At 61.1% G+C, this 57,671-nt stretch carries 47 protein-coding genes, 1 tRNA gene and 2 pseudogenes (2 of these 50 running past the window's edge); 17 read left to right on the top strand and 33 right to left on the bottom strand.

Annotated elements, in window-relative coordinates; translation table 11 throughout:
- The 11 genes from hutI to hutC form a co-directional block, all read right to left on the bottom strand.
- Nucleotides 1-818, bottom strand: the 5' portion of a protein-coding gene (hutI, locus tag HKK57_RS11095) for an imidazolonepropionase (protein ID WP_169390162.1). Its footprint begins 388 nt before the window's first position; the window shows 818 of its 1,206 coding nt (coding positions 1-818); the start codon lies at nt 816-818; its stop codon lies off the left edge, out of view.
- Between the two features lie 15 nt (nt 819-833).
- Nucleotides 834-2,243 carry an amino acid permease gene (locus HKK57_RS11090; protein ID WP_070995908.1) on the bottom strand — a complete coding sequence of 470 codons (1,410 nt, stop codon included), beginning with the start codon at nt 2,241-2,243 and terminating at the stop codon, nt 834-836.
- 157 nt (nt 2,244-2,400) lie between these two features.
- Nucleotides 2,401-3,939: a histidine ammonia-lyase gene (gene hutH / locus HKK57_RS11085; protein WP_092232843.1), complete on the bottom strand. Its 1,539-nt coding sequence runs from the start codon at nt 3,937-3,939 to the stop codon at nt 2,401-2,403.
- Between the two features lie 19 nt (nt 3,940-3,958).
- The gene (gene hutH, locus HKK57_RS11080) at nt 3,959-5,482 is read right to left on the bottom strand and encodes a histidine ammonia-lyase (RefSeq protein WP_029295960.1); all 1,524 of its coding nucleotides are present in this window, start codon (nt 5,480-5,482) and stop codon (nt 3,959-3,961) included.
- A 142-nt stretch (nt 5,483-5,624) separates the two neighbouring features.
- Nucleotides 5,625-6,449 (bottom strand): quaternary amine ABC transporter ATP-binding protein, encoded by an 825-nt coding sequence (locus tag HKK57_RS11075; RefSeq protein WP_050492906.1) that lies wholly within the window; start codon nt 6,447-6,449, stop codon nt 5,625-5,627.
- Nucleotides 6,446-7,297, bottom strand: coding sequence for an ABC transporter permease (locus HKK57_RS11070; RefSeq protein WP_169390161.1), 852 nt, complete (start codon nt 7,295-7,297; stop codon nt 6,446-6,448). Before HKK57_RS11070 ends, HKK57_RS11075 begins: the two co-directional genes overlap by 4 nt.
- A gap of 72 nt (nt 7,298-7,369) precedes the next feature.
- Complete coding sequence (locus HKK57_RS11065; RefSeq protein WP_169390160.1) at nt 7,370-8,338, bottom strand: ABC transporter substrate-binding protein; 969 nt, start codon at nt 8,336-8,338, stop codon at nt 7,370-7,372.
- A gap of 68 nt (nt 8,339-8,406) precedes the next feature.
- A complete protein-coding gene (locus HKK57_RS11060; protein ID WP_104911396.1) occupies nt 8,407-9,864 on the bottom strand; it encodes a purine-cytosine permease family protein in 1,458 nt (485 codons plus the stop codon).
- A gap of 177 nt (nt 9,865-10,041) precedes the next feature.
- Nucleotides 10,042-11,727, bottom strand: a complete 1,686-nt coding sequence (hutU, locus tag HKK57_RS11055; protein WP_070995911.1) for a urocanate hydratase — start codon at nt 11,725-11,727, stop codon at nt 10,042-10,044.
- 392 nt (nt 11,728-12,119) lie between these two features.
- Nucleotides 12,120-12,680 (bottom strand): HutD/Ves family protein, encoded by a 561-nt coding sequence (locus HKK57_RS11050; protein WP_104911395.1) that lies wholly within the window; start codon nt 12,678-12,680, stop codon nt 12,120-12,122.
- Nucleotides 12,677-13,456: a histidine utilization repressor gene (hutC, locus tag HKK57_RS11045; protein WP_169851409.1), complete on the bottom strand. Its 780-nt coding sequence runs from the start codon at nt 13,454-13,456 to the stop codon at nt 12,677-12,679. Before hutC ends, HKK57_RS11050 begins: the two co-directional genes overlap by 4 nt.
- A gap of 78 nt (nt 13,457-13,534) precedes the next feature.
- Here hutC and HKK57_RS11040 point away from each other — a divergent pair, with 78 nt between their 5' ends.
- A complete protein-coding gene (locus HKK57_RS11040; RefSeq protein ID WP_070995912.1) occupies nt 13,535-14,899 on the top strand; it encodes a formimidoylglutamate deiminase in 1,365 nt (454 codons plus the stop codon).
- 50 nt (nt 14,900-14,949) lie between these two features.
- Here the strand turns inward: HKK57_RS11040 and HKK57_RS11035 are convergent, their stop codons facing one another.
- The 8 genes from HKK57_RS11035 to HKK57_RS11000 form a co-directional block, all read right to left on the bottom strand.
- Entirely contained in the window at nt 14,950-15,873 is a 924-nt protein-coding gene (locus HKK57_RS11035; protein WP_070995913.1) for a LysR substrate-binding domain-containing protein, read from the bottom strand.
- Complete coding sequence (locus HKK57_RS11030; RefSeq protein WP_029295938.1) at nt 15,873-16,721, bottom strand: EamA family transporter; 849 nt, start codon at nt 16,719-16,721, stop codon at nt 15,873-15,875. Before HKK57_RS11030 ends, HKK57_RS11035 begins: the two co-directional genes overlap by 1 nt.
- Before the next feature lie 173 nt (nt 16,722-16,894).
- Nucleotides 16,895-17,464 (bottom strand): lipocalin family protein, encoded by a 570-nt coding sequence (locus tag HKK57_RS11025; RefSeq protein WP_029295936.1) that lies wholly within the window; start codon nt 17,462-17,464, stop codon nt 16,895-16,897.
- A 30-nt stretch (nt 17,465-17,494) separates the two neighbouring features.
- Nucleotides 17,495-17,749, bottom strand: a complete 255-nt coding sequence (locus tag HKK57_RS11020; protein WP_029295934.1) for a hypothetical protein — start codon at nt 17,747-17,749, stop codon at nt 17,495-17,497.
- Nucleotides 17,750-17,993: 244 nt separating this feature from the next.
- Nucleotides 17,994-19,004, bottom strand: coding sequence for a class 1 fructose-bisphosphatase (locus HKK57_RS11015; protein WP_029295932.1), 1,011 nt, complete (start codon nt 19,002-19,004; stop codon nt 17,994-17,996).
- Nucleotides 19,005-19,118: 114 nt separating this feature from the next.
- The gene (locus tag HKK57_RS11010; protein WP_169391190.1) at nt 19,119-20,456 is read right to left on the bottom strand and encodes a DUF3999 domain-containing protein; all 1,338 of its coding nucleotides are present in this window, start codon (nt 20,454-20,456) and stop codon (nt 19,119-19,121) included.
- Entirely contained in the window at nt 20,456-23,527 is a 3,072-nt protein-coding gene (locus tag HKK57_RS11005) for a DUF2339 domain-containing protein (protein ID WP_169390159.1), read from the bottom strand. Before HKK57_RS11005 ends, HKK57_RS11010 begins: the two co-directional genes overlap by 1 nt.
- 160 nt (nt 23,528-23,687) lie before the next feature.
- Complete coding sequence (locus HKK57_RS11000; RefSeq protein ID WP_029295924.1) at nt 23,688-26,138, bottom strand: glycogen/starch/alpha-glucan phosphorylase; 2,451 nt, start codon at nt 26,136-26,138, stop codon at nt 23,688-23,690.
- Nucleotides 26,139-26,378: 240 nt separating this feature from the next.
- On the opposite strand from HKK57_RS11000, the gene HKK57_RS10995 reads away from it, so the two are divergent.
- Complete coding sequence (locus HKK57_RS10995; protein ID WP_029295922.1) at nt 26,379-26,813, top strand: YkgJ family cysteine cluster protein; 435 nt, start codon at nt 26,379-26,381, stop codon at nt 26,811-26,813.
- A gap of 193 nt (nt 26,814-27,006) precedes the next feature.
- Here HKK57_RS10995 and typA read toward each other — a convergent pair whose 3' ends face one another.
- Nucleotides 27,007-28,827, bottom strand: coding sequence for a translational GTPase TypA (typA, locus tag HKK57_RS10990; protein ID WP_070996193.1), 1,821 nt, complete (start codon nt 28,825-28,827; stop codon nt 27,007-27,009).
- A gap of 139 nt (nt 28,828-28,966) precedes the next feature.
- A complete protein-coding gene (gene thiI, locus HKK57_RS10985) occupies nt 28,967-30,421 on the bottom strand; it encodes a tRNA uracil 4-sulfurtransferase ThiI (RefSeq protein ID WP_029295918.1) in 1,455 nt (484 codons plus the stop codon).
- A gap of 333 nt (nt 30,422-30,754) precedes the next feature.
- On the opposite strand from thiI, the gene glnA reads away from it, so the two are divergent.
- The 3 genes from glnA to ntrC all read left to right on the top strand — a co-directional run bounded on the left by glnA (nt 30,755) and on the right by ntrC (nt 35,141).
- Nucleotides 30,755-32,161: a glutamate--ammonia ligase gene (glnA, locus tag HKK57_RS10980; RefSeq protein WP_029295916.1), complete on the top strand. Its 1,407-nt coding sequence runs from the start codon at nt 30,755-30,757 to the stop codon at nt 32,159-32,161.
- A 461-nt stretch (nt 32,162-32,622) separates the two neighbouring features.
- Nucleotides 32,623-33,708: a nitrogen regulation protein NR(II) gene (glnL, locus tag HKK57_RS10975; RefSeq protein ID WP_029295914.1), complete on the top strand. Its 1,086-nt coding sequence runs from the start codon at nt 32,623-32,625 to the stop codon at nt 33,706-33,708.
- Nucleotides 33,705-35,141: a nitrogen regulation protein NR(I) gene (gene ntrC / locus HKK57_RS10970; protein ID WP_029295912.1), complete on the top strand. Its 1,437-nt coding sequence runs from the start codon at nt 33,705-33,707 to the stop codon at nt 35,139-35,141. The genes glnL and ntrC overlap by 4 nt, the downstream gene beginning before the upstream one ends.
- Before the next feature lie 426 nt (nt 35,142-35,567).
- Here the strand turns inward: ntrC and HKK57_RS10965 are convergent, their stop codons facing one another.
- Nucleotides 35,568-36,008, bottom strand: a complete 441-nt coding sequence (locus tag HKK57_RS10965) for a hypothetical protein (protein ID WP_029295911.1) — start codon at nt 36,006-36,008, stop codon at nt 35,568-35,570.
- Between HKK57_RS10965 and HKK57_RS10960 the strand changes: the two genes are divergently transcribed.
- Nucleotides 36,007-36,462: a tRNA (cytidine(34)-2'-O)-methyltransferase gene (locus HKK57_RS10960; protein WP_029295910.1), complete on the top strand. Its 456-nt coding sequence runs from the start codon at nt 36,007-36,009 to the stop codon at nt 36,460-36,462. The two genes, HKK57_RS10965 and HKK57_RS10960, sit on opposite strands and share 2 nt — an antisense overlap.
- A 157-nt stretch (nt 36,463-36,619) precedes the next feature.
- Here HKK57_RS10960 and secB read toward each other — a convergent pair whose 3' ends face one another.
- Genes secB through HKK57_RS10945 form a run of 3 tightly spaced genes read right to left on the bottom strand, consistent with a single transcriptional unit; the run spans nt 36,620 to nt 37,819 of the window.
- Complete coding sequence (gene secB / locus HKK57_RS10955; RefSeq protein WP_029295909.1) at nt 36,620-37,105, bottom strand: protein-export chaperone SecB; 486 nt, start codon at nt 37,103-37,105, stop codon at nt 36,620-36,622.
- A 44-nt stretch (nt 37,106-37,149) separates the two neighbouring features.
- Entirely contained in the window at nt 37,150-37,404 is a 255-nt protein-coding gene (gene grxC / locus HKK57_RS10950; protein WP_029295908.1) for a glutaredoxin 3, read from the bottom strand.
- Nucleotide 37,405: 1 nt separating this feature from the next.
- Nucleotides 37,406-37,819: a rhodanese-like domain-containing protein gene (locus HKK57_RS10945; RefSeq protein WP_029295907.1), complete on the bottom strand. Its 414-nt coding sequence runs from the start codon at nt 37,817-37,819 to the stop codon at nt 37,406-37,408.
- 151 nt (nt 37,820-37,970) lie between these two features.
- Between HKK57_RS10945 and gpmI the strand changes: the two genes are divergently transcribed.
- The 5 genes from gpmI (at nt 37,971) to HKK57_RS10920 (ending at nt 44,583) form a co-directional block, all read left to right on the top strand.
- Nucleotides 37,971-39,497, top strand: coding sequence for a 2,3-bisphosphoglycerate-independent phosphoglycerate mutase (gene gpmI, locus HKK57_RS10940; RefSeq protein WP_169390158.1), 1,527 nt, complete (start codon nt 37,971-37,973; stop codon nt 39,495-39,497).
- A 258-nt stretch (nt 39,498-39,755) separates the two neighbouring features.
- Nucleotides 39,756-41,042, top strand: coding sequence for a murein hydrolase activator EnvC family protein (locus HKK57_RS10935; RefSeq protein ID WP_169390157.1), 1,287 nt, complete (start codon nt 39,756-39,758; stop codon nt 41,040-41,042).
- Between the two features lie 30 nt (nt 41,043-41,072).
- Nucleotides 41,073-42,380 (top strand): S41 family peptidase, encoded by a 1,308-nt coding sequence (locus tag HKK57_RS10930; RefSeq protein WP_029295904.1) that lies wholly within the window; start codon nt 41,073-41,075, stop codon nt 42,378-42,380.
- Between the two features lies 1 nt (nt 42,381).
- On the top strand, nt 42,382-43,155 hold the full coding sequence (locus HKK57_RS10925; RefSeq protein WP_169390156.1) for a divergent polysaccharide deacetylase family protein: 774 nt from the start codon (nt 42,382-42,384) through the stop codon (nt 43,153-43,155).
- A gap of 168 nt (nt 43,156-43,323) precedes the next feature.
- Nucleotides 43,324-44,583, top strand: a complete 1,260-nt coding sequence (locus tag HKK57_RS10920) for a Vps62-related protein (RefSeq protein ID WP_237150396.1) — start codon at nt 43,324-43,326, stop codon at nt 44,581-44,583.
- 4 nt (nt 44,584-44,587) lie between these two features.
- Here the strand turns inward: HKK57_RS10920 and HKK57_RS10915 are convergent, their stop codons facing one another.
- From HKK57_RS10915 to HKK57_RS10885, 7 genes and pseudogenes are all read right to left on the bottom strand, one after another.
- Nucleotides 44,588-45,343, bottom strand: coding sequence for a substrate-binding periplasmic protein (locus HKK57_RS10915; RefSeq protein WP_169390154.1), 756 nt, complete (start codon nt 45,341-45,343; stop codon nt 44,588-44,590).
- A gap of 66 nt (nt 45,344-45,409) precedes the next feature.
- Complete coding sequence (hisF, locus tag HKK57_RS10910; RefSeq protein WP_029295900.1) at nt 45,410-46,180, bottom strand: imidazole glycerol phosphate synthase subunit HisF; 771 nt, start codon at nt 46,178-46,180, stop codon at nt 45,410-45,412.
- A 9-nt stretch (nt 46,181-46,189) separates the two neighbouring features.
- On the bottom strand, nt 46,190-46,927 hold the full coding sequence (gene hisA / locus HKK57_RS10905) for a 1-(5-phosphoribosyl)-5-[(5-phosphoribosylamino)methylideneamino]imidazole-4-carboxamide isomerase (protein WP_029295899.1): 738 nt from the start codon (nt 46,925-46,927) through the stop codon (nt 46,190-46,192).
- A 39-nt stretch (nt 46,928-46,966) separates the two neighbouring features.
- Nucleotides 46,967-47,224, bottom strand: coding sequence for a DUF2164 domain-containing protein (locus HKK57_RS10900; RefSeq protein WP_029295898.1), 258 nt, complete (start codon nt 47,222-47,224; stop codon nt 46,967-46,969).
- Entirely contained in the window at nt 47,224-47,862 is a 639-nt protein-coding gene (hisH, locus tag HKK57_RS10895) for an imidazole glycerol phosphate synthase subunit HisH (RefSeq protein ID WP_169390153.1), read from the bottom strand. The genes HKK57_RS10900 and hisH overlap by 1 nt, the downstream gene beginning before the upstream one ends.
- The gene (gene hisB, locus HKK57_RS10890; RefSeq protein ID WP_003218037.1) at nt 47,862-48,455 is read right to left on the bottom strand and encodes an imidazoleglycerol-phosphate dehydratase HisB; all 594 of its coding nucleotides are present in this window, start codon (nt 48,453-48,455) and stop codon (nt 47,862-47,864) included. Before hisB ends, hisH begins: the two co-directional genes overlap by 1 nt.
- Nucleotides 48,456-48,709: 254 nt before the next feature.
- Nucleotides 48,710-49,873 (bottom strand): annotated as a pseudogene (locus HKK57_RS10885) (OFA family MFS transporter); the annotation flags it as partial.
- Nucleotides 49,874-50,907: 1,034 nt separating this feature from the next.
- On the opposite strand from HKK57_RS10885, the pseudogene HKK57_RS10880 reads away from it, so the two are divergent.
- The 6 genes and pseudogenes from HKK57_RS10880 to HKK57_RS10855 form a co-directional block, all read left to right on the top strand.
- Nucleotides 50,908-52,842 (top strand): annotated as a pseudogene (locus HKK57_RS10880) (AsmA family protein); the annotation flags it as partial.
- Nucleotides 52,839-53,906 carry an A/G-specific adenine glycosylase gene (gene mutY, locus HKK57_RS10875; RefSeq protein WP_029295877.1) on the top strand — a complete coding sequence of 356 codons (1,068 nt, stop codon included), beginning with the start codon at nt 52,839-52,841 and terminating at the stop codon, nt 53,904-53,906. The pseudogene HKK57_RS10880 and the gene mutY, both read left to right, overlap by 4 nt.
- On the top strand, nt 53,903-54,175 hold the full coding sequence (locus HKK57_RS10870; RefSeq protein ID WP_169390152.1) for an oxidative damage protection protein: 273 nt from the start codon (nt 53,903-53,905) through the stop codon (nt 54,173-54,175). Before mutY ends, HKK57_RS10870 begins: the two co-directional genes overlap by 4 nt.
- 103 nt (nt 54,176-54,278) lie before the next feature.
- A tRNA-Phe gene (locus HKK57_RS10865) sits at nt 54,279-54,354 on the top strand.
- Between the two features lie 205 nt (nt 54,355-54,559).
- On the top strand, nt 54,560-55,228 hold the full coding sequence (locus HKK57_RS10860) for a hypothetical protein (RefSeq protein ID WP_169390151.1): 669 nt from the start codon (nt 54,560-54,562) through the stop codon (nt 55,226-55,228).
- Between the two features lie 309 nt (nt 55,229-55,537).
- Nucleotides 55,538-57,613: a TonB-dependent siderophore receptor gene (locus HKK57_RS10855; RefSeq protein WP_169390150.1), complete on the top strand. Its 2,076-nt coding sequence runs from the start codon at nt 55,538-55,540 to the stop codon at nt 57,611-57,613.
- A 13-nt stretch (nt 57,614-57,626) separates the two neighbouring features.
- Here the strand turns inward: HKK57_RS10855 and HKK57_RS10850 are convergent, their stop codons facing one another.
- Nucleotides 57,627-57,671, bottom strand: partial view of an ArnT family glycosyltransferase gene (locus tag HKK57_RS10850; protein WP_169390149.1) — the 3' portion only. 1,596 nt of this gene lie beyond the right edge of the window; the window shows 45 of its 1,641 coding nt (coding positions 1,597-1,641); the start codon falls outside the window, past its right edge; it ends in the stop codon at nt 57,627-57,629.

Below are 57,671 nucleotides of genomic sequence, written 5' to 3'. Positions count from 1 at the left end.
GCGGCCATGGCGATGGCATCTTCTTCGGTCATGAATTCCAGGTGGTCCGCCGACAGCGCCTGATACCGCGCCGCCAGGCTGGAGCCGTGCAGGGACGACAATTGCTCGGCGTGCAGCTTTACCGGCAAGCCCAAACGCTGGGCAACCTTGAACACACGCTCGACCTGCTCGGTGGAAAACGCCAGGTATTCGCAGAACGCATCCACGGCATCCACCAAACCTTCAGCGGCCAGGGCTGGCAGCATTTCGTTGCAGATATGCTCGATGTAGTCGTCGGCACGGTCCTTGTACTCCGGCGGCAACGCATGGGCCGCCAGGCACGTGGCACGCACGCTGACCGGCAACTCCCGGCCCAGGCGCCGGGCCACCCGCAGCATCTTGCGCTCGTTGGCCAGGTCCAGGCCGTAGCCGGACTTGATCTCCACGGTGGTCACGCCATCGCGCAGCAAACTGCGCAGGCGCTTGCGGCTGCTGTCGAACAGCTCGTCTTCGGTCGCCGCACGGGTGGCGCGCACGGTGCTGGCAATGCCGCCACCGGCCGCGGCGATCTCGGCGTAGCTCACGCCCTGCAAGCGCTGCTCGAACTCACCGCTGCGGTTGCCGCCAAATACCGTGTGGGTATGGCAGTCGATCAGCCCCGGCGTGACCCATGCCCCCTGCAGGTCATGGGTCTGCCCGTAGTCGCCACTGGGCAGCTCGGCCCGTGGGCCGATCCACTCGATCAGCGTGCCGGCCGTGACCATCGCGCCATCCTCGATGATCGAGTACTCGCCCTGAGCCATGGTTGCGATGTGGCAGTGTTGCCAAAGCGTTTTCATCAACGCCTCCCTAAGTTATCGATGAGACAAAGCCGGGTCGTAATGGACCTTGGCCGCTTGCCCGGCTGCAGGCTTGACCCACAGCAGGTAGGCGACGACCAGCAGCACAATCCATGCGGCACCCACCAGCAGCGCGGCCTGGGTGTCCGGGAAGTAGCCCAGTACGCCAAAAATAAACAGCATGAAGACAATGGCCGCCGCCGGCGCATAGGGCCAGAACGGTACCGGGAATTTCAGTTCGGCGATCTGTTCCTTGCTCATTGAGCGGCGCATTGCCACCTGCGTGACCAGGATCATCAGCCATACCCAGACGGTGGCGAAGGTGGCAATCGAGGCAATCACCAGGAACACGTTTTCCGGGATCAGGTAGTTCAATACCACGCCGCCCAACAGCGCAGCGCCCATCACCACCACGGTCATCCACGGCACACCGTGGCGCGACAGTTGCGCAAAGCCCTTGGGTGCCTGCCCTTGCTGGGCCAGGCCGTACATCATGCGGCCTGCGCCGAAGATGTCACTGTTGATGGCCGAGACCGCCGCCGAGATCACCACGATATTGAGGATAGTCGCCGCCGAGCCAATCCCCAGGTTGCTGAAGATCTGCACGAACGGGCTGCCCTGGCTGCCGATCTGCGGCCATGGGTAGATGGCCATCAGCACAAACAGGGTCAGCACATAGAACAGCAGGATACGCAGCGGCACCGCGTTGATCGCCTTGGGGATTACCCGTTGCGGGTCCTTGGCTTCACCCGCAGTGATGCCAATGATTTCGATGCCGCCAAAGGCAAACATCACCACCGCAAACGAAGCGATCAGGCCGCCCACGCCATTGGGCATGAAGCCGCCATGGGCCCACAGATTGCTCAACCCACTGGCTGGCGCGTCACCGGCCGAATGCACGCCGAACAGCATGATGCCGAAGCCACCGAGGATCATCGCGACAATCGCGCCGACCTTGAGCAGCGACAGCCAGAATTCCATCTCGCCAAACACCTTGACGTTGCACAGGTTCAGCCCGCCGATCAGCAGGACAATGCCGAGCACCCAGACCCAGCGTGCGACTTCGGGAAACCAGAAGCCCATGTAGATGCCGAAGGCCGTGACGTCCGCCAGGCAGACGATGATCATCTCGAAGGCGTAGGTCCAGCCGAGGATAAAGCCGGCCATCGGGCCCAGGTAGGTGCTGGCGTACTGGCCGAAGGAGCCGGACACCGGATTGTGCACGGCCATTTCACCGAGGGCGCGCATTACCATGAACACCGCAGCGCCACCGATCAGGTAGGCCAGCAACACCGCCGGGCCGGCCATCTGGATGGCCGAGGCGGAGCCGTAGAACAGCCCGGTGCCGATGGCCGACCCCAGTGCCATGAAGCGAATATGGCGGGCGGTCAGTCCGCGTTTGAGACCTTGTGCTTGCTGGTGCATTTCTCGTCCCTAATTATTGTTATGCAGGGAAAAACGCTCCCCTATGTAGGAGCGAGCTTGCTCGCGAAAAACCTGAGAACGCCATGGGGTGTCAGGTTTTCCGCGTCATCGTTAACGAGTTTCGCGAGCAAGCTCGCTCCTACAGGGGGCCTTGTGTTTAGAGGCTTGGTAGCAACTTGGCGGGTACCAGCTCATTCAGGCAGCGGCTGGCCAACAGCTCACTGGCGGCATTGATGTCCGGGGCGAAGAAGCGGTCCTTGTCATAGAACCCTACTTTGGCGCGCAGGATCCCACGGGCCTGTTCCAGCTTCGGCGAGGTTTTCAAGCCATCGCGCAGGTCCAGGCCCTGGCACGCGGCCAGCCATTCCACCGCGAGAATGCCACGGGTGTTTTCAGCCATTTCCCACAGGCGCTTGCCAGCAGCCGGGGCCATGGAGACGTGGTCTTCCTGGTTGGCCGACGTCGGCAGGCTGTCGACGCTATGGGGATGGGACAGCGCCTTGTTCTCACTGGCCAAGGCCGCAGCAGTCACCTGGGCGATCATGAACCCGGAGTTCACCCCGCCGTTGCCCACCAAAAATGGCGGCAGTTGCGACATGTGCTTATCCATCATCAACGAAATACGGCGCTCGCTGAGGGAGCCGATTTCAGCGATGGCCAGGGCCATGTTGTCAGCAGCCATCGCCACCGGTTCGGCGTGGAAGTTACCGCCGGAGATCACATCACCCTCGGCGGCAAATACCAGCGGGTTATCCGACACTGCGTTGGCTTCGACCACCAACACCTCGGCCGCCTGGCGGAACTGGGTCAGGCAGGCGCCCATGACTTGTGGCTGGCAGCGCAGGGAGTACGGGTCTTGCACCTTGTCGCAGTTCTGGTGGGACTGGGACACCTGGCTGCTGTCGCCGAGCAGGTCGCGATACGCGGCCGCCGAGTCAATCTGCCCACGCTGGCCACGGGCCGCATGAATGCGCGCGTCGAACGGCGAGCGCGAGCCCAGCACGGCTTCGACGGTCAGGCCACCGCAGGCGATGGCGGCGGCAAACAGGTCTTCGCCTTCAAACAGACCGCGCAGGGCGTAGGCGGTGGAAACCTGGGTGCCGTTGAGCAGCGCCAGGCCTTCCTTGGCCGCCAGGGTCAGAGGCGTGAGGCCGGCGACTTTCAGCGCCTCAGTGGCCTCCAGCCATTGCCCTTTGTAACGGGCCTTGCCTTCGCCCAGCAGCACCAGGGACATATGGGCCAGCGGCGCCAGGTCACCGGAAGCCCCCACCGAGCCCTTGAGCGGGATATGTGGGTAGACCTCGGCGTTGATCAGGGCGATAAGCGCGTCGATCACCTTGCGGCGAATCCCGGAGAAACCCCGGCTCAGGCTGTTGACCTTGAGCACCATCACCAACCGCACCAGCGCATCGCTGATCGGTTCACCCACGCCGGCAGCGTGGGACAACACCAGGGAACGCTGGAGGTTTTCCAGGTCTTCGCTGGCGATACGGGTCGAGGCCAGCAGGCCAAAACCGGTGTTGATGCCATAGGCAGTGCGGTTCTCGGCAAGGATCTGCTCGACACAGGCAACACTGGCTTCGATCTGCGCCGTGGCGCTGTCATCCAGACTGAGGGTTACCGGCTGCTGGTAGATGTCACGCAGTTGGGCAAGGCTCAGTTGGCCTGGAATCAGATTTAGCGCGGTCACATTCATGCTCCTTTTGAAATAGGGTTCAGTGCACATTCGGTAAAGCGTGGTTCAGCAAATCGGTGTTCTTGAGCAGCGTGGCGGCGGTCGCGATATCCGGCGCCAGCCAGCGGTCCTGTTCATAGGCCGGGACCTGCTCGCGCAGCAGGCGCCAGGCGGTGTGGGTGCCGGCGCCGAAGCGTTGCTCCTTGAGGAACTCAAAGGCCTGGGCCGCCAGCAGGTATTCGATGGCGAGGATCTGGGTGACGTTGTCCAGCACCGCGTGCAGTTTGAGCGCGGCATTGGTGCCCATGCTCAGGTGGTCTTCCTGCAGGCCCGAGGTGACGAAATTGTCGAGCACCGCCGGCTGCGCCAGTTGGCGATTCTGCCCACAGAGGGAAGCGGCGACGTACTGCACGATCATCATCCCCGAGTTAACCCCGGGGTTGCTCACCAGGAATGCTGGCAGGCCGCTGACGTGGGGGTTGATCAGGCGGTCCAGGCGGCGCTCGGCGATGGCGCCGATTTCCGCCATGGCGATGGCCAGCATATCCGCCGCCAATGCCACGGACTGGCCATGGGGGTTGGCTTGGGACACCACCCGGTAGTTGTCCGGCGTGCCCAGCAACAACGGGTTGTCGGTGGCGCCGTTGAGTTCGGTCTCGATCTGCCGGGTGGCGTGCTCCAGTTGATCGCGGGCAGCGCCATGGACCTGGGGGATCGAACGGATGCTGAGCGCGTCCTGGGTGCGAATGCCCTTGCTCGCGGCAATCACCTCACTGCCATCGAGCAAGGCCCGCAGGTTGCTGGCGACCTGCTGCATGCCCGGATGCGGTTTGAGGGCGATGACCTGCTCGTCGAATGCGTCTATCTGCCCGCGCTGTGCTTCAAAGCTCATGGCACCGATCACATCGGCCCATTGCAGCAAATGGTGGGCATCGGCCAGGGCCAGGCAGCTCAGGCCGCTCATGCACGGCGTACCGTTGACCAGGCTCAGGCCGTCCTTGGCGCCAAGCACCACGGGCTGCAGGCCTTCGGCGGCCAAGGCGGCCTGGGCGGTAACGATCTGCCCGCGATAACTAACATTTCCTACACCCAACAAGGCAATGCCGATATGGGCCATATGGGTCAGGTAGCCCACCGAGCCCTGGGACGGTACTTGCGGGGTGATGCCATGGTTGAGCAGCGCCAGCAGCGAATGCACCACCTGCGGATGCAGGCCGGACTTGCCCTGGCTGTAGTTGATGACGGCGGCGCAGATGATGGCCCGGGTCTGTTCATTGCTCAGCGGCGCACCGACACCGCAGGCGTGGCTAAGCAAGGTGTTGCGCGACAACTGGCTCAGTTGCTCGCCCTTGAGCGACACATTGCACAGGGCGCCCAGGCCGGTGTTGACGCCATAGGCGCGCTCGCCGCTGGTGACGATGCGTTGCACGATGGCCTGGGCATTGTCGATGCGTGCCCAGGCCTGGCCCGACAGCGCAAGCTCAGCGCCCCAGCGAGCGACGGCGACCACGTCCTGCCAGTGCAGGGGGGTGTCGGCGATGATGATTTTTTTAGCCTGGGACATCTTCATACCTTCTTTATTTTTTTACAGCCTTGCCGGCCTCTTCGCGGGCAAGCCCGCTCCCACATTTTGATTTGTGAATGCATTCAAATGTGGGAGCTGGCTTGCCTGCGATGGGGCCAGCAGCCTCACTGCACCTGCTGGCTCAGACCACCGCCGCCCGCCGCTGAACAAACCGGTCCACATACTCATCCGCCGGCGAATGCAAAATCTCCCGCGGCGTACCGACCTGGATCAGCTTGCCGTCCTTGAGGATCGCAATGCGGTTGCCGATACGCACGGCCTCGTCCAGGTCGTGGGTGATAAACACGATGGTCTTGTGCAGGGTCTTTTGCAGCTCCAGCAACTGGTCCTGCATCTCGGCACGGATCAGCGGGTCGAGGGCGCTGAACGCCTCGTCCATCAGGATGATGTCGGTGTCGGCCGCCAACGCACGGGCCAGGCCCACCCGTTGGCGCATGCCGCCCGACAGTTGGTGCGGGTATTTGTTTTCGTAGCCCTTCAGGCCCACGGTCTGGATCCAGTGCAACGCGCGCTCGGTGCACACTGGCTTGCTTTCGCCGCGCACTTTCAGGCCGTAGGCCACGTTGTCCAGCACGCTCTTGTGGGGCAACAGGCCGAAGCTCTGGAACACCATGCTGATCTTGTGCCGGCGGAACTGGCGCAAGGCGTCCATATCCAGTTGCAGAATGTCTTCACCGTCCACCAGGATCGCGCCGCTGGTGGGGTCGATCAGGCGGTTGAAGTGGCGCACCAGCGTGGACTTGCCAGAACCCGACAGGCCCATGATCACAAAGATCTCGCCGGTGCCGATGCTCAGGGACAGGTCATTGACGCCCACCACGCAACCGGTCTGCGCCAGCACCTGGTCCTTGGTCTGGCCTTGGCCAATAAGTGCCAGGGCTTCTTTTTCCCGCGCGCCGAAAATCTTGAAGACGTTTTTAACTTCGATCTTGCTGACAGTAGTCATTTGCTCGCCTCATGCCGTGGACGACCATAGGCCTGGGTAATGCGGTCGATGACCACTGCGAGAATCACAATCGCCAGGCCAGCCTCCAGGCCACGCCCGACGTTGAGGGTCTGGATGCCGACCAGTACGTCTTCCCCCAGGCCACGGGCGCCGATCATCGAGGCGATCACCACCATCGACAGGGCCATCATGGTGGTCTGGTTGATCCCGGCCATGATGCTTGGCAGGGCCAGCGGCAGTTGCACGCCGAACAGCTGCTGCCAGCGGTTGGCGCCGAAGGCATTGATGGCTTCCATCACTTCGCGGTCCACCTGGCGAATGCCCAGGTCGGTCAGGCGTATCAGCGGCGGCGCGGCGTAGATCACCGTGGCAAAAATCGCCGCCACCTTGCCCAGGCCAAACAGCATCAATACCGGGATCAGGTACACGAAGCTGGGCATGGTTTGCATGATGTCCAGCAGCGGCATCAGCACCGAGCGCAGGCGATTGCTGCGCGCCGAGAGAATGCCCAGGGGAATGCCGATCAGCACCGAAATCACCGTGGCTACCATCATCAGGGCCAGGGTCTGCATCAGTTTGTCCCACAGGCCGACCGCGCCGACCAGGAACAGCAGGCCGACGATTACCGCCGTGGTCACTACCTTGCGGGTAGCGTGCCAGGCAACGCCGCCGACAATCGCCAGCATCAGCCACCAGGGCGCCATGCGCAGCAGGCCTTCCAGGTTGACGATGGCCCACAGCAGGGTGTCGGAGATCTGCCGGAACACATCACCGTAGTTGGTCACCAACCCATCGACCCAACCGTTGACCCAGTCGGCGATGGAAAACGTAAAACTCTCAGGAAACATAGCGTGCTCTCGATCCAGTGGAGTGTGGCCGGGTGTCCGGCTGCCTTTTCAGGGTAGCCGGGAGCACTGTGCCTACAAGGCCGCGTCGATTTTCTTGGCTGCGTCTTCACTGACCCAGGCGTGCCAGACTTCCGGGTGTTCCTTGAGGAAAATCTTCGCCAGCTTCGCTGAGTCAATGCGCTCTTTGCTCATGCGCGCCAGGTTCTGGTTGAGCAGGTCGATCGGCAGGTTGACCTTTTCCAGCACCGCCACCAGTTCCGGGGCCTGCTCGTGGAAGGTCTTGGACAGGCCGACCTTGATGGTCACGCTTTTGTCCACGCCGGGTTTTTCGTCGAGTTTGACCAGGTCCACCTGGCCCATCAGCGGCGTCGGCGACCAGTAGTAGAACAGGATCGGCTCGCCACGCTTGTAGCTCGACAGCACCGCCGCATCCAGCGCCGGGCCGGTGCCTGGGCGGAAGTTGGTGTAGGAACTTTCCAGGCCATAGCTCTTGAGCATTTCGCTGTTGTCCAGCTCGCACGTCCAGCCGGCTGGGCAGTTGTAGAAGCGGCCTTTGGCGGGCTCTTCCTGGTCCTTGAATACCGCAGAGTACTTGGCCAGGTCGGCAATGCTTTTCAGGTCCGGCGCCTTGGCCTCAAGCTTGCGCTTGGCGTCGCCTTCGATTACGTAGCGCGGCACGTACCAACCTTCAACCGCGCCGACCACGGGGGCGCCGACGCCGACGACTTTGCCGGCCTTCTCGGCTTTCTTCCACACTTCGCTGCGGCCGACCCACTCCTCGGCGAAGATCTGAATATCGTTGCTGCCCAGGGCGTTTTCCATGGTGATGGAATTGCCCGGCAGGCTATCGGTTTTGCAGTCGTAGCCTTTTTCCAGGACCACTTGCAGGACGTCGGTCAGCAGCATGCCGCTTTCCCAATTCAGGCCGGCGAACTTCACCGGTTTGCCTGACTCGCACCAGCCGGCCGCCTGGGTGGCACCAGCGCTGGCCAGCAAGCCTGCGGCGAGCAATGGGGTCAGCAGGGTCTTATGCATTTTCATTGTGTGACGCTCCCAATCATGAAATGGATTACGGCAGTCAAAAGGCATCCTGCCTCGTCCACGTCCCATCAGGCTTGTGCAAGCTGCCCGGTTGTTGTTGGTGTAGCGCCCTGCTCTACCGGCAGGATCAGTCGCTGCGGAATCTCGCCGTGCCATTTTTTTGCACACACGTAATACAGGGCGGCAGGCAGTACCAGGCCGATGATCCAGGAAATATCCACACCCCCCAGGCTGGCCACCAGGGGGCCGGTGTAGAACTTGGTGGCGATGAACGGCAACTGCACCAGCACACCGAACACATACACGCTGATACCCAGCGGGTTCCAGCGGCCATAGCGACCGTTCGGATCGGCCAGCGCCGGCACGTCATAGCGATCGCGGGTGATGCAGTAGTAGTCCACCAGGTTGATTGCACTCCATGGCGTAAAGAACGCCAGCAAAAACAGGATGAAGGACTTGAACGCACTGAGGAACGAGTGCTGGCCGAGCAACGCGATCAGGGTCGCCGCGCCGACGATCAACAGCACGAAAACCAGGCGCTGCACACGCGTCACCTCCATGCGCCCACGAAAACCGCTGACGATGGTCGCAATACACATGAAGCTGCCGTAGGAATTGAGCGTGGAGATGGTGACCTTGCCGAACGCGATGCTGAAGTACAGCAGCGCCGCTGTAGCACCGGTGCCGCCCAGGCCCACGATGTAGGCCACTTCGTTACCGGCAAATTGCCCGTTGGACATGGCGGCGGCAAACACCCCGAGGATCATCGCCACCTGCGCACCAATGACCGAGCCTGCGCCTGCGGCCAGAAAGGTTTTCACCGAAGACGTGTTGCTCGGCAGGTAGCGTGAGTAGTCAGCCACATAGGGCCCGAAGGCGATCTGCCAGGAGGCCGCAAGCGACACCGCGAGCAGGAAGCTGGACCAACTGAAGTGGCGGATTTGCAGGAGTGCGCCAACATCGGTCTGGCTCATCAGGCGGCTGAACAGGTAGACAAAGGCAATCACCCCAATGACGCTGGCGACACGGCCGATGAAATGGATCACCCGATAACCGAGCACCGTGACCAGCACGATGACACTGGCAAAGATAAGGATGCCGAGGCTGTCACTGACCCCGAACAACTGGCCCAGTGCCTGGCCGGAAAGCACGGTGCCGGTGGCGGTGAACCCCAGGTACATCAAACACACCAGCACCATCGGAATGGCCGCGCCATATACCCCGAACTGCACCCGGCTGGAGATCATCTGCGGCAGGCCAAGCCGTGGTCCTTGCGCCGCATGCAATGCCATCACCGCGCCGCCCAGCAGTTGGCCGATCAACAGACCGATCAACGACCAGAACACATCACCGCCCAACACCACGGCCAGGGCCCCGGTGACAATCGCGGTGATCTGCAGGTTGGCCCCCATCCAGAGGGTGAACTGGCTAAATAGACGACCGTGTCTTTCCGCTTCCGGGATGTAGTCGATCGAACGCCTTTCGATCAACGGGGTGGAGCTTGCACGTGCGTCTTTTGCAGCCATGGGGGTTCAACCTCTAATGGATTGTTATTCGGTGACGCGGATAAAACATGTCTTGTGTACACAGCAGGTCAAATGTGGGAGCTGGCTTGCCTGCGATACGCACAACTCGGTCTGTCAGGCAGACCACAGTGATGCCATCGCGGGCAAGCCCGGCTCCCACAGGAACCGAGCCAGGCGCTACTTGATCATCGGGAGGTTGAGGCCCTGCTCCTTGGCGCAGTCGATAGCGATCTGATAGCCCGCATCGGCGTGGCGCATTACCCCAGTGGCCGGGTCGTTGTGCAGCACGCGGGCAATCCGCTCGGCGGCTTCGTCGGTACCGTCGCAGACAATCACCATCCCCGAATGCTGGGAGAAGCCCATGCCTACGCCGCCACCGTGGTGCAGCGAAACCCAGGTCGCACCGCTGGCGGTATTGAGCAGGGCATTGAGCAGAGGCCAGTCGGACACGGCATCGGAACCGTCCTGCATGGATTCGGTTTCGCGGTTGGGGCTGGCCACCGAACCGGAGTCCAGGTGGTCACGGCCGATCACCACCGGCGCCGACAGCTCGCCGCTGCGCACCATCTCGTTGAATGCCAGGCCAAGCTTGGCGCGTTGGCCCAGGCCGACCCAGCAGATGCGCGCCGGCAGGCCCTGGAAACTGATGCGCTCGCGGGCCATGTCCAGCCAGTTGTGCAGGTGGGCGTCGTCGGGGATCAGCTCTTTGACCTTGGCGTCGGTCTTGTAGATATCTTGCGGGTCGCCCGACAGTGCCGCCCAACGGAACGGGCCGATGCCACGGCAGAACAACGGACGGATGTAGGCCGGCACAAAACCCGGGAAGTCGAAGGCATTTTCTACGCCCTCTTCTTGTGCCATCTGACGGATGTTGTTGCCGTAGTCGAAGGTCGGAATGCCTTGTTTCTGGAACTCGAGCATCGCTTTGACGTGCACGGCCATCGACTGTTTGGCCGCCTTGATCACGGCGGCGGGCTCGGTCTTGGCGCGGGCGCGGTACTCGTCCCAGGTCCAGCCGGCTGGCAGGTAGCCATTGAGCGGGTCGTGGGCGCTGGTCTGGTCGGTGACCATGTCCGGGCGCACGCCGCGCTTGACCAGTTCCGGGAGAATTTCGGCAGCGTTGCCCAGCAGGGCGATGGAGATGGCCTTGCCTTCCTTGGTGTACTTGGCAATGCGCGCCAGGGCGTCGTCGAGGTCGGTGGCTTGTTCGTCGACATAGCGGCTGTTCAAGCGGAAGTCGATGCTGACCTGCTGGCATTCAATGTTCAGCGAGCACGCGCCGGCCAGGGTCGCGGCCAGAGGCTGGGCACCGCCCATGCCGCCGAGGCCGGCGGTGAGCACCCAACGGCCTTTGAGGTTGCTGTCGTAATGCTGGCGACCAGCCTCAACGAAGGTTTCGTAGGTGCCCTGGACGATGCCCTGGCTGCCGATGTAGATCCAGCTGCCGGCGGTCATCTGGCCGTACATGGCCAGGCCCTTGGCATCCAGTTCGTTGAAGTGTTCCCAACTGGCCCAGTGCGGCACCAGGTTGGAGTTGGCGATCAGTACGCGGGGCGCGTTGCTGTGCGTCTTGAACACGCCCACCGGCTTGCCGGATTGCACCAGCAGGGTTTCGTCGTCGTTCAGGTGGGTGAGGCTTTCGACGATCTGGTCGTAGCACTCCCAGTTACGCGCCGCGCGGCCGATGCCACCGTATACCACCAGCTCTTTGGGGTTCTCGGCCACTTGCGGGTCGAGGTTGTTCATCAGCATGCGCAGCGGTGCTTCAGTCAGCCAGCTTTTGGCGGTAAGTGTGTTGCCACGGGCGGCGCGGATTTCAACGTCGCGGTACTTGGTAGGCTTGTTCTGGGAAAAGTCAGTCACAAAAAACTCCTCAGCAATCGATGCGCGAACACGATGGTGCGAAGAGGATGTCCAGCGACTCTTATGCACACACCTTTACTTGTACATACAAGCATATGCAATCAAGCGGCCAACTTCTGCACCATGTGCCTAAGATTTTCTTGTGGGGTGCGTGTAAGCCCCGGAAAACAAGGCTTCTGGGCTTGATGAAATTTCTTACAGAGGGGTTTTGAAGTGCCGGGGGATTGCTACTGAAGCAGGGCATTGCGCCATGCTGGGGCATTCGGTAACAACTTGGTGCGGGACTGGAAACAGATTTTGTAGCTAATACATAACCCATGTGGGAGCTGGCTTGCCTGCGATTGCGATGCGTCAGACACATTGCTATCGCAGGCAAGCCAGCTCCCACATTTTTAAGCGCGTGCGGTCAGTTCGATGATGCAGCAGCGGCCAGTTACTGCAATGTCCAGCAGCCCAGTGTTACCGTCCACCTGCAAACAATCATGATGCCCCAGCACTTCGCCCAGCACCTTCACCTCATCCGCCACACTGAACACCAGCACGGTGTGCGCGGTGCTGAAAAACTGCTGCACACCATCCACCCACTGCAAACGCGCGTGGTAACGCTGGGGCGAATAGATCAGGTTGAAATCGCGGATCGGCCCGGTGATCAGACGGCACGCCACCTGGCTTTCACCGCTGAAGGCAAACGGTTGCAGCGGTAACAACCCGCGCTGCTCCTCACCGTCCACTGTCAGCACCATGCCCGCGCCCTGGATCACGGTGATGACCCGCTGATACCCGGCAAACGTGGAAAAGCCGCCTGATTCGCCGATATCGGCAATCGACAGGCGCCAGCCAAAGCCGTCGAGGCCATGGCCGGCGTCACGGGTGATTTCTTCGGTGCTGCCGCCACCGTTCTTCCACGGCATACGCACGTAATCGGCAGCACGCCAGACCTTTACTGCATTCATTTGCTGAAACGTCCTTCGAGGCTATGACGGGAGCCGGGGTGGATCAGACGCGCAGCGGTCACCGGCTGGCGGCCGGACCAAGTGCGCCGACGAATCAACAGGCATGGCTCGCCGGCCTCGATCTGCAGCAGCTTGCACTCCTGTGCGTCGGCCAGAATCGCTTCCACCACATGCTCACCCTCGGTCAGCGGTGCCACCTGGTTGAGATAGGCATAGGGGGTTTGCTGGGTGAAATCCTGTTGCAGGTATTCGGGGGCGACCAGGGCGTTGACGAAGCGGTCTTCGATTTGCACCGGGATATCGTTTTCGTAGTGCACGATCAACGAGTGGAACACCCGCCCGCCTTCACGCATCTCCAGGGCCACGGCACGTTCGGAGCCAGCGGCCTCTTCGCCCAGGGTAATGACTTTGCAAGTGTGGCGGTGGCCGCGGGAGGCGATCTCATCGGCGATGTTATGCACCTCGAACAGCGCCGACTGGCTCTTGGGCTCGGCGACGAAGGTGCCGACGCCTTGCATGCGCACCAGCAGACCTTCGGCGGTCAGCTCCCGCAGCGCCCGGTTGATGGTCATACGGCTGAAGCCCAGTTGGTTGACCAACTCGCTTTCCGACGGCACGCGATAGTGCGGCGGCCAGTTGCCGTTGAGAATCTGCTGGCTGATCATCTGCTTGACGCGGGCATACAAGGGCGCCGGACTTTCGTCCATGTGGGCAGCCAGCGGGGACTTGGCGGGCGGAGTCGGCACGGGGAATCCTTGCAGGGGGAAAAGATGCATAGATTGCCGGAGTTTACCGAGCAGGCAAACGTCTGTATATGTATATACAAATAAACACACGACCGGGGTGCCTTGATCATGTCCGCTTTCTTTGCCGAACGCGCGCTGCTGCCTAATGGATGGGCCACTGATGTACGTCTTGAAGTCAGCGCCGACGGCCTGCTGACCAACGTAACGGCCAATGCCAGCGCAGACGGCGCCGAACGGCTCAGAGGCCCGTTGTTGCCAGGCATGCCGAACCTGCATTCCCATGCATTCCAGCGGGCTATGGCAGGGCTGGCGGAAGTCGCCGGCAACCCCAATGACAGCTTCTGGACCTGGCGCGACCTGATGTACCGCATGGTCGGCCAGATCAGCCCCGAGCAACTGCAAATCATCGCCCGCCAGCTGTATATCGAAATGCTCAAGGCCGGCTACACCTCGGTCGCCGAGTTCCACTATGTACATCACGATGTCAGCGGCCAGCCGTACGCCGACCCCACCGAACTGTCACGCCAGATCAGCCTGGCGGCGGCCAGCAGCGGGATCGGCCTGACGTTGCTGCCGGTGCTGTACAGCCACTCGGGCTTTGGCGGCCAGGCGCCGAACGAAGGCCAGCGGCGGTTTATCAACAGCACCGAAAACTACCTGGACCTGCAAGCGCGTTTGCAACCGATAGTGGCCGCGCAACCGGCGCAGCAACTGGGCCTGTGTTTCCACTCATTGCGCGCGGTAACGCCGCAACAGATCAGCGCAGTCCTGGCCGCCAGTGACCAGGCCTGCCCGGTGCATATCCACATCGCCGAACAGCAAAAGGAAGTCGATGACTGCCTGGCCTGGAGCGGCAAGCGCCCGCTGCAATGGCTGTATGACAATGTCGAAGTCGACCAGCGTTGGTGCCTGGTGCACGCCACCCACGCCAACCCTGAAGAAGTGACGCTGATGGCCCAGAGCCGAGCGATTGCTGGGTTGTGCCTGACCACTGAAGCCAACCTGGGCGACGGGATTTTCCCGGCGGTGGACTTCCTGGCCCAGGGCGGGCGCATGGGGATTGGCTCAGACAGCCATGTGTCATTGAGCGTGGTCGAGGAACTGCGCTGGCTGGAATACGGCCAGCGCCTGCGCGACCAGCGGCGTAACCGGCTGTATCGCAGCGATCAACCGATGGTCGGGCGTACGTTGTTCGACGCCGCCCTCGACGGCGGCGCCCAGGCCCTGGGCCAGCCGATTGGCCGCCTGGAAGTGGGCAAGCGCGCCGACTGGCTGGTGCTGGACGGCAACGATCCGTACCTGGCGACGGCCAGTGAAGACGGGATTCTCAATCGCTGGCTGTTCGCCGGGGGTGATCGGCAAGTGCGTGATGTGCTGGTCAATGGCCAGTGGGTGGTACGCGATGGGCGGCATGCTGGCGAGGAAGAAAGCAGCCGGGCCTTCACGCAGGTTCTTAGAGACCTACTGTCCTAACAGTACATCCCACTGAAGGAGCTGGTTTGCCAGCTCCGACATGGACCGCTTCAGCTACAGATTTGCGGACACTGCTCGCGGACTTCTCCCACAAACTCATCGGCAGTCGCCTTGAGCCAAGCAAATAGCCGGGCGATATCCGGCTCAGACTGTCGCCCGTTTCGACAAATGATGTAGTACGCCGCCGGCGACATCATCACCGGACCGTTCAACGCCAGCAGGCTCCCCTCTTTCAGCGCGTCATACACCAGCGCCGTCCTGCCCAGGGCAATCCCACTGCCTTTTGCCGCCAGGCTGATAGCCTGGCTGGAATCCGGAAATCGCGGGCCACGGTGATACGGTGGAGCCGCCAGTGCCTGGAACGCAAACCAGCTTTCCCAGCCCGGGCACACTTGATCGTCGACCCGGTGGATTAGCGGGTGCCGGGCGATATCCTCCAGCGAAATATCGCCATTGCCCCGCACAAACTCTGGGGAGCAGACGGGGAATACCGCATCACGCATCAGCAGTTCGACGTGATGCTCCGGATAGTCGCCGTACCCCATCACCACGGCTACGTCGTATTGATGGGCGCCCAGGTTATCCGTACTGGTCAACATCAGGTCCAGGTTGAACGAGGCCTCGGTATGCGAGCCGTGCAGCCTGGGGATCAGCCATGTCGAGCAGAGGGACGAGGTACACGAAAGGTACAGCGGTTGAGGTGTGTCCGGGCGCAGGGAGTGCAGCACGCCATCCAGCTCGCGGAAAAATCCAGCGGTCACCGGCAGCAAGGCCTGCCCCGCTTCAGTCAGCGTGACGCCCCGCGAGTGGCGCTCGAACAACTGCACGTCCCACCACGCTTCCAGGCCCGCAATCTGATGGCTGATGGCACTGGCTGTGAGGTTGAGTTCAGACGCCGCACGCGCAAAGCTGCCACATTGCGCAGCGCTGACAAAGGCTTGAAGCATAGGAGTCGGTGGCGGGCGCTGGGCCATCAGGTGCTCACTTTGATCAGGATGATCCCGCAAACAATCACCAGCGCCGAAAGCGTCCGCCGCCAGCCGAACCGCTCACGAAAGAACAGTGCAGCAATAATGGCGCCGATGATAACACTGGTTTCCCGCAGTGCTGAGACCTTGGCCACCGCGTCCAAGGACAGCGCGAACAACACCAGGCCGTAGGACGCCAGGTAAAAAACCCCGCCCAGCATGCCCACCCGCCACTGACGGCCAATCGCCTGGACAAACTGCGTACGCGCCTTGAGAAACGCCAGCAACGGGATTGGAATACTCTGGAACACCGTCAGGTAAATGATGTATTGCAGCACCGTCTCACTGGCTCTTACACCCTTGGCGTCCACCACCGTGTAAGACGCAATAAACACTCCCGCGCCCACCGCCATCAGGATCGGCCGGAGCATCAGCGTCGTCATCCTGCGCACAAACGTCAGGCTGATGATCCCCAGGCAAATCAACAACACACCTGCCAGCGCCTGGAAAGACAGGTGTTCGTGCAGCAGAAAGTAGGAAAACAGCGCGACCAGTACCGGCGGTACGCCGCGCATTACCGGATAGACCTGGCCGAAGTCGCCCGTTTCATAGGCCTTGATCAGAAACAGGCGATAGATCGTATTAAGCACCACCGAGAGCAGCACATAACCCCAAACCTGCAAGCTCGGCACATTGACCAGTGGCAACGCCGCGAGACAGATCAGCAATGCCGTGCCATCGACCAGGGCCAGGGTCATGAAGCGACTGCTGCCGGCCCGGACAACGGCGTTCCAGGTGGCGTGCATAAAGGCGGAGATCAGGACCAGAGTGACCGCAATATCGGAGTTGTCCATGGAGTCGGCTGTTCAGAGGAAAAGGCGGGTATTAAACTCAGCCTCGCGCGCTGACCAGAAGCGAATCCTCATCAGCACAGCCGTCAAAATCCATCATGGTTCCCGACGCGGTCAAACCCTGCGGGCAAAAAAAAGGGCGGGTTTATTAAAAAACCCGCCCTTTCTATTTCGCATTACTGCGACGTCTTGCTCATCTGCTTATCCGACGTACGCCAGATCAAACGCGTGGTGTCGTAACCCTGCTGGCGTGCCCTGCTGAGCAGGTCTTCGCGGGTGTCGGCGCTGACGGTCGGCGTGCGCGACAGCAGCCACATGTAGCGCCGGCTCGGGCTGCCGACGATGGCGGTCTTGTAGTCGTCGCTGACGTACAACACCCAGTAATCGCCCTTGGCCACGCCCGGCAACAGCGCGGTGAACCAGTTATTGAATTCGACCCACAACTTGTCGGTCTTGCCCGGTACTTGCGGCGTGGCCGTGCCCTTGGCTTCTTCCCACTTCCACTCGGTGGTCAGGCAGCGGTTGAACACTGACATGTCGCCATCGGGCAGCAGGGAGTAACGGGCCTCGGACTGCGCGCAGTTACGCTGGAAGTACATGGGCAGGCGGGCCAACTCGTACCAGGTGCCCTGGTAACGCTTGAGGTTGACGCTGCCGACGGTCTTGGGTTGCAGATCATCGCCAGAATGGCTGGCGCAGCCTGCCAAAAACAGGCTGGCGCAAAGGTATAAAACGAAACGCATCATTCTTCTTCTCCCGCAGGCTTGCGCCCCGGTTTACTTCAGGCCTTGCCCGGAAAACATCAGAACTTTGTCACCGGCGTACTGCACGCTGATAAAGCTGGTTTTATCGCCCCAGGTGCAACTGGACATGCCCAGCGCGCCGGAACAATCGGTGGGCTTACCCAGCAACGACTCCACTTCAGCCTTGGCCATGCCAGCCGAGAGCTTTTGGTAGTTTTCCTGGGTGACCTTGCTGCAAGCGGCCAATAGGACGCAAAAGCACAAGAGTGCGAGACGGCGTAACGACATGGTAGAGCTCCTGGAGGGACACGCAGCAGTGGGGGTCTGCCAGAAGCTTAGAAGGGAAAAGGGGGGTCTGGTTCCCGGAAGGCAAAAACAAAAAAAGCCCCCTGTGGCGAGGGGGCTTGTCCCCCGCTGGGGTGCGAAGCAGCCCCAATAAAGCCACTGAGTACTTTCAGGTAAAACGAGTGGGTGGGTTTGGGGGCTGCTTCGCAGCCCAGCGGGACAAGCCCCCTCGCCACAGGGGGTAGCATTAACCTTTGTGGTAACCGGTCACGCGCGCCACTTCTTCCTTGGAGCCCAGGAACACCGCCACACGCTGGTGCAGGCCTTCAGGCTGGATGTCGAGGATGCGCTGGTGACCGTCGGTGGAAGCACCGCCAGCTTGTTCGACCAGGAACGACATCGGGTTGGCTTCGTACATCAGGCGCAGTTTGCCCGGTTTGGACGGCTCGCGGCTGTCGCGTGGGTACATGAACAGGCCACCACGGGTCAGGATGCGGTGTACGTCGGCAACCATCGCAGCGACCCAACGCATGTTGAAGTTTTTCTTCAACGGACCTTCTTCGCCTTCCATCAACTCGTTGACGTAGCGCTTGACCGGTTCTTCCCAGTGGCGCTGGTTGGACATGTTGATCGCAAATTCCTGGGTCGAGGCAGGAATGGAGATGTCTTCGTGGGTCAGCACGAAGCTGCCCATTTCACGGTCCAGGGTAAAGCCCTTGACGCCATCGCCCAGGGTCAGCACCAGCATGGTCTGCGGGCCGTAGATCGCATAACCGGCGGCGACCTGCTCGGTGCCTGGCTGCAGGAAGGCCTTTTCGTTCAGGGCTTCGTTCTGGCTCAGGTATTCGTTCGGGCAACGCAGTACGGAGAAGATGGTGCCGACTGGCGCGTTGATGTCGATGTTCGACGAGCCGTCCAGCGGGTCGAATACCAGCAGGTACGCGCCTTTAGGGTATTTGCCCGGGATCTGGTAGGCGTTGTCCATTTCTTCGGACGCCATGCCGGCCAGGTGACCGCCCCATTCGTTGGCTTCGAGCAGGATTTCGTTGGAAATCACGTCGAGCTTCTTCTGCACTTCGCCTTGCACGTTTTCAGTGCCCATGCTGCCCAGGACGCCGCCCAGCGCGCCCTTGGACACGGCGTGGCTGATTTCCTTGCAAGCACGCGCCACCACTTCGATCAGGAAGCGCAGATCGGCAGGGGTGTTGTTGCTGCGGGTCTGCTCAATCAAATAGCGACTCAGGGTAACGCGGGACATGGACGGCTCCGGAGAATGGGGGGGGGCTAAAAACCCGCGCAGTTTAGCGCGAGTCGGGGCGCATTTCCTCCTATCAGACGAGATAACCCTGACAGAGTTCATGCAGGCCCCGGCTCAGGGCCTGGCCGGCGGCTTGCGCAACAGACTGTAGGCCATGCCCCCGAGTGCCGCTACGCCCAGCAGCAATACGGCCCACAGGCCGATTGTCTGCCAAGGCATACCTGCGACATTTGGTGCGGCCGGCGAAATGGCGCGCCACTCGCCATCGACCCTGGCCTGGCCCAACGCCGCGAGGCGCTGCGGCTGATAATCGGGAATCAGGGTGGTCAACGGCAGGTTCGCCGCCTTGGCCGACGGGTTGCCCAGCGCCAGGGTAAACGGCGGTTCGCCCCGCGCCAGGAACACCACCTGCGTGGCCCGCACGGCGAAACTCAACCCCGGCACCTGCGGCCCCAGGCCACCGCCCCGCTCGTCTACGTCCAGCTTGAGTTGGCGGACCGGGTAACCCGGCAACTGCAATTGATCCTGGGTGATCTCTTGCCCGTTCTGCGGCAATCGGTAGAGCAAACCGCGGCTTAACGGCTGCCATGCCTGCTTACTGTCCTGGCGCCCGGCAAGACCCACCGGGGCCAGGCTGTTGGGCTGGCGTAACTCGATGCGCACCCGCTCAATATTCAACGCCCCGGGCAGCTGCCAGCTATATTGCCCCGCTTCAAGGGAGCTGCCGGCCAATGGCTCGGACCACACCAGCGACAACGGCAGGCTGCTGGTGCTCTGCACTTCAATGGAGGTCAACTCGGGCGCGGCCTGGCCTTGCCATAACAGGCGCAGGTAACGCGCCGGTTGCCCCGGCAAGGCCACTTCACGCAGTTCAACCCGATCGTCGGCAAACGCCAGGCGCGCCAACTGCCCTTCGCCCCAGGAGCGCCAGTGCTGCAAATCGTCACTGGCTTCGATGCTGAAACGCTGGAAACCGTCGTGCTCGGCGGACCAGTCGAGGATCAGCTTTTGCAACGGCGCCTTGATGGCACTGGCATCGAGCAACCAGCCGCGTCGCACCTGCGCGCCGGCCGGCACTTCGCTGGACGGCTGCACCTGCACCAGGGTGCCCGTGGCACTCGATTGCACGCGCACGCTGGGCGCGCTGTCACTGGTGTTGTCGGCGGCGTACAGCGGGAAGCCCTTCAGCCTCGCCAGGTTTTTTGCGCTGGCGGCCGACTGACGCACCAATGCATACGCCTGCGGCTCACCGGCGGCGTTGAACACCCGCAGGTCACTGAGATCGGCCTGGCGGGCGCTCAGTTGCACCGCCAGCGGCAACTCCAAGCGATACCAGGGCCCTTCGCCGCTGATCGCCAGCGGCACTTGGGCGGTGAAGTCGGCGGGGGCTTCTGCGGCCCATACCGATAGCGCGGTGCACAGGCCCACCAGGGCAATACTCAGTTTGCCGATCAAGAGGAAGCTCCTTGGGTTTGAACCTCGGGTTCAACGCGTTTGGGCGGCAACGGGGCAAAATAACCCACCACCAGCAACAGCCCGCCCACGCCGATAAACGACACAATCCGCTCCAGCCCGCCACGGTTGCTCAGCTCGACGAGGAACAACTTGGCGACCACCACGCCAATCAGCACCGCGCCGACCAGCCACACCTCCCGGCGATTGCGCAGATGACCACCGATCATCAGGCCCAGGGCAATCAGGGTCCAGACAATCGACAATCCGGCCTGCACCAGCATGGAGTCGAGCAACGCATCCAGATGAAACGGTACGCCGCCCCAGTGGTGCGCCGTGCGCATCACCAATGCGGTGAAAAAGGCGAACAGCGAAACCCCGGCAACCCCCTGGGCAATCCAGGGGGTGCGGCCGCCCAGTTGCGGCGCCGCGCTGCGCGCCCACAGGTACACACCCAGCAGCGCAAACAGCAGGCCAAGGTCCAAGGGGTTGAGCAATGGCATGTAGGGCAACGGCTTGGCGGTACCGTCGCTGAAAATATTGGCCAGCCAGAACCACACCAGCATCAGCACGGCCAACGGCAGCGCGGCCAGCAGGCGGTATTCGCGCGGATAAGCAGATACCGGCCACGGCCATTGGCGCGGTGCAGCAACGGCTATCAGGTACAGGCTGGGGAAAATCGCCCAGCCCAGCCAGCGCCAGGCGTTGTATTGCACCGAGAGCACCAGCAGGCCGTAGCGCAACTCCAGGGCTAGCATGCCGATCAGCATCCAGCAGCCCAGCACGTGGGCGACACGCAGGGCCTTGGCCGCCGCCAAGTCGGCCAAGTAACACAGCGCGATAAAATGCACGGCGAACACCGCAATCCAGGCCAGCCAGCCCAATTCGGCCGCCGGGTGGTAATAGCGATGCAACGACACCAACAGCACCAGCGCCGCCGCTGGCATCAACAACAGGCAGAGGGTCCCGAGCGCAGCCCAACGCAGACGCAACGCCAGCAACATCCACAGCGCCGCGCTGGCCGCTGCCGCGGCCAACAGAAAGGTGGCTTGCAGCTCCGGCGGGGTAAAGCGCAGCAATTCGTGGTTGAGCGCCAACACCCACCACGCAGCGCCCCACGCCAGCAGGCCGTGGGATAGGTGGGGCAATTTGAGCCGTTGGCCACTGCCCTGCAAACGCCAGGCACCGACAAACGCGGCCAACCCGACCAGCATCGGCGCCCAGAAACCGATATGACGCAACGCCGGCAGCTCCTCGGTGCCCCAGGACGTCAACGTGAGCAATGCCCCCGCCAGCACTTGCACGCCGAGCGCGCAGAACAGGACCGTGCGCGAAGCGATATGCAGGCCGACAAACACAGTGACCAGCCCCGCCAGCGCCCAGCTGATCGCGGTACCCTGCTCGGCCAACAGCAACGGTGCCAGCAGATACACAAAACCCAGGCCCAGGCCCGCCAGGACCGGCAAGCCCTTGCGCTCCCACTGGCTGATCTGCCCATGCGCAGCCTTGCGCAGTTGGTGGAAGCTGAACAGCAACGCCACGCCGAGCAGCAACGCGCCCAGCGCCGCCCCTTCCAGCAGCGTGTGCTGGCCCACGTCCAACTCACTGAGAAAGGCCAGCGCCGAGCCCAGTTGCAACAACAGGCCAAATGCGCGCGCCAACAACCGCTGCTGGCGCAGGCCGAGCCAGAGAATCCCCGCGCCTTCCACCGCCCAAGCTGCGGCGGTCCAGCGCGCATCCAGGCCCAGGGGGATCGCCAGGCTGGCGAAGATCACGCCCAGGGCCAGGCAGGTTTCGCCCAGCAATACGGTGCGCCCGCCACTGAGCACACGCGCCAGCGCCATATAAATGATCCCCAACGCCAACGCGCTGAATGCCGGAGCGAATGCCAGGTGCTGCACCAGGGTGAACTGCAAGCCAAACGCCACAAGCGGTGGCCCGAACAGCAGGCCGCCATCCACATAATCCCCCTTGGCCGCCGACCAGCGCAGCAATGCACCACGGCTGTCATCGGCCGGGGCGTCGGGCATTTCCAGGAGTTTGCGCCGCGCAAACAACAGGCCGATGGCCAGGTACATCAGGAAAAACACAATCAGGAACGGCTCGGTACTCCACAGCAACTCCGGCGTGTAGGAGCGGATGCCCCAGGCAAAGCCGATGCCGAAGGTGCCGGCAAAACCAATCACATTGAGCAGGCGCCAGGCCTTGAACCAGGCAATGGCGAGGATGCCGACGTTGAGCAAGGTGAAGTAGCTGAACAGCGCCACATGGCTGCCCTCGCCGGTGGACGCCAGGATCGGCGCGGCGAAACCGCCCAGGGCGGCGGCGCAGGCCAGGCCGATGGCGTCCTGGGTAATGGCGAGGATCGCCGAAAACAGCGTCACAGCCACCAGCAGGCCGAGCGCCGCGCCGGGGTCGAGCAAAGGGTGCAGACGCATGGCGGCGAATACCGTCAGGTACAACACGGCGATGCCGGTGCCTTGCAGGATCAGCGCGTAATTGCCGTTGCGCGCGCGCAGCCACCAGCCCAGGCCCAGTAAACCCAGGGCGCAGGCGGCGACACCGGCGTAGCGCAACTCGATGGGCACCACCATGCCTTCGGTGGCATAGCGCAGCAAAAATGCCAGGCCAAGGAACAGCAGCACCACGCCAACCCGCAGCACGGTGTTGCCACCCAGCAGCCAGTTGCGCGCACCCTGGATAGCCCGTTCGATCAGGTTGGGGCTACGGGGGGTCTGGGGTTCAGCTTCGCGTGCAGCAGCGGCCGGCTTCCACAGGTCGTCCGGCAGCGGCGGGCTGGGTTCGGCAGCAGAGGTGGGTTGCAGTTCGGCGGGCAGTTCCCAGACCAGTTCTGGGGCGGGCGCGGGTTCGACCATGGGCGGCTCGACCTGCGGCGGCTTTTCCAGCATCGCCAGGCGTTGCTCCAGAGCCTTCAAGGCGCTGCCAAGGTTCGACAGACGAATGGCTTGGCCAATCCCCAAACCCAGGAGCGCGCCGAAAGCTGCGTCACTGAACGACTCGTCCAGCGCCCAGCCGAGCACCAGGCCAATGAGCATGAACATCCATTGCATGGTCGAGATCCCTAAGCAGCCCGAAGCGGGCGTAACCGACGCTCAGTATATCGACACAATCCCAATGTGGGACCTGGCTTGTGTAGGACCTGGTTTGTGTAGGAGCTGGCTTGTGTGGGAGCTCCCACACAAGCCGCTCTTACAGGGGGTTCTGCGGGGTCTAGTCCAAGGCTTTCCAGATCTCGGTGGCGTATTCCCGGATGGTTCGGTCTGACGAGAACCAACCCGTGCGCGCAGTATTGAGCACCGCCGAACGCCACCACTCCCTGGTGTCGTGCCAATGGGCTTCGACCCGCGCCTGGGCATCCCAGTAGGCGTCAAAATCGGCGCACACCAGGAACCGGTCATAGGCGATCAACGAGTCGATCAACCCCACATAGCGCCCCGGATCGTCCGGCGAGAACACCCCGCCACGAATCGCCTGCAGCACGTCGTTCAAGCGGTGGGATGCGGCGATATCAGGGCCGGCATTGAACTCACCGGCCTGTTTACGCGCTTCCACCTGCTCGGCGCTGAGGCCGAAAATAAACATGTGCTCGCCGCCGATACGCTCATGCATCTCCACATTGGCGCCATCCATGGTGCCGATGGTCAGCGCGCCATTGAGACCGAACTTCATGTTGCTGGTGCCCGAGGCCTCGAACCCGGCGGTGGAGATCTGCTCCGACAGGTCCGCCGCCGGGATGATGTTTTCGGCGAGGCTGACGTTGTAGTTGGGCAGGAACACGACCTTGAGCAAGCCGCGCACCGTGGGGTCGTTGTTCACCGTACGGGCGATGTCGTTGGTCAGCTTGATGATCAGCTTGGCCTGGTGATAACTGGCCGCCGCCTTGCCGGCGAAGATCTTCACCCGCGGCACCCAATCCACTTCGGGTTCGGCGCGAATCGCCTGGTACAGGGCGACCGTGTGCAGCAGGTTCAGCAATTGGCGCTTGTACTCGTGGATACGCTTGACCTGCACATCGAACATCGCCGCCGGGTTGACCGAAATCCCCAGGCGCTCGTGGATGATATCGGCAAGCACCCGCTTGCTGTGCAGGCGCTGCTCGGCGAAGGCTTTGCGAAAGGCGTCTTTCTCGGCGAAGGTTTCCAGCTCCACCAGGCGCTGTTCCATGTTGTCGAGAATGTCCGGCCCCAGGGCCTCCACCAGCATCGCGGTAAGCTTGGGGTTGGCCTGGAACAGCCAGCGGCGGAAAGTAATGCCGTTGGTCTTGTTGTTGATACGCTCGGGGTAGAGCTTGTGCAGTTCGGAAAACACCGTGCTGCGCATCAGCTGCGTATGCAATCCCGAGACGCCGTTGACGCTGTGGGACCCCAGGAACGCCAGGTTGCCCATGCGCACGCGGCGCCCGTTGTCTTCTTCGATCAGCGAGACAGCGCGCAGGACGTCGAAGTCGTGAATGCCCTTGGCCCGCAGCGAATCAATGTGCTGGGCATTGATCAGGTAAATGATCTGCATGTGCCGGGGCAGCATGCGTTCCATCAGGCCCACCGGCCAGGTTTCCAGGGCTTCGGGGAGCAGGGTGTGGTTGGTGTAGGACAGCGTTTCGACGGTGACCTGCCAGGCCGCATCCCAGGCAATATCGTGCAGGTCGACCAATTGGCGCATCAACTCGGCCACGGCGATGGACGGGTGCGTGTCATTGAGCTGGATGGCCGCGTGCTCGCCCAGGCTCAGGACCGAACCGTGCATGTTTTTGTGGCGACGCAGCAGGTCTTGCAGGGAGGCCGAGACGAAGAAATATTCCTGGCGCAGGCGCAATTCCTGCCCTGCTTCGGTGCTGTCGGCCGGGTAAAGCACCCTTGAGATGCTTTCGGCACGGGCCACTTCGGCAACGGCGCCCAAATGGTCACCGGCGTTGAAGCGCTCCAAGTGCAGGTCTTCGACGGCCCGCGCACGCCACAGGCGCAAGGTGTTCACACTGGCGCCACGCCAGCCGACCACCGGGGTGTCGTAGGCTACGGCGCGCACGGTTTCATTGGGCGACCAGACCTGGATCGACTTGCCGGACGCATCCAGCACAGTCTCGACGCTGCCGCCAAAGCCGATCGGGTAGATCACCTCGGCGCGCTCGAACTCCCAGGGGTTGCCGAAATCCAGCCAGCGTTCGGTCTGCTCCTGCTGCCAGCCATCGACAATCGCCTGGCGAAACAGCCCGTGTTCGTAACGAATGCCATAGCCATGGCCGGCAATGCCCAGGGTCGACATGCTTTCCATAAAGCACGCGGCCAGGCGCCCCAGGCCACCGTTGCCCAGGGCCGCATCGGGCTCCAGCAGGCGAATGCGCTCCAGGTCTACACCCAACTCGCCAAGGGCTTCGCGCGCCACCTCCAGCAGGCCGAGGTTGCTCAGGCTGTCAAACAGCAAACGACCGATCAAGAATTCCAGGGACAGGTAATACACCCGCTTCTGCCCACGCCGGTAGATACGCCGGGTGTGGTCCATCCAGTGGTCGACCATGTGGTCGCGCGCCGCCAGGGCAATGGCTTCGAACCAATCGTGGTCAAAGGCGTGATCGGGATCCTTGCCCACCGCATAAGTGAGTTTGGTCAAGACAGCATCGCGAAACGCGGCTACCTCTGCTTCTCGTACAAGCGGTTCCTGAGACATCGGTGCGACCTCGGGCGAGATAGAAGAAGGGAAATCCTAGAGCCTAGACGGTCTGACCCATGGCATGGCTGACGGTTCGGCAGTTTTTTCACTCATTCACGCATGCAGGTTTTAGATGCAGGGGCCGTGCCCGTTTGAGACGGGCGGGAGCCTTTGAGCCGAAATCCGCAAAATATTGTTCAAAAAATCACCAATCCCGGTATGATCGCGCGCCCGGACAAAGCCCCTCTTGGAAACCTGATGAAGCCTCAACTGATCGCCGCCGCGGAACTCGACCGTCTCGAAACGTGGCAGAAATACTCCAGCCACATGTGCGGCGGCTGCACGTCCAACTGCTGCACCCTGCCGGTTGAGGTGAAGATCAAGGATTTGATCCGCATTGGCATCGTCGACGAATTCGAGCGTGGCGACCCGCCGAAGAACATCGCCAAGCGCTTGCAGAAGGAAGGCATCGTCGAGCGTTTCAACTCCAAGTCCGAGATCTTTACCCTGCAGCGCATGAGCAACAACGATTGCCTGTACCTGGATCGTAAGACGCGCTTCTGCACTATTTATGACAAGCGCCCGGATACCTGCCGCAATCACCCGAAGATCGGGCCACGGCCGGGGTATTGCGCGTACAAGCCCAAGGAAGTGGTGCGCGAGACCAAGTTCAAGACCCTCGACAAGTTCTGATCCGGATTTTGCAGGGCTCTTGAGGGCCCCATCGCAGGCAAGCCAGCTCCCACAGTTTGATTTGTGAACACCCTCAAATGTGGGAGCTGGCTTGCCTGCGATGGGGCCGGCAAACCACCACAAAATATGCAGGCATAAAAAAACGCCCCCGGCCTTTCGACCGGGGGCGTTTTTATTCAGCCGGAACTAAGTATCAGTTCTTGGCCTTTTTGGCAGCGCGGGTACGCTCGCCTTCGTCCAGGATCTTCTTACGAAGACGGATGGACTTCGGCGTCACTTCGCACAGCTCGTCGTCCTGGATGAATTCCAGAGCCTGTTCCAGGGTGAAGCGAACAGGTGGAACCAGGGCGATGGTTTCGTCTTTACCCGAAGCACGCATGTTGTCGAGCTTCTTGCCTTTGGTTGGGTTGACGCCCATGTCGTTGTCACGGCTGTTCAGACCAACGATCTGGCCGTTGTAGATCTCTTGACCGTGTTCAACGAACAGCTTGCCACGCGCCTGGAGGGTTTCCAGGGAGTAGGTCAGTGCCTTGCCGGTTTCTACCGATACCAGAACACCGTTCTGACGGCCGGACATGTCGCCGGACTTCATGGTGTCGTAGCGATCGAAGATCGAGGTCAGGATGCCAGCACCGTTGGTCAGGGTCAGGAACTGGTTACGGAAACCGATCAGACCACGAGCAGGGATGTTGTATTCCAGACGCACACGGCCTTTGCCATCCGGCACCATGTTGGTCAGGTCGCCCTTACGCAGGCCCATCTCTTCCATGACCTTGCCCTGGGATTCTTCAGGGGTGTCGATGGTGACGTTTTCGAACGGTTCCTGCTTCACGCCGTCAACAACACGGATGATCACTTCCGGACGGCCAACGCCCATTTCGAAGCCTTCGCGACGCATGGTTTCGATCAGTACCGAGAGGTGCAGCTCACCACGGCCGGAAACCTTGAACTTGTCAGCCGAGTCGCCTTCTTCAACGCGCAGTGCAACGTTGTACAGCAGCTCTTTGTCCAGACGTTCCTTGATGTTACGGGAAGTCACGAACTTGCCTTCTTTACCGCAGAAAGGCGAGTCGTTTACCTGGAAGGTCATGGAAACGGTTGGCTCGTCAACGGTCAACGGCACCATTGCTTCAACTGTGTCCGGGTGGCACAGGGTGTCGGAGATGAACAGCGAGTCCATACCGCTGATGCACACGATGTCGCCTGCAGCAGCTTCTTCAACGTCAATACGGTGCAGACCGTGGTGACCCATCAGCTTCAGGATACGACCGTTACGCTTCTTGCCGGTGGCGTCGATAGCCACGACCGGAGTGTTCGGCTTGACGCGACCACGAGCGATACGGCCAACGCCGATAACACCCAGGAAGCTGTTGTAGTCCAGTGCCGAGATTTGCATCTGGAACGGACCGTCACGGTCGACTTTCGGCGCTGGTACGTTGTCGACGATCGACTGGTACAGCGGGGTCATGTCTTCAGCCATGTCGGTGTGTTCCAGACCGGCAATGCCGTTCAGGGCCGAGGCGTAGACGACTTTGAAGTCCAGCTGTTCTTCGGTGGCACCGAGGTTGTCGAACAGGTCGAAGATCTGGTCCAGAACCCAGTCCGGACGCGCGCCTGGACGGTCAACCTTGTTGATCACCACGATTGGACGCAGGCCGGCTTCGAAAGCCTTCTTGGTCACGAAACGGGTTTGCGGCATAGGGCCGTCTTGAGCGTCAACCAGCAGCAGAACGGAGTCAACCATCGACATTACACGTTCAACTTCGCCGCCGAAGTCGGCGTGGCCCGGGGTATCCACGATGTTGATGTGGTAGCCGTTCCAGTTGATGGCAGTGTTTTTTGCCAGGATGGTAATACCGCGCTCTTTTTCCTGGTCGTTGGAGTCCATCACGCGCTCGTCGTTGAGCTCGTTGCGCTCCAGGGTGCCGGATTGACGCAGGAGTTTGTCTACCAGGGTGGTTTTACCATGGTCAACGTGAGCAATGATGGCGATGTTACGTAGATTTTCGATCACTTGTGTATCTCGATCAGAGGATTCGGTGTGCTGACAGGTCGTGGCAGCGATTAACAGTAGAGTCAGGCCTTGCCGTTACAGCTTGACGGCAGAGTCGGGGGGCCGGTGACGCAGGCCACAGGCAAACAGCCCCGGGCTCTTAGCTCGGTCGATAAACGCGCACATTGGCATATCCCTCACTGAGCAAATGGTGGGCATGCAGGCGACTCATCACGCCTTTGTCGCAATACAGCAGGTACTGACGGCTGTTATCCAGTTCCTTGAAACGCGCGTTCAGTGCATAGAACGGCAACGTTTGCACGTCGATGCCAGCGATTTCCAGCGGCTCGTCTTCAGCGGCATCCGGGTGACGGATGTCGATGACAATCTGACCGGCCAGGGCTTCGCTGACTTCTTCGATCTGTACGTCCTGGCCCAGTTCGTCGATGACTCGATCGATCGGCACCAGTTTGGCGTTCTCGAGCGCTCGCTCCAGAATCGCCATGTCGAATTCTTTCTCTTCATGCTCCACGCGATAGCGCTTGGCATGGGTCTTGGGGTTCACCGAGATGACCCCGCAGTACTCTGGCATGTGCTTGGCGAAATCAGCGGTGCCGATTTCGTTGGCCAGGTCGATGATGTCCTGCTTGTGGCTGGCGATCAGCGGGCGCAATACCAGCTTGTCGGTCACGCAGTCGATCACGGACAGGTTCGGCAACGTCTGGCTGGAGACCTGGGAAATCGCCTCGCCGGTCACCAGCGCTTCGATTTGCAGGCGGTCGGCGATTTTCGACGCTGCGCGCAACATCATACGCTTCAATACGACGCCCATATGACCGTTATCGACTTTTCCGAGAATTTCTCCCAGGACTTCCTCGAACGGTACGCTGACAAACAGCACGCGCTGGGAGCTGCCGTACTTCTTCCAGATATAGTGCGCAACTTCCATCACGCCCAATTCGTGTGCACGCCCGCCCAGGTTAAAGAAGCAGAAGTGGCTCATCAGGCCCCGGCGCATGATCTGGTAGGCCGCCACGGTAGAGTCGAAACCGCCGGACATCAGCACCAGGGTCTGTTCCAGCGCACCCAGCGGGTAGCCGCCGATGCTGTTGTGCTGGCTGTGGATCACAAACAACCGTTGGTCGCGAATTTCGATGCGTACTTCGATTTGCGGCTCTTTCAGCGAGATTCCTGCGGCCCCACACTCGCGACGCAGCTTGCTGCCGACGTATTTCTCGACATCCATGGAGCTGAACGGGTGCTTGCCCGCACGCTTGCAGCGCACCGAAAAAATCTTGCCTTCAAGGCTGGTGCCAAAGTGCAGTTTGCATTTTTGCGTGATGTCGTCGAAGTCGCCCAGCGGGTACTCGTCGACCTGCAGGAAATGCGCGATGCCCGGCATGCAGCTCAGGCGCTCGGTCATATCTTTCAAGGCTTTAGGGTCGCTGACGCGGGTTTCCAGCTCGAGATTGTCCCACACACCGTTCACCACCACGGCCGGGTCCAGGTCACGGAGCACGGCGCGGATATTCTTGGCCAATTGACGGATGAAACGCATCCGTACCGGTCGGCTCTTGATGGTGATCTCGGGGAAGACTTTAACGATTAATTTCATGGAAACAGCGCGCGCAGGGCCAGCCGAAAAAGGGGGGCGCGGATTATAGCGGAAATCGCTCAAGGTTTGACCAGTTAATATACAAACGGCACGCAACGCACCAAAGAGGTGCATTTACAGGCAGTTGCGCTACATTGCAGTGCGCGATTTTTGCCATTTCGACGATTTGCACCTTTATAGGGGCCATTTTGAGGCAAAAAACCCATGTCGGGGCACTGGCATGCAATTTGCTCTCTTGTGAGGCAGGTTGCCATGGCGGACTATCCGCGCCGGCATCACCCACATTCTAAGGGCTACTCCACTACCCCAGCCCGAAGCCACCCGGAGGACACTATGTCGAAGTCGGTTCAACTCATCAAAGATCATGACGTTAAATGGATTGATCTGCGCTTCACGGACACCAAAGGCACTCAGCACCACGTGACCATGCCGGCTCGCGACGCGCTGGATGACGCCTTCTTCGAAGAAGGCAAAATGTTCGACGGCTCCTCCATCGCTGGCTGGAAAGGCATCGAAGCCTCCGACATGATCCTGATGCCGGACGACTCCACCGCCGTACTCGACCCGTTCACCGAAGAGCCAACCCTGATCATCGTCTGCGACGTGATCGAGCCTTCGACCATGCAGGGCTACGACCGCGACCCACGTGCGATCGCCAAGCGTGCCGAGGAATACCTGAAATCCACCGGTATCGGTGACACCGTATTCGTGGGCCCTGAGCCTGAGTTCTTCATCTTTGACCAGGTGAAGTTCAAGTCCGACATCTCCGGCTCCATGTTCAAGATCTTCTCCGACCAGGGTTCGTGGATGTCCGACCAGGACGTGGAAGGCGGCAACCATGGCCACCGTCCAGGCGTCAAAGGCGGCTACTTCCCAGTACCACCGTTCGACCACGACCACGAAATCCGTACCTCCATGTGCAACGCCATGGAAGACATGGGCCTGGTCATCGAAGTTCACCACCACGAAGTGGCGACTGCCGGCCAGAACGAAATCGGTGTGAAGTTCAACACCCTGGTTGCCAAGGCTGACGAAGTACAGACCCTCAAGTACTGCGTACACAACGTGGCAGTGGCTTACGGCCGTACCGCTACCTTCATGCCTAAGCCACTGTACGGCGATAACGGTTCGGGCATGCACGTTCACCTGTCCATCGCCAAAGATGGCAAGAACACCTTCGCTGGCGAAGGTTATGCCGGCCTGTCCGACACCGCCCTGTACTTCATCGGCGGCATCATCAAGCACGGTAAGGCCCTGAACGGCTTCACCAACCCGTCGACCAACTCCTACAAGCGTCTGGTCCCAGGTTTTGAAGCACCGGTGATGCTGGCCTACTCGGCTCGCAACCGTTCCGCTTCGATCCGTATTCCTTACGTGTCCAGCCCTCGCGCTCGCCGTATCGAAGCACGCTTCCCGGATCCAGCAGCCAACCCGTACCTGGGTTTTGCTGCACTGCTGATGGCTGGCCTGGACGGCATCCAGAACAAGATCCACCCAGGCGACGCCGCCGACAAAAACTTGTACGACCTGCCGCCTGAAGAGGCCAAGGAAATCCCACAAGTGTGCGGCAGCCTGAAAGAAGCCCTGGAAGAGCTGGACAAGGGCCGTGCGTTCCTGACCAAAGGCGGCGTGTTCAGCGACGACTTCATCGATGCCTACATCGCCCTGAAAAGCGAAGAAGAAATCAAGGTCCGCACCTTCGTACACCCACTGGAATACGAGCTGTACTACAGCTGCTGATCCGGTAGCGCTGCTCAACGCGGCGTGACCAAAAGGCCTCCTTCGGGAGGTCTTTTTTTTGCCTGAAACAATGACTCTCCACCTTTGCAACCCCCATCAAAACTGTGGGAGCTGGCTTGCCTGCGATAGCGGTGGTTCAGTCAGTCGTGATGTGACAGATACACCGCTATCGCAGGCAAGCCAGCTCCTACAGTTTGATTGGTGCTTCCAGGAAATAGTTGATCGCTGAACAGAATGCCGGGATTCGCACTATATTGGTGCGATAGGTTGCACCCATGCCCGCCGGCCAGCCCATTTTGGGTCGATATCTCCCGAGCAAGCTGGCAGAGCGCCATAGTTTCGCGCCTAAAGCCCCTATTTCAGGGCTTTTACGCTTCTTTTCGGAGCCTTGGTTTGGTTTTTGCATTTTCCTGGTATCAGCGTGAGCCTCAAGCCCACGCCTTGCTCCAAAAGAGGTCCTAATGACCATCAGCGACGCACTGCACCGCTTGCTACTCGACAACCTGACCACCGCGACCATCCTGCTCAATGCCGAACTGCGCCTTGAGTACATGAACCCCGCGGCGGAGATGCTCCTGGCCATCAGCGGCCAGCGCAGCCATGGGCAATTTATCAGCGAGCTGTTCACCGAGTCCGCCGAGGCCTTGAGTTCCTTGCGCCAGGCCGTGGAGCAGGCCCACCCGTTCACCAAGCGCGAAGCGATGCTCACGGCCCTCACCGGCCAGACCCTGACCGTGGACTATGCGGTAACACCGATTCTGAGCCACGGCGCCACCTTGCTGCTGCTGGAGGTGCATCCCCGCGATCGCCTGCTGCGCATCACCAAGGAAGAGGCGCAGTTGTCCAAGCAGGAAACCAGCAAGATGCTGGTACGCGGCCTGGCCCATGAGATCAAGAACCCCCTGGGCGGGATTCGCGGCGCCGCACAGTTGTTGGCCCGCGAGCTGCCGGATGAGCACCTCAAGGACTACACCAACGTCATCATCGAGGAAGCCGACCGCCTGCGCAACCTTGTGGACCGCATGCTGGGTTCCAACAAACTGCCGTCGCTGGCGATGACCAACGTGCATGAAGTGCTCGAGCGCGTCTGCCAGTTGGTGGAGGCCGAAAGCCAGGGCTGCATCACCCTGGTGCGCGACTATGACCCGAGCATTCCCGACGTATTGATCGACCGCGAGCAGATGATCCAGGCGGTGCTCAATATCGTGCGCAACGCCATGCAGGCCATCAGCAGCCAGAACGAGCTGCGCCTGGGCCGTATCAGCCTGCGCACCCGCGCCTTGCGCCAGTTCACCATTGGCCACGTACGCCATCGCCTGGTGACCAAGGTCGAGATCATCGACAACGGCCCGGGTATCCCGGCCGAACTGCAAGAAACCATTTTCTTCCCGATGGTCAGCGGCCGCCCGGACGGTACCGGGCTGGGCCTGGCCATTACCCAGAACATCATCAGCCAGCACCAGGGCCTGATCGAATGTGAAAGCCATCCCGGCCACACGACCTTTTCGATCTTTCTGCCACTGGAACAAGGAGCCCCATCGACATGAGCCGTAGTGAAACTGTCTGGATCGTCGATGACGACCGTTCCATCCGCTGGGTCCTGGAGAAAGCCTTGCAACAGGAAGGCATGACCACCCAGAGCTTCGACAGCGCCGACGGGGTGATGAGCCGCCTGGCGCGCCAGCAGCCCGATGTGATCATCTCCGACATCCGCATGCCCGGCGCCAGCGGCCTGGACTTGCTGGCGCGGATCCGCGAGCAGCACCCGCGCTTGCCGGTGATCATCATGACCGCGCACTCGGACCTGGACAGCGCTGTCGCGTCCTATCAGGGCGGCGCCTTCGAGTACCTGCCCAAGCCGTTCGACGTCGATGAGGCGGTGGCGCTGGTCAAGCGCGCCAACCAGCACGCCCAGGAGCAGCAAGGCCAGGCCGTGGAGCCGACCCTGACGCGCACCCCGGAAATCATCGGTGAAGCGCCGGCGATGCAGGAAGTGTTTCGCGCCATCGGGCGCTTGAGCCATTCCAACATCACCGTGCTGATCAACGGTGAGTCCGGCACCGGTAAAGAGCTGGTCGCCCATGCCCTGCACCGCCACAGCCCACGGGCCGCCTCGCCGTTCATCGCGCTGAACATGGCGGCGATCCCCAAGGACTTGATGGAATCGGAGCTGTTCGGCCATGAGAAAGGCGCGTTTACCGGCGCCGCCAACCTGCGTCGCGGCCGGTTTGAACAGGCCGACGGCGGCACCCTGTTTCTCGATGAAATCGGCGATATGCCGGCCGACACCCAGACCCGACTGTTGCGGGTGCTGGCCGACGGTGAGTTCTATCGTGTCGGCGGCCATACGCCGGTCAAGGTGGATGTGCGGATCATCGCCGCGACCCACCAGAACCTGGAAACCCTGGTGCACGCCGGCAAGTTCCGCGAGGATTTGTTCCACCGCCTCAACGTGATCCGCATCCACATCCCGCGGATGTCGGACCGCCGCGAAGACATCCCGACCCTGGCCCGCCACTTCCTCAGCCGCGCCGCCCAGGAGCTGGCGGTAGAGCCCAAGCTGCTGAAGACGGAAACCGAGGAATACCTGAAAAACCTGCCGTGGCCGGGCAACGTGCGCCAGCTGGAGAATACCTGCCGCTGGATCACGGTGATGGCGTCCGGGCGCGAAGTGCATATCAGCGACCTGCCGCCGGAGCTGTTGAGCCTGCCGCAGGATTCAGCGCCCGTGACCAACTGGGAACAAGCCCTGCGCCAATGGGCCGACCAGGCCTTGGCTCGCGGCCAGTCGAGCCTGCTGGACAGCGCCGTGCCGACCTTTGAGCGGATCATGATCGAGACGGCCCTCAAGCACACCGCTGGCCGCCGGCGTGACGCCGCCGTACTGCTGGGCTGGGGTCGTAACACCTTGACCCGCAAGATCAAGGAATTGGGGATGAAGGTGGATGGCGGGGATGATGATGAGGGTGAAGAGGGCTGAACAAAGCCCTCCAGCACACGGATGACCTAATGTGGATGAGGGCTTGTGTGGGAGCTGGCTTGCCTGCGATTGCATCACCTCGGTATCTCTGAAAGACCGAGGTGCCCGCATCGCAGGCAAGCCAGCTCCCACATTTGTTTGGTGTGCACCGCTTCAACGCACCATGAACCGCTATCGCGCACGAACTCCAGGCCGCTTTCAAAAAACTCTGAACCCTGAAAACGCCAAAGCCCCGTAATCCGGGGCTTTGCGCTTTATAAAAGAATTTTCCTAGACAAATTCACCATTCTGGCACGCCCCCTGCAATACCTCTGGTACTACCCAGTTTCGGGGACCTTGGTACAGGCAGGCCGAGAATCCCCTCTTTAATTCGAGCTTCAAACCGTTTTGGGAGCCCTGGTACAGGCAGGCCGGGAACTCCCTCTTTTATTGCTCCAGGAGATGGATCTCCAGTCGCCAGCGGTCATCGACCGCCTTGCCCGACCATTCCCCGCGCAGCGGCCGTGCCGCCACCAGGTTCAACAGCAAGCCGCCATCGGTCTTGCGCACCCGCCAGTTCACATCCTTGTCATTGACCTTCAATTGCCCCGCCTGCGCATGGCCCTGGGCGTCGAACAGCAGCGCCACGGTGCCGTCGATATGCTCGCCGTGCAACTTCGGTTCGTTGTTGAACCACACCACCAGCCCATCGGTGGCGGGCTCGACCTGCAGCAAGGCCGTCGGGTCCGGGGTGGTCAGGCGACCGATCATCAAGCCCACCATCAGACCGACAATCGCCAGCGAACCCAGGACTCTGGGCAATAGCTGCGGCCTGGGGTCGTCTTCAGGGGTAGAATGCGCTGCATCTTTATCTTCGGAGCCGTGCATGTTTCACGTCATCCTTTTTCAACCAGAAATTCCGCCGAACACCGGCAACGTTATCAGGCTGTGCGCCAACAGTGGCTGCCACCTGCATTTGATCGAGCCGCTGGGCTTCGAGATGGACGACAAGCGCCTGCGTCGCGCCGGCCTGGACTATCACGAATACGCCACCCTGCAGCGTCACGCCGACCTCGCCAGTTGCCTGGAAAGCCTGGGCCATCCACGGCTGTTTGCGTTCACCACCAAAGGTTCGCGGCCGTTTCATGATGCCAGCTTTGCCGAGGGTGATGCCTTCCTGTTCGGCCCGGAAAGCCGTGGCCTGCCGGCAGACGTACTCGACGCCCTGCCCGATGGCCAGCGCTTGCGCCTGCCGATGCGTGAAGGCTGCCGCAGCCTGAACCTGTCCAACACCGTGGCCGTCGCCGTCTACGAAGGCTGGCGCCAGCTTGGTTTCAAATAGCCCCCAAAACCAAATGTGGGAGCGGGCGTGTGTGGGAGCCGGGCTTGCCCGCGATGCAGGCACCTCGGTGTGTCAGTGACACAGAGGTGATGCTATCGCTGGCAAGCCAGCTCCCACACACGCCCGCTCCCACATTTAGAGCGGCGTCGGGCTCAGCTTACTGAACCGTCGGTGCGCCTTCCTGTTGCATGCGCTGCAGCTCTTGCGCATACAGGGCATCGAAGTTCACCGGGGCCAGCATCAGCGCCGGGAACGAGCCACGGGTGACCAGGCTGTCCAGGGTCTCGCGGGCATACGGGAACAGGATGTTCGGGCAGAACGCGCCCAGGGTGTGGCTCATGGACGCATCGTCCAGGCCCTGGATCAGGAAGATACCGGCCTGTTGCACTTCAGCGATGAAGGCCACTTCTTCACCGTTCTTCACGGTGACCGACAGAGTCAGCACGACTTCGTGGAAGTCGCCTTCCAGTTGCTTTTGACGGGTGTTCAGGTCCAGGCCGACGCTTGGAGTCCACTCCTGGCGGAAGATCGCCGGGCTTTTAGGGGCCTCGAACGACAAGTCACGCACGTAGATGCGCTGCAGGGAAAACTGTGGGCCTTGAGCCTCTTCTGCTGCCGCTTCGGTGTTCGGTTGGTCAGTCATCTCGCAGATCCTTCTTGATCTTGGGGTCTTTTAGGGTTTTGGAGTCAGACGTGAAGCAGCGCATCCAGTTTACCGGCGCGCTCCAGGGCGAACAGGTCATCGCATCCACCGATATGCTGGGTACCGATCCAGATTTGCGGCACAGAGGTGCGCCCCGCCTTCTGGGCCATCTCGGCACGTACCTGGGGCTTGCCATCGACCTTGATCTCGTCGAAGGCAACCTTTTTGCTCTGGAGCAACTGCTTGGCTCGCGTGCAATAGGGGCAATAATCGCTGGAATAAACGACAACCTGGCTCATATCACTTCACCAACGGCAGGTTATCGGCGCGCCAGCTGGAGATACCACCCGACAGCTTGGCGGCGGTGAAACCGCTCTTCATCATTTCGCGGGCATGGCCACCGGAGTGCTGACCCTGAGCGTCGACCAGGATAATGGTCTTGGCCTTGTGCTTTTCCAGTTCGGCGATGCGGGCGATCAGCTTGTCCTGGGGAATATTCAGCGCGCCAACGATATGGCCGGCGGCAAAGTCCTTGGCCGGACGGATGTCGACGACAACGGCCTGGTCCTTGTTGACCAGTGCGGTCAGCTCGGCGGTGCTGAGGCTACGGCCGCCACGGCTCACTTCATGAGCAATCAGCAGCGCCAGCAGTACGACGAAGGCACCGACCAGCAGATAGTGAGAGGTAGCAAATGCAATCAGGTGATCAACCATCAAGGAGGTTCCAGGGCGTTAAAATGGCGGTAAGTATACACAGCCGCCATGGGGGGCCAACCCCCGTAAAGCGGTGACGGCATCGGAACTTCGCTTTAAACTGCCACTCCCTTTTCAATCGCCTTCTTTTAATACCGCCGCGAGAGGATCTATGACTACCACGCCTAAACCTTTGGTCCTGATGATTCTCGATGGCTTCGGTCACAGTGAAAACCACCACGACAACGCCGTATTCGCGGCGAACAAGCCCGTGCTGGACCGCCTCTGCGCCAGCGTACCCAATGGCCTGATCTCCGGATCGGGCATGGACGTCGGCCTGCCGGACGGCCAGATGGGCAACTCTGAAGTCGGCCATATGAACCTTGGCGCCGGACGAGTGGTATATCAGGACTTCACTCGCGTGACCAAAGCCATCCGCGATGGCGAGTTCTTCGAGAACCCGACCATCTGCGCCGCGGTGGATAAAGCCGTCGCCGCCGGCAAAGCCGTGCATTTCATGGGCCTGCTGTCTGACGGTGGCGTGCACAGCCACCAGGACCACCTGGTGGCCATGGCCGAACTGGCCTACAAGCGTGGCGCCGAGAAGATCTACCTGCACGCCTTCCTCGATGGCCGCGACACCCCGCCCAAAAGCGCGCAGTCGTCCATCGAGCTGCTGGACGCCGCCTTCGCCGCCCTCGGCAAGGGCCGCATCGCCAGCCTGGTCGGCCGCTATTTCGCCATGGACCGCGACAACCGCTGGGATCGCGTGTCCCAGGCCTACAACCTGATTGTCAACGGCAACGCCCAGTTCAACGCGGCTACCGCCCAGCAAGGCCTGGAAGCGGCCTACGCTCGCGGCGAGAGCGATGAGTTCGTCAAGGCCACCACCATCGGCGAGCCAGTGAAGGTCGAAGATGGCGACGCCGTGGTGTTCATGAACTTTCGCGCCGACCGTGCCCGCGAACTGAGCCATGTGTTCGTCGATGACGGTTTCAAAGACTTCGAGCGGGCGCGCCAGCCGAAAGTCGAGTTCGTGATGCTGACCCAATACGCCGCCAACATCCCGGCCCCGTCGGCTTTCGCGCCGGGCAGCCTGGAAAACGTGCTGGGTGATTACCTCGCCAAAAACGGCAAGACCCAGCTGCGCATTGCCGAAACCGAGAAATACGCCCACGTCACCTTCTTCTTCTCCGGCGGTCGCGAAGAACCGTTCCCCGGCGAAGAGCGCATCCTGATCCCGTCGCCCAAAGTCGCCACCTACGACCTGCAGCCCGAGATGAGCGCGCCGGAAGTCACCGACAAGATCGTCGACGCCATCGAACACCAGCGCTATGACGTGATCGTGGTCAACTACGCCAACGGCGACATGGTCGGCCACAGCGGCAACCTGCAAGCGGCGGTCAAAGCCGTGGAATGCCTGGACTTGTGCGTGGGCCGTATCGTCGACGCCCTGGAGAAGGTCGGCGGCGAAGCGCTGATCACTGCCGACCATGGCAACTGCGAGCAGATGTCCGACGAATCCACCGGCCAGGCCCATACCGCCCACACCACCGAGCCGGTGCCGTTCATTTATGTCGGCAAGCGCGACTTCAAGGTGCGCGAAGGCGGCGTGCTGGCAGACGTGGCGCCGACCATGCTCATGCTGATGGGGCTCGAGAAGCCTGTCGAAATGACCGGTACCTCGATCCTGGTCTAATTTTCAAACACACCACCAAACAATGTGGGAGCGGGCTTGCCCGCGATAGCGGCGGATCAGTCGACATTTCCATGGCTGACACAACGCAATCGCGGGCAAGCCCGCTCCCACATGGATAGGTGGCGTTTTTGAAGATGGCTTTTAGCCACACCCGCGCCACTGGGCGCCTAACTTGCCCGCCAGCCCGAATTGGACGTTTTTTTTGCCGCGTGGGCCGGGCATACTAGGCCGTCCCTTTCCCTGGTGTCGCCCGCCTCTATGCTTCGCGCCTTGATTACCCTCGCTCTTGTCTGCGTGCTCCAACCGGCTATGGCCGACGAGCGTGCGCAAACCCAACAACAGTTGGACGCTACGCGTCAGGACATTACCGAGCTGAAGAAACTGCTCGGCAAGCTCCAGGAAGAAAAATCCGGGGTGCAGAAAGACCTGCGCGGCACGGAAACCGAAATGGGCAAGCTGGAGAAGCAGGTCCAGGAGCTGCAAAAAGAACTAAAGAAGAGCGAGTCGGAACTGGAGCGGCTCGACGGTGAGAAAAAAAAACTCCAGAGCGCGCGCGTTGAACAGCAACGCCTGATCGCAATCCAGGCCCGTGCCGCCTACCAGAACGGCCGCCAGGAATACCTCAAGCTGCTGCTCAACCAGCAGAACCCGGAAAAATTCGCCCGCACCCTCACCTACTACGACTACCTGAGCACCGCGCGCCTGGAGCAACTCAAGAGCTTCAACGAGACCCTGCGCCAATTGGCCAACGTCGAGCAGGAAATCGCCGACCAGCAAAACCAACTTCTGGCCCAGAAAAGCAGCCTCGACAGCCAGCGCGACGAGCTGGACAAGGTGCGCAAAGAACGCCAGCAGGCCCTCGCCAAGCTCAACAACGACGTAAAAGCCCGGGATGCCAAGCTGCAGGCGCGTCAGCAAGACCAGGCCGACCTGGCCAAAGTACTGAAAACCATCGAGGAAACCCTGGCTCGCCAGGCCCGCGAGGCCGAAGAAGCGCGACAAAAAGCGCTGATCGCCCAGCAGGAAGCAGAAAAAAAGCGCCAGCGTGACGCCGCGGCGCTCGCCACCGACGCCCCGCGCAAACCGGCGCGTGCAGCGCCTGGCCCACTGGTTTCCAGCGCCGGCGAATCGTTTGGCGGGCCTTTTGCTACTGCCCGAGGCAAACTTCCATGGCCAGTTGATGGTCGACTACTGGCACGCTTTGGTGAAACCCGTGGCGATGACACCCGCACCAAGTGGGACGGCGTGATGATCAGCGCCTCTGCGGGCAGCCAGGTACACGCCGTCCACGGTGGGCGCGTGGTGTTCGCCGATTGGCTGCGCGGCGCTGGTTTGCTGGTGATTCTTGACCACGGCAATGGCTATTTGAGCTTATATGGCCACAATCAAACGTTGCTCAAGGCCGCAGGTGATGTTGTAAAAGCCGGTGAATCCATCTCCACTGTCGGTAACAGTGGCGGCCAGGACACCCCGGCGCTGTACTTCGCTATTCGTCAGCAGGGCCGCCCAAGCGACCCTGCACAATGGTGTCGCGCCCAAGGATAGGGCCGCATCTACATTAGGAGTTCGTTCGACATGCTGCATTTGTCCCGCCTCACTTCGCTGGCCCTGACGATCGCCCTGGTGATCGGCGCGCCTATGGCATTCGCCGACCAGACCGCCCCGTCAGCCACGGCCGCGACCACCAAGGCGCCGCTGCCGCTGGACGAATTGCGCACCTTTGCCGAGGTCATGGACCGGATCAAGGCAGCCTATGTCGAACCCGTGGACGACAAGACCCTGCTGGAAAACGCCATCAAAGGCATGCTCAGCAACCTCGACCCGCACTCTGCCTACCTGGGCCCGGAAGATTTCGCCGAGCTGCAGGAAAGCACCAGCGGCGAATTCGGCGGCCTGGGCATTGAAGTGGGCGCCGAAGACGGCATCATCAAGGTGGTGTCGCCCATCGACGATACCCCGGCGTCCAAGGCCGGCATCCAGGCTGGCGACCTGATCGTCAAGATCAACGGCCAGCCGACCCGCGGCCAGACCATGACCGAAGCCGTCGACAAGATGCGCGGCAAGGTCGGTCAGAAAATCACCCTGACCCTGGTGCGCGACGGCGGCAACCCGTTTGACGTGACCCTGACCCGCGCCACCATCGTGGTCAAGAGCGTGAAGAGCCAGTTGCTGGAGTCGGGCTACGGCTACATCCGCATCACCCAATTCCAGGTCAAGACCGGCGATGAAGTGGCCAAGGCCCTGGCCAAGCTGCGCAAGGACAACGGCAAGAAGCTCAACGGCATCGTCCTCGACCTGCGCAACAACCCCGGCGGCGTGCTGCAATCGGCGGTGGAAGTGGTCGACCATTTCATCACCAAGGGCCTGATCGTCTACACCAAGGGCCGCATCGCCAACTCCGAACTGCGCTTCTCGGCCACCGGCAAGGACCTCAGCGAAAACGTCCCGCTGGCGGTGCTGATCAACGGCGGCAGCGCCTCGGCCTCGGAAATCGTCGCCGGCGCCCTGCAAGACCAGAAACGCGGGGTGCTGATGGGCACCACCAGCTTTGGCAAGGGGTCGGTGCAAACCGTGCTGCCGCTGAACAACGAGCGTGCGCTGAAGATCACCACGGCGTTGTACTACACGCCTAATGGTCGCTCGATCCAGGCCCAGGGCATCGTGCCGGATATCGAGGTTCGCCGGGCCAAGATCACCAACGAGAGCGAAAACGAGTACTTCAAGGAAGCTGACCTGCAGGGGCACCTGGGCAATGGCAATGGCGGCGCCGACCAGCCAACCGGCAGCGGCACGAAAGCCAAGCCGATGCCACAGGACGATGATTACCAACTGGCCCAGGCGTTGAGCCTGCTCAAGGGCCTGAGCATTACGCGCAGCCGTTGATATGCGTGTTGCCCTGATCATCGCCCTGCTCTGCAGCCTGGCAGGAGTCGCCCATGCGACCCCTGCCGAGAAGCCCCACAAAGCCTACCTGACCCTGATCATCGACGACCTTGGGCAGAACCTGCCCCGGGACCGTCGCGTGCTGGCCCTGCCCGGCCCGGTGACGGCGGCGATCATGCCCGACACCCCCCACGCCGCCGAATTCGCGCGCGAGGCCCATCGCGCCGGCAAGATCGTGATCCTGCATATGCCCATGGACCCGGCCACCGGCCCGTTCGCCTGGCACCCCGAGTTGCCTGTCGAAGAACTGGGCAAGCGTTTGGATGCGGCGTTCAACGCCGTGCCCTACACCGCCGGCCTCAACAACCATATGGGCAGCCGCATGACCGCGCAGCCTGCGGCCATGACCTGGCTGATGGGTGAATTGCAACGTCGCCACAAGTTTTTCGTCGACAGCCGCACCAGCGCGCAGACCGTGGCCGCCGCCGAGGCACAAAAAATCGGCCTGGCTCATGTCTCGCGGGATGTTTTCCTTGATGACGAACGCACCGAAGCCGCTATCACCACGCAGTTGCAGACCGCTATCAAGCTGGCCCACAAACAGGGCTCGGCCGTGATGATCGGCCATCCATATCCACAGACCCTGGCGGTACTGGAGCGCGAGTTGCCCAAGCTCAAGGCCCAGGGCATCGAGTGGATCGATATCAAGTTGATGATCAGCGTGCGCAGCAACCAGGCCATGGCCGGCCACGGCAAAAATGGCATCTACCGCTAGCTAGATAGCTACCGCACCGGCACACGTGAATACCTGAATAGTGAGCGAACAACGCTCAGCTATCAGGATGCCCATGAATACCTCTAGACACCTTCTTTCAGCCTTAGAACCAGCCGCTCGATGGCGGACTTGTCATGCCAAAAAATCACCAGGCACTGGGACACACCCATGGACTCGATAAGATTTGGCAACCTGCTCATCAACTTCACGACCCAGTTCACTCGGCTCTGGAACAACAAGGGTTCACCCAACGCAGCACCCGTCGGTTTTTGGCGGCCGGTACCGTCCGCCGACTTCCTCACCGACTATTTCCCACTCGGCGACCATGCGGTTGCCGGACACAACGATATCAACCAGGAAACCCTAGTCGCCGTGGTTTCGGAGGCCCCTGCGCAAACCGAAGAAGAACGCAATAAAGGCAAGGCGCTCATGCCGCCCGACGAATTCGAAAAGGTGTGGGATGACAAAGGCTCCCAGGCCTATGCCAACGGGGCCATCTGGCGCCCGCTCCCCCCCACCGGCTATGTGGCAATGGGGCTGGTGGCCACGGATGGCTACGACAAACCTTCACGCAACACGGTCCGGTGCGTTCGGGCTGACCTGGTGATCGCCTCATACATCAGCGACCTGATCTGGAACAACAAGCGCAGCCCGGCCCGGCTGGACTTCAGTGCCTGGGGCATCAGCCCGCCAGGGGCCGCGGCAGGTGAGGTGTACCTGTCGGCAGGAACGTTTGTCGGCGCCGCCAGCTATACCAAACCCTCGGTGCATATTGCCGCTTATTCATTGCGCATGCAGATCCCCCTGCAGGTCAATGTTCCGCCTCCGGCACCGGCGCTTGCGGGCGAGCAACAGCCTTCGCCGTTCGAAAAGGCCGAAGTCACCCATATCGCAAAACTGGCCTGGTTTACCGTCAAGGACCCCAATCTGTCGCCCCTCCAACAACTGCGTACGTCCCCCACTTATCGCCTGGAGAGATCGGACAAATACATATTGGTCGGGTTTGGCCATAACAGAAGCTCGCTGAACCAGTCCTTCAAATGGACCGCTACCCGAGGGCAGAACGGCAGTAGCCTCAAGACACTGACCCACACCACCGCCATCGAAATCGGCACTGAGTGGGGTTTCAACGTGTGGGGCGCTTCGGGCAAGGTCTCGGCAAAACTCAGCGGTGGCCTCACGCACACCCAAACGTCTTCCGAAGGGTGGTCCACCTCGACCGCTTTTGAAGTCAACGCCACGGTTCCCGCGCAAAAGGCGGTAGCCGTGTATCTGGTGCAAAGCGATTACAAGCTGCTGCGGGAAAACGGTACGCAAGTGGCAACGAGCATCAGCTACACCGACGGTGACAGCGTGTATTGGAGCGAATACCCACCGGCCCGTGAATGCGAGGTCACGTGCCGGCCACTGCCGGCGCCGGCCTCATGAGCCGCTAGAGATAGCGCCCCATGATCTCGCTCACCACGCCCTCTTCACGGAGCTGATCCAGCGCGGCTTGCAGTTTGGCGACGGTTTCGTCCGGGACGTTTTTGTTCAGGGCCAGGTACAACTGGGCACTGTTGAACCGCAGCACGGTCTTGAGCCCGGTTATCCCGACTTGCCGCGCCAGGTAGCGGCCGGCGGGATCGCCGGTGGCCCAGAGGTCGATCTGGCCATCCAGCAGTTTTTGCGCATTGTCCTGGTCGCGGAGCACGACCTGTGGTGTGAGGCCTTGTTTTTCCAGGCTCAGGGCAATCGCGTCACCTTTGTAGGCACCCACCTTGTAGCGCCGGGCCTGCTCAAGGTCGGTCAACTGGATGTTGCTGTCGGCGTTGGCCAGCAGCACCCAATCGTCCGGGCCGATGGGGCCGACCCACTTGAACAGGGCTTCGCGGTCCGGCAGGCGGGCCATGACGAAGACCCCGTAGCCAGGTTGTTCCAGGGCGAGTTTGTAGATCCGTTCCCAGGGGAAACGCAGCGTCAGGTTGTAGGAAACGCCAGCACGCTTGAAGGTTTCGCGCACGATGTCCACGGCGATGCCTTCGACGTTCTCGTCCTTGGCGAAGTTCTTGCCGTTTTTCGCCATGTTGTAGGGCGGAAAATTCTCCGTCAGCAGCACCAGCGAATCAGCAGAGGGCTCGGCAGCATTGGCCGAGCCTGCCAAAAGAACGGAAGAGCTGACGAGGGCAAGAAGCAGGTCTTTGAGCATGTAGAATTACCGGAATCCATGGCAGGCCCCAGAGTGCCGCGAGCCTGTCATGGTGTCCAGTGGCGTTTAGCGTACGACGATGCCGCGCGCCGCCATGTAGGCCTTGGCCTCGGGCACGGTGTATTCGCCAAAGTGGAAAATACTCGCCGCCAGCACCGCACTGGCGTGGCCTTCGATGACGCCGTCGGCCAGGTGTTGCAGGTTGCCCACACCACCGGAAGCGATCACCGGGATGCCCAGCGCATCGCTGATGGCGCGGGTCACGCCCAGGTCGAAGCCGTTTTTCATGCCGTCCTGGTCCATGCTGGTCAGCAGGATTTCACCGGCGCCCAGGCCTTCCATCTTCATTGCCCACTGCACCGCATCCAGGCCGGTAGGCTTGCGCCCGCCATGGGTGAAGATCTCCCAACGCGGGGGTTCACCCGGCCCGGAGACTTTCTTGGCGTCGATGGCGACCACGATGCATTGCGAACCGAAATGCTGCGCGGCTTCGCCGACAAATTCCGGATTGAACACCGCGGCAGTGTTGATCGAGACCTTGTCCGCACCGGCGTTGAGCAGGTTGCGGATGTCTTGCACGGTGCGTACGCCACCGCCCACGGTCAGCGGGATAAACACCTGGCTGGCCATGCGCTCGACGGTATGCAGCGTGGTATCGCGGCCGTCGACGCTGGCGGTGATGTCGAGAAAGGTAATTTCGTCGGCACCCTGCTCATCGTAGCGACGGGCAATTTCCACCGGGTCGCCGGCGTCACGGATGTTCTCGAACTTGACGCCCTTGACCACCCGACCGTTGTCGACGTCCAGGCAAGGGATGATGCGTTTGGCCAGCGCCATGGTCAGTCCTCAGCCGTTGTAGGCATCGCAGTAGGCCTGGGCCTCGGCGACGTCCAGGGTACCTTCATAGATCGCACGGCCGGTGATCGCGCCGATGATCCCAGGAGCCTTGGCGTCCAGCAGCGACTTGATGTCGCCCAGGTTGTGGATACCACCGGAGGCGATTACCGGGATCTTGGTGGCGGCCGCCAGCGCAGCGGTGAACGGTACGTTGCAGCCCTGCATCATGCCGTCTTTGGCAATGTCGGTGTAAACGATGGCGGACACGCCGTCTGCCTCGAACTGCTTGGCCAGGTCGATCACCTGAATGGTGCTGATCTCGGCCCAGCCGTCGGTGGCGACGAAGCCATCCTTGGCGTCCAGGCCCACGATGACCTTGCCCGGGAACGCACGGCAGGCCTCGGCGACGAAGGCCGGGTCTTTCACGGCCTTGGTGCCGATGATCACGTAGCTCACGCCCGCCTTGACGTAGTGCTCGATGGTTTCCAGGGAGCGGATACCGCCACCGATCTGGATCGGCAGGTTCGGGTAGCGCTTGGCGATGGCAGTAACCACTTCGCCATTGACCGGCTGGCCTTCGAAGGCGCCGTTCAAGTCCACCAGATGCAGACGGCGGCAGCCACCCTCCACCCACTTGGCAGCCATGCTGACCGGGTCATCGGAAAACACCGTGGAATCTTCCATGCGGCCCTGGCGCAGACGTACGCAAGCGCCGTCCTTGAGATCGATAGCGGGGATAATCAGCATCTGGCAAACCTTATTCGATATTCAGCATTGCTCGAAGAATCAGGGTTTTTCGAGCGCCCACAAGTCGCTTTCGATGCTTTCGAACCTTTCTTTAAGGTGCGTCTGCACATCGAAAATCGCCCTGTTGTAATAGTGCGGAGCAATTTCAGTGGTGAACAGTTCGAGGATCTCAGCCACCTCGAACGACCCGAGCCTGAGCTCGAAGCGGTCTTCCATGAAACGCTTGATCTTGTCGGTCGCCTCACTCTCCTGCTGGGGAGTGAGATTGAGGATCGGCGGCTTGATCTTCTTGGCCATTACCAACGCCCGTCCCAGCTGGCGAAGTTCTGCAGCAACTGCAGGCCATGGGTATGGCTCTTCTCCGGGTGGAACTGCACGGCGAAGCGCGAGCCTTCGGCCAGCGCGGCGGCGAAGTCGACGCCATAGTGCCCGCCACCCACCACCTGGCGCGGGTTACCGGCGGCGATGTAGTAGCTGTGCACGAAGTAGAAACGCGCCATGTCCGGGATGTCATGCCACAGCGGGTGGTCGACGGTGCGGCGCACTTCGTTCCAGCCCATGTGCGGGACTTTCAAGTGTTCGCCGTCTTCATGCAGGTCCTTGCCGAAGAACTTCACCTCCCCCGGGAACAGGCCGATGCAGTCGACGCCGCCGTTTTCTTCACTGCGCTCGAGCAAGGCTTGCATGCCCACGCAGATCCCGAGGAACGGCCGGTCCTGGCTGACTTCGCGCACCAGGCTGTCAAAGCCCAGGCGACGGATTTCAGCCATGCAATCGCGAATCGCGCCTACACCGGGAAACACCACCCGGTCGGCTTCGCGGATCACCTTGGCATCGCTGGTGATCAGCACCTTGCCGGCACCTACGTGTTCGAGGGCCTTGGCCACCGAGTGCAGGTTACCCATGCCGTAGTCGATAACCGCGACCGTCTGCATTACAGAACGCCCTTGGTCGAAGGCATTTGCCCGGCCATGCGGTCATCGAGCTCCACGGCCATGCGCAGGGCGCGGCCGAAAGCCTTGAACACGGTTTCGATCTGGTGGTGGGTGTTGGTGCCACGCAGGTTGTCGATGTGCAGGCTCACCAGGGCATGGTTGACGAAGCCCTGGAAGAACTCCTGGAACAGGTCCACGTCAAAGCCGCCGACGGTGGCGCGGGTGTACGGCACGTGCATCTGCAGGCCTGGGCGGCCAGAGAAGTCGATGACCACACGCGACAGTGCCTCGTCCAGCGGGACATAGGCGTGGCCGTAGCGACGGATGCCTTTTTTGTCGCCGATGGCCTTGGCAAACGCCTGGCCGAGGGTGATACCGACATCCTCCACGGTGTGGTGGTCGTCGATATGCAGGTCGCCCTTGCTGACGATATCCAGGTCGATCAGCCCATGACGGGCGATTTGATCCAGCATGTGCTCAAGAAAAGGGACTCCGATATCAAATCGGGCCTTTCCGGTGCCATCCAGGTTGATCGAGGCTTTGATCTGGGTTTCCAGAGTGTCGCGCTCGACGGACGCCTTACGTTCGGCCATCACCAGCTCCGCAAAATCATTGGGCGAAAAAGGTAGCCATTATAGGGGCTGTGGGCGCTAAACAGAAACATCGAAGGGGATAAGACTGACGGCCTGTCGGGGATAGACATGTCAGTACAAGTGCGGGAGCGTGCTTGTGTGGGAGCTGGCTTGCCTGCGATGCAGACGCCTGAGTACTACAGATACACCGAGCTGGTTCTATCGTGGGCGAGCCCGGCTCCCACAGGAACCGGGCCCACACGGGTTATGCGGCGTTAGTGGAATAGCACTGCAGTCTTCTGCAAGGTCACCCACACGCCCCACGCCAGCGGGATTCCCACCACCAGCCACGCGGCGATCGCCAATGGCACGGTGCCGGAAGCGGCTTTCCATTCCAGGGACGTGGTGGCATCGGCGCCCTTGTCATGGCCCAGCGCCTGTTCGGCAGCCAGTTCGGCGTCGGTCATGAAGTACTTGTCGGCCACCGGGCGTACCAGCAGGTTGCAGATAAAGCCCAGCACCAGCAGGCCGGCGAGGATGTACAAGGTGATGTCGTAGGCTGCAGCGCGCTCGACGCCGATGCTCAATTGATATTCACGCAGGTAGTTCACCAACACCGGGCCCAGCACGCCGGCCGCCGCCCAGGCGGTGAGCAGTCGACCATGGATCGCACCGACCATTTGCGTACCGAACAGGTCCGCCAGGTAGGCCGGTACGGTCGCGAAGCCGCCGCCGTACATCGACAGGATGATGCAGAACGCCGCCACGAACAGCGAGACGTTGCCCAGGTGGCCGAGGTTCGGGATCAGCGCGTACAGGGCAAAGCCCAGGGCGAAGAACACGAAGTAGGTGTTCTTGCGGCCCAGGTAGTCGGAGAACGACGCCCAGAAGAACCGCCCACCAATGTTGAACAGGCTCAACAACCCGGTGAACCCCGCCGCAATGGCTGCGATGGAGGCCAGTTGACCCGCATCCAGTTGGCCAAACGGCACATCCACGCCCAGCAACTTGCCGCCGAACACTTCCTGCAACAGCGGCGACGCCATGCCCAGGATGCCGATACCGGCCGATACGTTCAGGCACAGCACCAGCCAGACCAGGCGGAATTGCGGGGTTTTCCACGCCACGTTCACGTGGACGTGACGGTGGGTGATCATCGCATTACTGGCTTTTTTCGCCGGCGCGGTCCAGCCCTCAGGCTTCCAGCCGGTCGGCGGGACACGGTAGGACAAAGCGCCGCCGATCATGAACACGAAGTAGATCGCGGCCATGACCAAAAAGCTCTGCCACACGCCCACGCCGGTCGGCGAAGCGAAGTGGCCCATCAGCGCTGCAGCCAACGGCGCACCGACCATCGCACCACCGCCGAAGCCCATGATCGCCATGCCGGTCGCCATGCCGCGCTTGTCCGGGAACCACTTGATCAGGGTCGACACCGGCGGATGTGCTGGTGAGACCGATGACACTGTGATGCTTTTTGTTCAAGAACCGCGTCGAAGCCGGATCGGTGAACGTCACTGGCGCTGGAGTCATTGCCGCTTTCTTCAGTGCCGGGCTGCACCAGTTTTGCGACGACGGTGGTTCATCGACCAGCACCAGACTCTCGCTACCAGCATCAGGCAGTGAAACGGGGATGCGCAGATCGAAGCTTCAAGCATTGCATGATCAAAATAAATCTGCTGGACGGCAAAGAAGATCTGCGATATCATCAGTTTTTTGAACGCGGTTTTGGTTGCCTCTTTGTGGGCATAGTATGGGAAAACCACGAAATAATACAAGCAGCCTAAGTCTGTGAAATGGTTGGCTGGGCGACGGCGCGATGTTAAGCGGTTGAAACAGAATGGCATTGATGGTTATGATTGTGAACCGCGAGCTGTAAGCAAATTTGTGGCGGTTCATTCGACGTTGTGGCGATTTTTACCTGGTGTTAGTTCTGGTTGTTCAGGCGCATCTCTCTATCGGCGCTGCCGTGTGTAATGGGCGATTTCATCAGACGAAGCTTTCCTTCTTTGGCGCACGGTGGTTCGTCGCAAAGGGCGGAAGCGATGTAAGGAGTCGTATAAACCATATGGCGGCGACTCCAGACAATTTATCTACCGGGATTCATCTATTTGGTGAAACATCACCAGCGATAACGCAACCTGGCGGATCGCGTGGCGTTCTCATCACGACTAGACGCCTCAAAATCGACCTGCTTTCTGGATCGCCGTGGCGTTCAGCAAATGTCGCGGTTCGTTTGGCGCCTCGGAGCGTGCTGACGAACAGCATTCTGGGCACCGATATCTCGTTTGCAATGCTGAGACGGACATTCAGGAACTGCCACCTGAACAGAATTGCATCGACGGCATCGGGCGGCGATATCGACAGGCCTGTTGCCCTGGCACGAACCTGATGGTTCCGCTTGAAACAGGCGTGACTACTACTGGATAACCTCGCCCAACAGACAGCTGATGGCGATTCATCAGTTTCGTGGGTGCTGCCGCTGCTGCGCCGCGAAGTGCAAATGAGCGATGTACGCGTCGAGGGCCTGAACCTGCGCCTGACCCGCGACAAGCAAGGCCATGGCAACTGGGAAGATATCGGCAAGGCTCCCCCCGTTGCGGCTACCACCAGCGCCGAAGCGCCCGCCACGACTGCGCCGGCCGCGACGCCCGCGCCGGAGAAACCGGCCCAGCCGATCCGCCTGGACATCGACAGCCTCACGGTGAACAACGCCCGTATCGAGTACAACGACGAGCAGACCGGCAAGCAATTCAGCGCCGAAAGCATCCAACTGAGCACCGGTGCCGTACATGAAGGCGCGAGCATTCCGGTCAAGCTCACCGCGTTCTTCGGCAGCAACCAGCCGGTCATGCGGGTCAAGAGCGAGCTCAATGGCGAACTGCGTTTTGATCGCGCCCTCAAGCGCTATCAGTTCGAAGACATGAAAGTCGCCGGCGAAGCCACGGGCGAGCCTCTGCAAGGCAAGACCGTCACGTTTGCCACCCAGGGCCAGTTGCTGGTGGACCTGTCGGCAAACATTGCCGAGTGGACCGGCCTCAAGCTCTCGCTCAACCAACTGCGGGCACTGGGCGAACTGAAGGTCCACGACCTGGATAAAACCCCACAGATCAGCGGCGCCCTGTCGATTGCCCAGTTTGACCTGGCCAAGTTCCTCGACAGCGTCGGCCAACCGCTGCCAGCCATGGCCCCAGAGAGCCTGAGCAAGGTCGAGCTGGTCAGCCGCCTGCAAGGCACGCCGTCGAGCATGGCGCTGGAAGACCTCAACCTGAAAGTCGATGGCAGCACCTTCACCGGGCGCCTGGCGGTGGAAGACTTTGCCAAGCAATCCCTGCGCGTGCAGTTGAAGGCCGACACGTTCAACGCCGACCACTACCTGCCCGCCAAGTCCGAAGCAGCCAACAGCGCCGCCGTCGCACGCCAGGCCGAAGTGCAAAGCAGCGAAGCCGGGGCCATGGCCGCCGGCGGCACCACGCCGCTGCCGGATGCGCCGACCAAAGGCGCCTGGAGCACCGACAAGCTGCTGCCGCTGGCACGCCTGCGCACCCTGGATGTGATTGCCGACCTGTCCTTCGGCCAACTGACCCTCGGCCAGTTGCCCATCGAGAACGCCACCCTCAAAGCCTCTGGCCAGGGTGGTCAGCTCAAGCTCGACACCTTGAGCGGCGGCCTCTACAACGGCACCTTCCAGGCCAACGGCAATCTCGACGCCCGCGAAGATGTGCCGGTGTTGGCACTGCAGACCAAAATCAAGCAAGTGCCGGTCGAACGCATCCTGCAAGCCCAGGGCAAAACCCCGCCGGTCAAAGGCCAGATCACCCTCGACAGCAACCTGACGGGGCGCGGCAACAGCCAGAAGGCGCTGATCGACAGCCTCAACGGCACCGCCAGCTTTGTGATCAACAATGGCGTGCTGCTCAACGCCAACATTGAGCAACAGCTTTGCACCGGCATCGCCCTGCTCAATCGCAAGACCCTGGCCAGCGAACCGCGTGGCAAGGACACACCGTTCCAGGAGCTCAAGGGCAACCTGACCTTGCGTAACGGCGTGGCCAGCAACCCGGACCTGAAAGTGCGGATCCCCGGCCTGACCGTCAACGGCAATGGCGACATTGACCTGCGCGTGCTAGGCATGGACTACCGTGTGGGCATCATTGTCGAGGGTGACAAGCGCGACATGCCGGACCCGGCCTGCCAGGTCGGCTCGAACTTCCGTGGCATCGAAGTCCCGCTGCGCTGCCGTGGGCCGCTGGAGCTGGGAGCCAAGGCCTGCCGCCTGGACAAGGACGGCCTGGGCCAGGTCGCCGCGAAAATGGCCGGCAATAAAATCAGCGAGAAACTTGAAGAGAAGCTCGACAAGGTCAATCCCAAGTTGAAAGACGCCCTCAAAGGCCTGTTCAACCGATGAGAAACGAGCAATTTTCTGCGGCCGTGCTCGACTGGTACGACCGCCACGGTCGCCATGACCTGCCCTGGCAACAGGGCATCACCCCTTACCGGGTGTGGGTCTCGGAAATCATGCTGCAACAGACCCAGGTCAGCACCGTGCTCAACTACTTCGACCGCTTCATGGCCTCGCTGCCAACGGTCGAAGCCCTGGCCGCCGCGCCAGAAGATGAAGTGCTGCACCTGTGGACCGGGCTGGGCTACTACACCCGGGCGCGCAACCTGCAAAAGACCGCGAAGATCGTCGTCGCCGAATACGGCGGCGAATTTCCTCGCGATGTAGAGAAGCTTACCGAACTGCCAGGCATCGGCCTGTCCACCGCCGGCGCCATCGCCAGCCTGAGCATGGGCCTGCGCGCACCGATCCTCGACGGCAACGTCAAACGCGTGCTGGCGCGCTTTACCGCCCAGGAAGGCTATCCGGGCGAACCCAAGGTGGCCAAGCAGCTGTGGGCCACCGCAGAGCGCTTTACCCCGCACGATCGCGTCAACGCCTACACCCAGGCGATGATGGACATGGGCGCCACCCTCTGCACCCGCAGCAAGCCCAGTTGCCTGCTGTGCCCCCTGGAAAAGGGCTGCGAAGCGCACATGCTGGGCCTGGAAACCCGCTACCCGATCCCCAAGCCCCGCAAGACCATCCCGCAAAAGCGCACGCTGATGCCCTTGCTGGCCAACCATGAGGGCGCGATCCTGCTTTACCGTCGCCCGTCTACGGGCCTGTGGGGCGGGCTGTGGAGCTTGCCGGAACTGGACGACCTGAACGATCTGGAACACCTGGCCAACCAGCACTCGCTGGCGCTGGGCAAGCAGCAGGAGCTGCCGGGGCTGGTCCACACTTTCAGCCACTTCCAACTGGCTATCGAACCCTGGCTGGTGCAAGTCGAGGAATCGGCCCATCACGTGGCCGAGGCCGACTGGCTCTGGTATAACCTCGCCACCCCGCCGCGCCTGGGCCTTGCCGCCCCGGTGAAAAAACTGCTGAAGCGCGCGGCCGACGTATTGAACGCAGGAGTTTCGTCATGACCCGCACCATCATCTGCCGCAAGTATCACAAAGAACTGCCCGCCCTGGAGCGCGCCCCATTTCCGGGAGCCAAGGGCCAGGATATTTTCGACCACGTTTCCGCCCAGGCCTGGGCCGACTGGCAGAAGCACCAGACCCTGCTGATCAACGAAAAACGCCTGAACATGATGAACGCCGAAGACCGCAAATATCTGCAGGGCGAAATGGACAAGTACTTTTCCGGCGAGGATTACGCCAAGGCTGACGGCTACGTGCCGCCTGCTCAATAATTGAGCAAAAACCGGGGTCGACACGTAAGCGACGGTAATAATTAAATATTTTTTGAAAACTTGCTTGACGACCCCCTGAAAAACCCGTTTAATGCGCCCCGTTGCCCAGATAGCTCAGTCGGTAGAGCAGGGGATTGAAAATCCCCGTGTCGGCGGTTCGATTCCGTCTCTGGGCACCACTAATTAGTTTCAGGTGGTGCAAACGTCATCTGAAACACACAAGAAACCCGCCTAGTGCGGGTTTTTTGTTGCCTGGGATTTAGTACGCCAAACCGCCCTGGTTACTTTTAGGTTAACGCCAAGCCTCGTTGGCACCCGATGTGTTATTTATCGCGCTGCTCAACCGTCTAGCCTTAATCCAATCTTCAGCAAGGTAGTTACTTCATGACCCGGTACTTGTTCTGCACGCTGTTAATGCTGACAGCGCTGCTCAGCGGATGCGCCACGACGATGGACGTCGCGATCAACGCAACCCCAGACCCGGACTATCACTTTGACCGACAGGCGCCAGTGCTGGTGACGTCGGTGGGCGGCAATAACGAGAACGCGCTCAACGCCCGCTACTATCTGCGCGATATGGTCAGCGCCATGAAGGACCAGGGCTTTCGCCAGGTCTATACCGACATGACCCTGCCCAAGAACCTGGCACCGAAAATCACGATCACCCTCGACGTCGACAGCCACCAGGTGACTTATCGCTATACCGCCACCGACTATGGGCAGGTGCCAACCAGCACCTCCACTGTGTGCAAGAACAGCAAGAAAAAAAGCGACCAGATGATCTGCACCAGCACACCCAACACCACCTATGGCCCGGTGGGCAGCTCGGAGCGCACCGGCTACACCACCCTCACCACGTTCACCGCCACGGCCCGGGACGAAGCGAGCAAACGCGCGGTGTACCTGCTGCGAGTGACGTCCTACAACGAGGACTGCCAGGCTGCCAAGGTCGAGGCCTTCCTGGTACAGCAGGGCCTGCAGAACCTGAATTTCCAGGATCGCGTACAGCGCAACTACAGCGTCACGATGCCTGAAGGGTATAGCTGCAAATAATCCCTCCATGATGAAGGTCACTTCGGAGTCAGCGGTCTCGGGGCCCAACCCAGGATCAAAGACTCCGCAACCTTGATTGCTCCCTCCCCGCGCAAGACCGCCCTACCGCCCCTCCCACCGACTGCCCCCGCCAAAAAGCCAGGATTGACCGGCATCTAGCGTTGCTAATAGCAATTATTATCATTTAAGCTGCGCGCAAAATATCCTCCCCCGCATCACTAAAATAATTAAGGAGCTGCAATGCCCTCTGCACGCGAGCCAGGCTCATGGTTGAAGGCGCTCGGCCTTGCCCCCTTCGGATTCGCTTCGATGCTGGTCCCGGTCGCAGACGCGGCCCAGGAAACAGGCCAGCTCGAACTGCCCAGCCAAAGTATTACGGCCACTGCCTCAGAAGAAACGGCCGACGGCCCGATCAAAGGCTATGTCGCCAAGCGCAGTGCAACGGGTGCCAAGACCGACACTCCGATTACTGAGATCCCCCAGTCGATTTCCGTCATCAGCGCCGACCGTATGCGTGATCAGGGCGCGCTGACCGTGCAAGACGCATTGCGTTATGTGGCCGGGGTGCGCGCCGAAACCTTCGGGCTGGATAGCCGGGGAGACTGGTCGAAAGTGCGAGGTAGCTCACCTGCCCTGTTCCTTGATGGCTTACAGCAGAGCTTCGGCAGTTACACCAACGTGCGCACCGACCCCTTCACCCTGGAACGCCTCGAAGTGCTCAAGGGCCCGGCGTCGATGCTTTATGGGCAAAGCCCGGTGGGGGGCCTGATCAACCAGGTCAGCAAACGTCCCCAGGCCGAACAACACACCGAACTGCAACTGCAGTATGGCAATTACAACCGCAAGCAGGTCGCCGTCGACACCACGGGTTCCCTGAACCCACAAGGCACGCTGTTGTACCGATTGGTGGCTATTCAGCGCGACAGCGACACTCAGGTTGATCACGTCAAAGATAACCGCCAGGTCCTGATGCCATCGCTGACCTGGCGCCCCACCGACGATATCGACTGGACCCTACTGGCCAACATCCAGCGCGATGACAGCGGCTCCACCACGCAGTTCTTTCCACACACAGGCACGGTCTGGAATGCGCCCTATGGCCGGATCCACAGCAACCGGTTCGCCAGCGAGCCAGGATTCGACGAGTACGACAGCGACCAGACAGCCCTGACGTCGCAATTCTCGTGGCACGTGAACGACACATGGACGCTGCGACAAAACCTGCGTTGGCAGAAAAGCAAAGTCAGCTACCAGTCGATTTATGCGAAGTTCGCCAGAAACCCACCGTTTAACGCTGACAACCAGACCCTCGACCGCGTGTATTACGTTTCCAAACCAGAGGTCAAAGTCTGGGTCGCCGACCAAAACGCCGAGGCCCGATTCGACACCGGCCCGCTACAACACACGCTGCTGCTGGGGGGCGACTACCAGCACGCTGTCTCCAACCGCGACGGCGCCAGCGGCGCGGCAACACCACTGAACGTGTACGACCCGGTGTATGGCACCTTTGATCCCTCTATCATTCGCCTCACCGCAGACCCGGAACAACGGGTCATGCAGCGCGGGCTCTATGCCCAGGACCAGATCAAATACGAGCAGTGGTTACTGACCCTTGGCCTGCGCAAGGATTGGGCCTCCAGCCAGACCCAAGGCAAGGCCCAGCAGAAAGATGACAAAGTGACCGGCCGCGTGGGCCTGACCTATCTGTTCGACAACGGCATAGCGCCCTACTTGAGCTACAGCGAATCATTCCAGCCCCAGATCGGCCTCAACCAGCGAACGCTTGACCCCTACGTACCGCTCAAGGGCAAACAGTGGGAGTTGGGTGTGAAATATCAGCCCGTTGGCAGCAACAGTCTCTATACCGCTGCGGTATATGACATTCGCGAGCAGAACCGACGCATGCCCGACCCACTGGATGCGATGAACACCCTGCAAAGTGGGGAAACCCGCGCCCGTGGCCTGGAGCTCGAAGCATTGGTAACGGTCACGCCCGACTGGGACCTGATTGGTACCTACAGCTATACCGACACCACCGTCCTCAAGGGCTCACCCGCCGAACAAGGCAAACGCCTGGCCAGTGTTCCAGAGAACATGGCCTCGGTCTGGAGCCAACATCGGTTCAGCATCGGCGATATATCCGGGTTCAGTGTCGGTGCAGGCGTTCGCTATGTAGGAACAAGCTGGGATGGCGCCGACCGACTGAAAACGCCATCTACCACCCTGGTGGATGCGATGCTCGGGTACCGATACCAGAACTGGAACCTGACCCTCAACGCGACCAATCTTGAAGACAAGACCTACTACACGACATGCCTGGCGCGAGGCGATTGCTTCATCGGCAACCGTCGTACGCTCGTCGGTACGCTGGCCTACAACTTTTGATCGAGCTTTAAGATCACGGCACGCGAAACACCAGCAGCGGGTTGTCATTGAGACGCCC

This window comes from Pseudomonas sp. ADAK21, assembly GCF_012935735.1.
Taxonomy (GTDB): domain Bacteria; phylum Pseudomonadota; class Gammaproteobacteria; order Pseudomonadales; family Pseudomonadaceae; genus Aquipseudomonas; species Aquipseudomonas proteolytica.
This window is presented reverse-complemented; position numbering and strand designations above follow the sequence as displayed.

What these genes read in the sequence shown, in the direction of transcription:
- HKK57_RS11090 (WP_070995908.1), bottom strand. Translation starts at nt 2,243, where the DNA reads ATGCACCAGCAAGCACAAGGTCTCAAACGCGGACTGACCGCCCGCCAT.
- hutH (WP_092232843.1), bottom strand. Translation starts at nt 3,939, where the DNA reads ATGAATGTGACCGCGCTAAATCTGATTCCAGGCCAACTGAGCCTTGCC.
- hutH (WP_029295960.1), bottom strand. Translation starts at nt 5,482, where the DNA reads ATGTCCCAGGCTAAAAAAATCATCATCGCCGACACCCCCCTGCACTGG.
- HKK57_RS11075 (WP_050492906.1), bottom strand. Translation starts at nt 6,449, where the DNA reads ATGACTACTGTCAGCAAGATCGAAGTTAAAAACGTCTTCAAGATTTTC.
- HKK57_RS11070 (WP_169390161.1), bottom strand. Translation starts at nt 7,297, where the DNA reads ATGTTTCCTGAGAGTTTTACGTTTTCCATCGCCGACTGGGTCAACGGT.
- HKK57_RS11065 (WP_169390160.1), bottom strand. Translation starts at nt 8,338, where the DNA reads ATGAAAATGCATAAGACCCTGCTGACCCCATTGCTCGCCGCAGGCTTG.
- HKK57_RS11060 (WP_104911396.1), bottom strand. Translation starts at nt 9,864, where the DNA reads ATGGCTGCAAAAGACGCACGTGCAAGCTCCACCCCGTTGATCGAAAGG.
- HKK57_RS11050 (WP_104911395.1), bottom strand. Translation starts at nt 12,680, where the DNA reads ATGAATGCAGTAAAGGTCTGGCGTGCTGCCGATTACGTGCGTATGCCG.
- hutC (WP_169851409.1), bottom strand. Translation starts at nt 13,456, where the DNA reads ATGCATCTTTTCCCCCTGCAAGGATTCCCCGTGCCGACTCCGCCCGCC.
- HKK57_RS11040 (WP_070995912.1), top strand. Translation starts at nt 13,535, where the DNA reads ATGTCCGCTTTCTTTGCCGAACGCGCGCTGCTGCCTAATGGATGGGCC.
- HKK57_RS11035 (WP_070995913.1), bottom strand. Translation starts at nt 15,873, where the DNA reads ATGGCCCAGCGCCCGCCACCGACTCCTATGCTTCAAGCCTTTGTCAGC.
- HKK57_RS11030 (WP_029295938.1), bottom strand. Translation starts at nt 16,721, where the DNA reads ATGGACAACTCCGATATTGCGGTCACTCTGGTCCTGATCTCCGCCTTT.
- HKK57_RS11025 (WP_029295936.1), bottom strand. Translation starts at nt 17,464, where the DNA reads ATGATGCGTTTCGTTTTATACCTTTGCGCCAGCCTGTTTTTGGCAGGC.
- HKK57_RS11020 (WP_029295934.1), bottom strand. Translation starts at nt 17,749, where the DNA reads ATGTCGTTACGCCGTCTCGCACTCTTGTGCTTTTGCGTCCTATTGGCC.
- HKK57_RS11015 (WP_029295932.1), bottom strand. Translation starts at nt 19,004, where the DNA reads ATGTCCCGCGTTACCCTGAGTCGCTATTTGATTGAGCAGACCCGCAGC.
- HKK57_RS11005 (WP_169390159.1), bottom strand. Translation starts at nt 23,527, where the DNA reads ATGCAATGGATGTTCATGCTCATTGGCCTGGTGCTCGGCTGGGCGCTG.
- HKK57_RS11000 (WP_029295924.1), bottom strand. Translation starts at nt 26,138, where the DNA reads ATGTCTCAGGAACCGCTTGTACGAGAAGCAGAGGTAGCCGCGTTTCGC.
- HKK57_RS10995 (WP_029295922.1), top strand. Translation starts at nt 26,379, where the DNA reads ATGAAGCCTCAACTGATCGCCGCCGCGGAACTCGACCGTCTCGAAACG.
- thiI (WP_029295918.1), bottom strand. Translation starts at nt 30,421, where the DNA reads ATGAAATTAATCGTTAAAGTCTTCCCCGAGATCACCATCAAGAGCCGA.
- glnA (WP_029295916.1), top strand. Translation starts at nt 30,755, where the DNA reads ATGTCGAAGTCGGTTCAACTCATCAAAGATCATGACGTTAAATGGATT.
- glnL (WP_029295914.1), top strand. Translation starts at nt 32,623, where the DNA reads ATGACCATCAGCGACGCACTGCACCGCTTGCTACTCGACAACCTGACC.
- ntrC (WP_029295912.1), top strand. Translation starts at nt 33,705, where the DNA reads ATGAGCCGTAGTGAAACTGTCTGGATCGTCGATGACGACCGTTCCATC.
- HKK57_RS10960 (WP_029295910.1), top strand. Translation starts at nt 36,007, where the DNA reads ATGTTTCACGTCATCCTTTTTCAACCAGAAATTCCGCCGAACACCGGC.
- HKK57_RS10965 (WP_029295911.1), bottom strand. Translation starts at nt 36,008, where the DNA reads ATGCACGGCTCCGAAGATAAAGATGCAGCGCATTCTACCCCTGAAGAC.
- secB (WP_029295909.1), bottom strand. Translation starts at nt 37,105, where the DNA reads ATGACTGACCAACCGAACACCGAAGCGGCAGCAGAAGAGGCTCAAGGC.
- grxC (WP_029295908.1), bottom strand. Translation starts at nt 37,404, where the DNA reads ATGAGCCAGGTTGTCGTTTATTCCAGCGATTATTGCCCCTATTGCACG.
- HKK57_RS10945 (WP_029295907.1), bottom strand. Translation starts at nt 37,819, where the DNA reads ATGGTTGATCACCTGATTGCATTTGCTACCTCTCACTATCTGCTGGTC.
- gpmI (WP_169390158.1), top strand. Translation starts at nt 37,971, where the DNA reads ATGACTACCACGCCTAAACCTTTGGTCCTGATGATTCTCGATGGCTTC.
- HKK57_RS10935 (WP_169390157.1), top strand. Translation starts at nt 39,756, where the DNA reads ATGCTTCGCGCCTTGATTACCCTCGCTCTTGTCTGCGTGCTCCAACCG.
- HKK57_RS10930 (WP_029295904.1), top strand. Translation starts at nt 41,073, where the DNA reads ATGCTGCATTTGTCCCGCCTCACTTCGCTGGCCCTGACGATCGCCCTG.
- HKK57_RS10925 (WP_169390156.1), top strand. Translation starts at nt 42,382, where the DNA reads ATGCGTGTTGCCCTGATCATCGCCCTGCTCTGCAGCCTGGCAGGAGTC.
- HKK57_RS10920 (WP_237150396.1), top strand. Translation starts at nt 43,324, where the DNA reads ATGGACTCGATAAGATTTGGCAACCTGCTCATCAACTTCACGACCCAG.
- HKK57_RS10915 (WP_169390154.1), bottom strand. Translation starts at nt 45,343, where the DNA reads ATGCTCAAAGACCTGCTTCTTGCCCTCGTCAGCTCTTCCGTTCTTTTG.
- hisF (WP_029295900.1), bottom strand. Translation starts at nt 46,180, where the DNA reads ATGGCGCTGGCCAAACGCATCATCCCTTGCCTGGACGTCGACAACGGT.
- hisA (WP_029295899.1), bottom strand. Translation starts at nt 46,927, where the DNA reads ATGCTGATTATCCCCGCTATCGATCTCAAGGACGGCGCTTGCGTACGT.
- HKK57_RS10900 (WP_029295898.1), bottom strand. Translation starts at nt 47,224, where the DNA reads ATGGCCAAGAAGATCAAGCCGCCGATCCTCAATCTCACTCCCCAGCAG.
- hisH (WP_169390153.1), bottom strand. Translation starts at nt 47,862, where the DNA reads ATGCAGACGGTCGCGGTTATCGACTACGGCATGGGTAACCTGCACTCG.
- hisB (WP_003218037.1), bottom strand. Translation starts at nt 48,455, where the DNA reads ATGGCCGAACGTAAGGCGTCCGTCGAGCGCGACACTCTGGAAACCCAG.
- mutY (WP_029295877.1), top strand. Translation starts at nt 52,839, where the DNA reads ATGAGAAACGAGCAATTTTCTGCGGCCGTGCTCGACTGGTACGACCGC.
- HKK57_RS10870 (WP_169390152.1), top strand. Translation starts at nt 53,903, where the DNA reads ATGACCCGCACCATCATCTGCCGCAAGTATCACAAAGAACTGCCCGCC.
- HKK57_RS10860 (WP_169390151.1), top strand. Translation starts at nt 54,560, where the DNA reads ATGACCCGGTACTTGTTCTGCACGCTGTTAATGCTGACAGCGCTGCTC.
- HKK57_RS10855 (WP_169390150.1), top strand. Translation starts at nt 55,538, where the DNA reads ATGCTGGTCCCGGTCGCAGACGCGGCCCAGGAAACAGGCCAGCTCGAA.